This window comes from Neobacillus driksii, assembly GCF_013409995.1.
Classification (GTDB): domain Bacteria; phylum Bacillota; class Bacilli; order Bacillales; family Cytobacillaceae; genus Neobacillus; species Neobacillus driksii.
In genome coordinates this window covers 328,184-385,854 of sequence record NZ_JACCBX010000002.1, presented here as the reverse complement: position 1 = coordinate 385,854, position 57,671 = coordinate 328,184, and the positions used below count along the sequence as shown (strand labels likewise).

61 protein-coding genes, 6 pseudogenes and 1 other annotated feature (2 of these 68 running past the window's edge) are annotated in these 57,671 nt (G+C 37.3%); of the genes and pseudogenes, 51 read left to right on the top strand and 16 right to left on the bottom strand.

The window, feature by feature from the left end:
* Positions 1-66: the 3' end of a sporulation transcription factor Spo0A gene (spo0A, locus tag F4694_RS05130; protein ID WP_179595811.1), read on the top strand. The gene continues 720 nt to the left of window position 1, outside the view; only the last 66 of its 786 coding nucleotides appear in the window; its start codon lies beyond the left edge, outside the window; it ends in the stop codon at positions 64-66.
* Positions 67-353: 287 nt separating this feature from the next.
* Here spo0A and F4694_RS05125 read toward each other — a convergent pair whose 3' ends face one another.
* The gene (locus tag F4694_RS05125; RefSeq protein ID WP_179595810.1) at positions 354-1,682 is read right to left on the bottom strand and encodes a 6-phospho-beta-glucosidase; all 1,329 of its coding nucleotides are present in this window, start codon (positions 1,680-1,682) and stop codon (positions 354-356) included.
* A 194-nt stretch (positions 1,683-1,876) separates the two neighbouring features.
* Between F4694_RS05125 and F4694_RS05120 the strand changes: the two genes are divergently transcribed.
* Positions 1,877-2,608: a MurR/RpiR family transcriptional regulator gene (locus tag F4694_RS05120; protein WP_179595809.1), complete on the top strand. Its 732-nt coding sequence runs from the start codon at positions 1,877-1,879 to the stop codon at positions 2,606-2,608.
* A 43-nt stretch (positions 2,609-2,651) separates the two neighbouring features.
* Here the strand turns inward: F4694_RS05120 and F4694_RS05115 are convergent, their stop codons facing one another.
* Positions 2,652-3,083 (bottom strand): DUF192 domain-containing protein, encoded by a 432-nt coding sequence (locus F4694_RS05115; protein WP_179595808.1) that lies wholly within the window; start codon positions 3,081-3,083, stop codon positions 2,652-2,654.
* 193 nt (positions 3,084-3,276) lie between these two features.
* On the opposite strand from F4694_RS05115, the gene F4694_RS05110 reads away from it, so the two are divergent.
* From F4694_RS05110 to F4694_RS05100, 3 genes are all read left to right on the top strand, one after another.
* Positions 3,277-3,579, top strand: a complete 303-nt coding sequence (locus F4694_RS05110; RefSeq protein WP_179595807.1) for an MTH1187 family thiamine-binding protein — start codon at positions 3,277-3,279, stop codon at positions 3,577-3,579.
* A 149-nt stretch (positions 3,580-3,728) separates the two neighbouring features.
* On the top strand, positions 3,729-3,980 hold the full coding sequence (locus F4694_RS05105) for a hypothetical protein (protein WP_179595806.1): 252 nt from the start codon (positions 3,729-3,731) through the stop codon (positions 3,978-3,980).
* Positions 3,981-4,108: 128 nt separating this feature from the next.
* Positions 4,109-4,573 carry a WD40/YVTN/BNR-like repeat-containing protein gene (locus F4694_RS05100; RefSeq protein WP_179595805.1) on the top strand — a complete coding sequence of 155 codons (465 nt, stop codon included), beginning with the start codon at positions 4,109-4,111 and terminating at the stop codon, positions 4,571-4,573.
* Between the two features lie 242 nt (positions 4,574-4,815).
* On the opposite strand, the gene F4694_RS05095 is transcribed toward F4694_RS05100, so the two are convergent.
* The 3 genes from F4694_RS05095 to F4694_RS05085 all read right to left on the bottom strand — a co-directional run bounded on the left by F4694_RS05095 (position 4,816) and on the right by F4694_RS05085 (position 7,050).
* Complete coding sequence (locus F4694_RS05095) at positions 4,816-5,436, bottom strand: DUF2238 domain-containing protein (RefSeq protein ID WP_308806280.1); 621 nt, start codon at positions 5,434-5,436, stop codon at positions 4,816-4,818.
* 223 nt (positions 5,437-5,659) lie between these two features.
* Positions 5,660-6,049, bottom strand: coding sequence for a cupredoxin domain-containing protein (locus F4694_RS05090; protein ID WP_179595804.1), 390 nt, complete (start codon positions 6,047-6,049; stop codon positions 5,660-5,662).
* A 191-nt stretch (positions 6,050-6,240) separates the two neighbouring features.
* Positions 6,241-7,050, bottom strand: a complete 810-nt coding sequence (locus F4694_RS05085; protein ID WP_179595803.1) for an MBL fold metallo-hydrolase — start codon at positions 7,048-7,050, stop codon at positions 6,241-6,243.
* Between the two features lie 224 nt (positions 7,051-7,274).
* On the opposite strand from F4694_RS05085, the gene F4694_RS05080 reads away from it, so the two are divergent.
* The 4 genes from F4694_RS05080 (at position 7,275) to F4694_RS05065 (ending at position 10,055) form a co-directional block, all read left to right on the top strand.
* Complete coding sequence (locus F4694_RS05080; RefSeq protein ID WP_179595802.1) at positions 7,275-8,156, top strand: glycoside hydrolase domain-containing protein; 882 nt, start codon at positions 7,275-7,277, stop codon at positions 8,154-8,156.
* A gap of 184 nt (positions 8,157-8,340) precedes the next feature.
* Positions 8,341-8,619: an ArsR/SmtB family transcription factor gene (locus F4694_RS05075; protein ID WP_179596023.1), complete on the top strand. Its 279-nt coding sequence runs from the start codon at positions 8,341-8,343 to the stop codon at positions 8,617-8,619.
* 37 nt (positions 8,620-8,656) lie between these two features.
* Entirely contained in the window at positions 8,657-9,040 is a 384-nt protein-coding gene (locus F4694_RS05070; RefSeq protein WP_179595801.1) for a VOC family protein, read from the top strand.
* A 697-nt stretch (positions 9,041-9,737) separates the two neighbouring features.
* Positions 9,738-10,055: a hypothetical protein gene (locus F4694_RS05065; protein ID WP_179595800.1), complete on the top strand. Its 318-nt coding sequence runs from the start codon at positions 9,738-9,740 to the stop codon at positions 10,053-10,055.
* Positions 10,056-10,266: 211 nt separating this feature from the next.
* On the opposite strand, the gene F4694_RS32025 is transcribed toward F4694_RS05065, so the two are convergent.
* Complete coding sequence (locus F4694_RS32025; RefSeq protein WP_257029132.1) at positions 10,267-10,533, bottom strand: glycine zipper 2TM domain-containing protein; 267 nt, start codon at positions 10,531-10,533, stop codon at positions 10,267-10,269.
* 156 nt (positions 10,534-10,689) lie between these two features.
* Between F4694_RS32025 and F4694_RS05055 the strand changes: the two genes are divergently transcribed.
* The 4 genes and pseudogenes from F4694_RS05055 to F4694_RS05040 all read left to right on the top strand — a co-directional run bounded on the left by F4694_RS05055 (position 10,690) and on the right by F4694_RS05040 (position 13,011).
* On the top strand, positions 10,690-11,181 hold the full coding sequence (locus F4694_RS05055; RefSeq protein ID WP_179595799.1) for a DinB family protein: 492 nt from the start codon (positions 10,690-10,692) through the stop codon (positions 11,179-11,181).
* A 201-nt stretch (positions 11,182-11,382) separates the two neighbouring features.
* Entirely contained in the window at positions 11,383-11,952 is a 570-nt protein-coding gene (locus F4694_RS32020; RefSeq protein ID WP_179595798.1) for a hypothetical protein, read from the top strand.
* Positions 11,953-12,432, top strand: a pseudogene (locus tag F4694_RS32015) (GyrI-like domain-containing protein); the annotation flags it as partial.
* A gap of 150 nt (positions 12,433-12,582) precedes the next feature.
* Entirely contained in the window at positions 12,583-13,011 is a 429-nt protein-coding gene (locus F4694_RS05040; RefSeq protein WP_257029131.1) for a DUF5412 domain-containing protein, read from the top strand.
* 132 nt (positions 13,012-13,143) lie between these two features.
* Here F4694_RS05040 and F4694_RS05035 read toward each other — a convergent pair whose 3' ends face one another.
* Entirely contained in the window at positions 13,144-14,061 is a 918-nt protein-coding gene (locus F4694_RS05035; RefSeq protein ID WP_179595796.1) for an AraC family transcriptional regulator, read from the bottom strand.
* Positions 14,062-14,237: 176 nt separating this feature from the next.
* Here F4694_RS05035 and F4694_RS05030 point away from each other — a divergent pair, with 176 nt between their 5' ends.
* The 3 genes from F4694_RS05030 to F4694_RS05020 all read left to right on the top strand — a co-directional run bounded on the left by F4694_RS05030 (position 14,238) and on the right by F4694_RS05020 (position 16,728).
* A complete protein-coding gene (locus F4694_RS05030) occupies positions 14,238-14,519 on the top strand; it encodes an HPr family phosphocarrier protein (protein ID WP_179595795.1) in 282 nt (93 codons plus the stop codon).
* Between the two features lie 37 nt (positions 14,520-14,556).
* Positions 14,557-15,537, top strand: coding sequence for an aldo/keto reductase (locus F4694_RS05025; protein ID WP_179595794.1), 981 nt, complete (start codon positions 14,557-14,559; stop codon positions 15,535-15,537).
* 627 nt (positions 15,538-16,164) lie between these two features.
* Positions 16,165-16,728, top strand: coding sequence for a class I SAM-dependent methyltransferase (locus F4694_RS05020; RefSeq protein WP_179595793.1), 564 nt, complete (start codon positions 16,165-16,167; stop codon positions 16,726-16,728).
* On the opposite strand, the gene F4694_RS31705 is transcribed toward F4694_RS05020, so the two are convergent.
* Positions 16,725-16,901, bottom strand: a complete 177-nt coding sequence (locus tag F4694_RS31705; protein WP_218895519.1) for a hypothetical protein — start codon at positions 16,899-16,901, stop codon at positions 16,725-16,727. The genes F4694_RS05020 and F4694_RS31705 overlap by 4 nt on opposite strands.
* An 83-nt stretch (positions 16,902-16,984) precedes the next feature.
* Positions 16,985-17,377, bottom strand: coding sequence for a YybH family protein (locus F4694_RS05015; protein WP_179595792.1), 393 nt, complete (start codon positions 17,375-17,377; stop codon positions 16,985-16,987).
* 194 nt (positions 17,378-17,571) lie between these two features.
* Here F4694_RS05015 and F4694_RS05010 point away from each other — a divergent pair, with 194 nt between their 5' ends.
* On the top strand, positions 17,572-17,982 hold the full coding sequence (locus tag F4694_RS05010; protein ID WP_179595791.1) for an HIT family protein: 411 nt from the start codon (positions 17,572-17,574) through the stop codon (positions 17,980-17,982).
* Between the two features lie 265 nt (positions 17,983-18,247).
* On the top strand, positions 18,248-19,771 hold the full coding sequence (gene argH / locus F4694_RS05005) for an argininosuccinate lyase (protein WP_179595790.1): 1,524 nt from the start codon (positions 18,248-18,250) through the stop codon (positions 19,769-19,771).
* Positions 19,772-19,940: 169 nt separating this feature from the next.
* Here the strand turns inward: argH and F4694_RS05000 are convergent, their stop codons facing one another.
* Positions 19,941-20,669, bottom strand: a complete 729-nt coding sequence (locus F4694_RS05000; protein WP_179595789.1) for a hypothetical protein — start codon at positions 20,667-20,669, stop codon at positions 19,941-19,943.
* A gap of 110 nt (positions 20,670-20,779) precedes the next feature.
* Here F4694_RS05000 and F4694_RS04995 point away from each other — a divergent pair, with 110 nt between their 5' ends.
* From F4694_RS04995 to F4694_RS04955, 9 genes and pseudogenes are all read left to right on the top strand, one after another.
* Entirely contained in the window at positions 20,780-21,535 is a 756-nt protein-coding gene (locus tag F4694_RS04995; protein WP_179595788.1) for a gluconate 2-dehydrogenase subunit 3 family protein, read from the top strand.
* 47 nt (positions 21,536-21,582) lie between these two features.
* Positions 21,583-23,298, top strand: a complete 1,716-nt coding sequence (locus F4694_RS04990) for a GMC family oxidoreductase (RefSeq protein ID WP_179595787.1) — start codon at positions 21,583-21,585, stop codon at positions 23,296-23,298.
* 22 nt (positions 23,299-23,320) lie between these two features.
* Positions 23,321-23,512 carry a twin-arginine translocase TatA/TatE family subunit gene (tatA, locus tag F4694_RS04985; protein ID WP_179595786.1) on the top strand — a complete coding sequence of 64 codons (192 nt, stop codon included), beginning with the start codon at positions 23,321-23,323 and terminating at the stop codon, positions 23,510-23,512.
* Positions 23,513-23,744: 232 nt separating this feature from the next.
* A complete protein-coding gene (locus F4694_RS04980) occupies positions 23,745-25,268 on the top strand; it encodes a malate:quinone oxidoreductase (protein WP_308806297.1) in 1,524 nt (507 codons plus the stop codon).
* A gap of 205 nt (positions 25,269-25,473) precedes the next feature.
* Positions 25,474-26,229 (top strand): annotated as a pseudogene (locus F4694_RS04975) (class I SAM-dependent methyltransferase).
* A 229-nt stretch (positions 26,230-26,458) separates the two neighbouring features.
* Positions 26,459-27,730 (top strand): MFS transporter, encoded by a 1,272-nt coding sequence (locus F4694_RS04970; RefSeq protein ID WP_179595784.1) that lies wholly within the window; start codon positions 26,459-26,461, stop codon positions 27,728-27,730.
* 56 nt (positions 27,731-27,786) lie between these two features.
* Complete coding sequence (locus F4694_RS04965; RefSeq protein WP_179595783.1) at positions 27,787-28,245, top strand: GNAT family N-acetyltransferase; 459 nt, start codon at positions 27,787-27,789, stop codon at positions 28,243-28,245.
* A gap of 111 nt (positions 28,246-28,356) precedes the next feature.
* Positions 28,357-28,653: pseudogene (locus F4694_RS04960) on the top strand (GNAT family N-acetyltransferase); the annotation flags it as partial.
* Positions 28,654-28,667: 14 nt separating this feature from the next.
* A complete protein-coding gene (locus F4694_RS04955) occupies positions 28,668-29,129 on the top strand; it encodes a GNAT family N-acetyltransferase (protein WP_179595782.1) in 462 nt (153 codons plus the stop codon).
* A 16-nt stretch (positions 29,130-29,145) separates the two neighbouring features.
* Here the strand turns inward: F4694_RS04955 and F4694_RS04950 are convergent.
* Positions 29,146-29,538 (bottom strand): annotated as a pseudogene (locus tag F4694_RS04950) (ATP-binding protein); the annotation flags it as partial.
* A gap of 1 nt (position 29,539) precedes the next feature.
* Positions 29,540-29,799, bottom strand: a pseudogene (locus F4694_RS04945) (IS21 family transposase); the annotation flags it as partial.
* A gap of 94 nt (positions 29,800-29,893) precedes the next feature.
* Between F4694_RS04945 and F4694_RS04940 the strand changes: the two are divergent.
* From F4694_RS04940 to F4694_RS04905, 8 genes and pseudogenes are all read left to right on the top strand, one after another.
* Positions 29,894-30,187 carry a DNA-binding protein gene (locus F4694_RS04940; RefSeq protein ID WP_179595781.1) on the top strand — a complete coding sequence of 98 codons (294 nt, stop codon included), beginning with the start codon at positions 29,894-29,896 and terminating at the stop codon, positions 30,185-30,187.
* A 16-nt stretch (positions 30,188-30,203) separates the two neighbouring features.
* Positions 30,204-30,496, top strand: a pseudogene (locus tag F4694_RS04935) (VOC family protein).
* A 405-nt stretch (positions 30,497-30,901) separates the two neighbouring features.
* Positions 30,902-31,666 carry an SDR family NAD(P)-dependent oxidoreductase gene (locus tag F4694_RS04930; protein ID WP_179595780.1) on the top strand — a complete coding sequence of 255 codons (765 nt, stop codon included), beginning with the start codon at positions 30,902-30,904 and terminating at the stop codon, positions 31,664-31,666.
* A 198-nt stretch (positions 31,667-31,864) separates the two neighbouring features.
* Positions 31,865-33,310, top strand: coding sequence for an aldehyde dehydrogenase (locus tag F4694_RS04925; RefSeq protein WP_179595779.1), 1,446 nt, complete (start codon positions 31,865-31,867; stop codon positions 33,308-33,310).
* Positions 33,311-33,407: 97 nt separating this feature from the next.
* A complete protein-coding gene (locus F4694_RS04920; RefSeq protein ID WP_179595778.1) occupies positions 33,408-33,950 on the top strand; it encodes a TRAP transporter small permease in 543 nt (180 codons plus the stop codon).
* A 29-nt stretch (positions 33,951-33,979) separates the two neighbouring features.
* Entirely contained in the window at positions 33,980-35,248 is a 1,269-nt protein-coding gene (locus tag F4694_RS04915; protein ID WP_179595777.1) for a TRAP transporter large permease, read from the top strand.
* 83 nt (positions 35,249-35,331) lie between these two features.
* Entirely contained in the window at positions 35,332-36,405 is a 1,074-nt protein-coding gene (locus tag F4694_RS04910) for a TRAP transporter substrate-binding protein (protein ID WP_179595776.1), read from the top strand.
* 42 nt (positions 36,406-36,447) lie between these two features.
* Positions 36,448-37,518, top strand: coding sequence for a TRAP transporter substrate-binding protein (locus F4694_RS04905; protein ID WP_179595775.1), 1,071 nt, complete (start codon positions 36,448-36,450; stop codon positions 37,516-37,518).
* 63 nt (positions 37,519-37,581) lie between these two features.
* Here F4694_RS04905 and F4694_RS04900 read toward each other — a convergent pair whose 3' ends face one another.
* Entirely contained in the window at positions 37,582-38,487 is a 906-nt protein-coding gene (locus tag F4694_RS04900) for a LysR family transcriptional regulator (RefSeq protein WP_179595774.1), read from the bottom strand.
* 222 nt (positions 38,488-38,709) lie between these two features.
* Between F4694_RS04900 and F4694_RS04895 the strand changes: the two genes are divergently transcribed.
* The 13 genes from F4694_RS04895 (at position 38,710) to F4694_RS04835 (ending at position 50,942) form a co-directional block, all read left to right on the top strand.
* Positions 38,710-40,347, top strand: coding sequence for a flavin-containing monooxygenase (locus F4694_RS04895; RefSeq protein ID WP_179595773.1), 1,638 nt, complete (start codon positions 38,710-38,712; stop codon positions 40,345-40,347).
* Between the two features lie 70 nt (positions 40,348-40,417).
* A complete protein-coding gene (locus F4694_RS04890) occupies positions 40,418-41,347 on the top strand; it encodes an alpha/beta hydrolase (protein WP_179595772.1) in 930 nt (309 codons plus the stop codon).
* Positions 41,348-41,398: 51 nt separating this feature from the next.
* Positions 41,399-42,121: an SDR family NAD(P)-dependent oxidoreductase gene (locus tag F4694_RS04885; protein ID WP_179595771.1), complete on the top strand. Its 723-nt coding sequence runs from the start codon at positions 41,399-41,401 to the stop codon at positions 42,119-42,121.
* 68 nt (positions 42,122-42,189) lie between these two features.
* Positions 42,190-42,945 (top strand): SDR family NAD(P)-dependent oxidoreductase, encoded by a 756-nt coding sequence (locus tag F4694_RS04880; protein ID WP_179595770.1) that lies wholly within the window; start codon positions 42,190-42,192, stop codon positions 42,943-42,945.
* 49 nt (positions 42,946-42,994) lie between these two features.
* Entirely contained in the window at positions 42,995-44,170 is a 1,176-nt protein-coding gene (locus F4694_RS04875; RefSeq protein WP_179595769.1) for a CaiB/BaiF CoA transferase family protein, read from the top strand.
* A gap of 20 nt (positions 44,171-44,190) precedes the next feature.
* Positions 44,191-45,357: an acyl-CoA dehydrogenase family protein gene (locus F4694_RS04870; protein ID WP_179595768.1), complete on the top strand. Its 1,167-nt coding sequence runs from the start codon at positions 44,191-44,193 to the stop codon at positions 45,355-45,357.
* A 42-nt stretch (positions 45,358-45,399) separates the two neighbouring features.
* Entirely contained in the window at positions 45,400-46,281 is an 882-nt protein-coding gene (locus tag F4694_RS04865; RefSeq protein WP_179595767.1) for an HpcH/HpaI aldolase/citrate lyase family protein, read from the top strand.
* 53 nt (positions 46,282-46,334) lie between these two features.
* Positions 46,335-46,784: a MaoC family dehydratase gene (locus tag F4694_RS04860; RefSeq protein WP_218895518.1), complete on the top strand. Its 450-nt coding sequence runs from the start codon at positions 46,335-46,337 to the stop codon at positions 46,782-46,784.
* Positions 46,785-46,833: 49 nt separating this feature from the next.
* Positions 46,834-47,829 (top strand): zinc-binding dehydrogenase, encoded by a 996-nt coding sequence (locus F4694_RS04855; RefSeq protein WP_179595766.1) that lies wholly within the window; start codon positions 46,834-46,836, stop codon positions 47,827-47,829.
* 30 nt (positions 47,830-47,859) lie between these two features.
* Positions 47,860-48,159: a Dabb family protein gene (locus F4694_RS04850; protein WP_179595765.1), complete on the top strand. Its 300-nt coding sequence runs from the start codon at positions 47,860-47,862 to the stop codon at positions 48,157-48,159.
* A gap of 52 nt (positions 48,160-48,211) precedes the next feature.
* Positions 48,212-49,741 carry a class I adenylate-forming enzyme family protein gene (locus tag F4694_RS04845; protein ID WP_179595764.1) on the top strand — a complete coding sequence of 510 codons (1,530 nt, stop codon included), beginning with the start codon at positions 48,212-48,214 and terminating at the stop codon, positions 49,739-49,741.
* Positions 49,742-50,270: 529 nt separating this feature from the next.
* Complete coding sequence (locus F4694_RS04840; protein ID WP_179595763.1) at positions 50,271-50,597, top strand: YciI family protein; 327 nt, start codon at positions 50,271-50,273, stop codon at positions 50,595-50,597.
* Between the two features lie 207 nt (positions 50,598-50,804).
* Positions 50,805-50,942 carry a hypothetical protein gene (locus tag F4694_RS04835; protein ID WP_179595762.1) on the top strand — a complete coding sequence of 46 codons (138 nt, stop codon included), beginning with the start codon at positions 50,805-50,807 and terminating at the stop codon, positions 50,940-50,942.
* A gap of 174 nt (positions 50,943-51,116) precedes the next feature.
* Here the strand turns inward: F4694_RS04835 and F4694_RS04830 are convergent, their stop codons facing one another.
* Entirely contained in the window at positions 51,117-51,347 is a 231-nt protein-coding gene (locus tag F4694_RS04830; RefSeq protein WP_308806296.1) for a DUF1516 family protein, read from the bottom strand.
* Between the two features lie 241 nt (positions 51,348-51,588).
* Positions 51,589-51,808, top strand: a binding site (T-box leader).
* A gap of 55 nt (positions 51,809-51,863) precedes the next feature.
* On the opposite strand from F4694_RS04830, the gene F4694_RS04825 reads away from it, so the two are divergent.
* The 3 genes from F4694_RS04825 (at position 51,864) to F4694_RS04815 (ending at position 56,434) form a co-directional block, all read left to right on the top strand.
* On the top strand, positions 51,864-53,570 hold the full coding sequence (locus F4694_RS04825) for a 2-isopropylmalate synthase (RefSeq protein WP_179595761.1): 1,707 nt from the start codon (positions 51,864-51,866) through the stop codon (positions 53,568-53,570).
* Between the two features lie 192 nt (positions 53,571-53,762).
* Positions 53,763-55,577 (top strand): LysM peptidoglycan-binding domain-containing protein, encoded by a 1,815-nt coding sequence (locus F4694_RS04820; RefSeq protein WP_179595760.1) that lies wholly within the window; start codon positions 53,763-53,765, stop codon positions 55,575-55,577.
* 86 nt (positions 55,578-55,663) lie between these two features.
* On the top strand, positions 55,664-56,434 hold the full coding sequence (locus F4694_RS04815) for an NADPH-dependent oxidoreductase (protein ID WP_257029129.1): 771 nt from the start codon (positions 55,664-55,666) through the stop codon (positions 56,432-56,434).
* A gap of 295 nt (positions 56,435-56,729) precedes the next feature.
* Here the strand turns inward: F4694_RS04815 and F4694_RS04810 are convergent, their stop codons facing one another.
* Together F4694_RS04810 and F4694_RS04805 are read right to left on the bottom strand one after the other, a co-directional pair.
* A complete protein-coding gene (locus F4694_RS04810; protein WP_179595759.1) occupies positions 56,730-57,431 on the bottom strand; it encodes an AIM24 family protein in 702 nt (233 codons plus the stop codon).
* Between the two features lie 158 nt (positions 57,432-57,589).
* Positions 57,590-57,671 carry the final stretch of a hypothetical protein gene (locus F4694_RS04805; RefSeq protein WP_374757407.1) on the bottom strand. The gene runs 152 nt beyond the window's last position, so only the last 82 of its 234 coding nucleotides appear in the window; its start codon lies off the right edge, out of view; the stop codon is at positions 57,590-57,592.

Sequence of the window (57,671 nt, the reverse complement as noted above, 5' to 3'; positions counted from 1 at the left end):
GGATTCATTGCTGAGCATTTAATGCTACAAAAAGGGATGGAAATCGGAAGTTTCACCACTGTATAATCCTTTTTTTCGGTATCGATTTTGTGTAGGTATGAGTATTCATAGACGGAGAATTTCCTGCTAGTGTATATAGGGGAGTTTAAGAAGCGGATATAAGCGGAGAAATTCCGGTTAACTGCTTATAAAGACAAAATCCAAAGATTTAGATAAGATAAACGGAAAAACTCCGGTTATTTTTAAGCGGTATTTCCCAATTTAGCCGGAATTTTTCCGTTTATAATTTTTATCAACAATAGTTCAGTCCTATTTCGACTGAGCTAAAGCTTCTTCTAGTAAACTTGCTAATTTTAAACTTCTACTGTTTGGAAAAACTGTGGTAAATGCTCTTTATGTGCTTCTAACATTTCATCCAAAATCACTTTACCCACTTTATCAGAAGGAACGAGCGGATTGATGGTCATCGCTAGTAAAGCAGTATCGTAGTTTCCTGTAACTGCGGCTTCAGCTGCTACTCGTTCAAATGATTTAATTTGTTGTACGAGGCCTCTAACCGCAACTGGTAAATCTCCATTGATAATTGGTTTTGGGCCTTCTTTTGTGATGACACAACTTACTTCCACTGCTGACTCGTAAGGAATACTAGCAATTGCACCATTATTAATCGTGTTGACAGGCTGAATGTCCCGTTTATCGTTATAAATGGAAGAAATTAAACGAACGGCTGCATCGCTGTAATACGCCCCGCCACGTTCCTCTAATTGAGGTGGCTTGATGGCTAAATTAGGATCCTTGTATAGCTCAAATAATTCTTCTTCTAATTTTTTCACGACTTCTGCTCTTGTTGTGCCCGCTTTTAAGTTTTTCAGCTCTTTTTCTAGCATTTCATCACTCTTATAATAGTAAAGGTGATATGGACAAGTTAGGGCATTTAACGCGCGAATAAATTCTGGCTCCCAGCCTTGACCTTCTACGTTTTTAACAAAGCTGCTGTTCTCTGGACTTGTTAACAGTTCGATTACTCGATCTTTTACACTTACGCCGTCTAGATACACATCTAATCCATATACCATATGATTTAAACCAGCGAAATCAATTCGAATATGAGAATGGTCCACATCCAATAGCTTTGCTACTCCCATCTCAATTCCGATTGGAACATTACATAAACCAACGATTTTCTTATGGTCCGTATAGCGAAGAACCGCTTCGGTCACCATGCCGGCAGGGTTTGTAAAGTTGATCAACCAAGCATCTGGACATTGTTCTTTTATATCTTTTACAATGTCTAAAATGACTGGAATGGTACGCAATCCCTTAAATAGACCACCAGGTCCATTTGTTTCTTGGCCTAATACCCCATGGCTTAAAGGAATTCTTTCATCTTTAGCACGAGCGTCCAATAAACCTACGCGAAATTGTGTCGTAACAAAATCGGCACCTTTTAATGCTGCTTTTCGATCAAGTGTTAAATGAACATCAATTGGAAGACCTGCTTTTTCAATCATCCTTTTTGCGAGGTTCCCAACAATCTCCAACTTTTCTTTCCCAACTTCTATATCAACCAACCATAATTCACTTACAGGCAATTCCTCGTATCTTTTAATAAACCCTTCTACTAATTCTGGCGTATAACTTGAACCTCCGCCAATCGTTACAATCTTAATTCCTTTACTCATGGGTCATCCTCCTATTAAATACAAATTTACAAAACCTATTCTAGAGGAGAAAAAGGGTATTTGATATAGATTTGAAAGCGTTAGATTTGTTTTTCACCGAAAGGAATTTGTTTCACAAAAGTAACACTGTGTTTCTCTTTTGGAGTATACTAACTAACAAAAGATACAACGTTCACATAAAGGGAGAGACGATTATGTTTACAAATGAGGTCATTGCCACATTTAATGAACTTGAGTTACTGCTTTATAAATACATCATGCAAAATAAAGAAAAAGTCGTTTATATGCGTATACGGGATCTTGCGGATGAAGCGCATGTTTCCACTTCCACCATCATGCGTTTTTGCAGGAAATTAAATTGTGAAGGTTTTTCGGAGTTTAAAGTAAAACTGAAGCTATTATTTGATGAAAAAAGTGCCCCAACCATTAAAAGTGGACAGCATGTGTTGGCGGAGTTTTTTGAGCGTACGCAAAATGAAAATTTCATTTTGAAGTTAGATGAGGCAGCAGAAGCCATTTCTAAAGCAGATCATGTTCTTTTTATTGGAATTAGCAGTTCGGGAATCCTTGCAGAATACGGTTCCAGATACCTTTCGAGTTTAGGTAAGTTCTCTACTTATTTAAAAGACTGGTATATGCCTGTACACGCCAACTTACATAATAGCATTACTGTGGCTCTTTCCGTTTCTGGAGAAAATGATTTTACCATTTCTCACATACACCAATTAAAAGAAAAAGGAAGCAAGATTTTAAGCATTACAAACAATGCCCAGTCCATGATAGCCAGGATGTCTGATATAAATGTATCCTATTATGTGACGGAGGAATTTTTGGACACTTCAAATATTACCACGCAAATTCCCGTGATTTATATATTGGAGGAAATGGCACGGAGAGTGTATGAAAAGAGTAGAAAAAATGATTAACTGGGTTCAGCAATTCTAAATTGGTAGGTGAAACAGATAGTAATCAAAACTTTATAAAATCACCTTCTTTGATTTGATTTTTTTCAAACCATCCAAGATTCACTTCAAGAGCATAATGATAAGTAAGTTCCGGATCATAAGTAGGGCAGAAATCTTCTTTACAAGGCATCATATCTAGTATTTTTAGAATTTTACCATCTGAATCAAGAAAAGCAATCGATAAAGGAATGAACGTGTTTTTCATCCAGAATCCACCATATGTTTTACCTGAAAACACAAATAGCATCCCCTCGTTTTCGGGTAATTGTTCAACAAACATTAAGCCCTTGTCTCTTTTTTTGGGAGTATCAGCAACTTGAACCGTTAGGGGGATTGTCTTTATTCCATTGGTCGCTTTTAGAATTTTCGTTTGGAGACTTGATTCTTTTTTTTGACGAAAAAGAGAGCCGATAAATTTTAGTCTATTTTTCAACATGTTCACTTACCTTTCTTTTCCCTTTTATCATAATAAAAATGACTATCAAATTAATGTACTATTATATAGTCATTTTGGTTACACTTTTTATTTACGATGGGAAACCAAGACTGGTGAGATGGTTCTTTAGATTTTTGATCTGCTTATTTTCATGCTATCCTAAAGCAGAATGAAGAAATTAGGAGGTAGTAAAATGGCAATTGTTGATATTACAGTGATTCCGGTTGGGACTGGCACACCTAGTGTTAGTAAGTATGTAGCTGAAATACATAAAGTATTACAACAGTATGAAGGTCAGGTGAAGTATCAATTAACTCCAATGAGTACGTTAATCGAAGGTGATTTAAAACTTTTGCTGGAGATTGTTCACGAACTACATGAGGTTCCGTTTCAAAAAGGTCTTCAGAGGGTTTGCACGAACATTCGCATTGATGATCGACGCGATAAGGAAAATACAATGGAGCGGAAGTTACAGTCGGTACAAGCAAAATTATAGACCTAACTTCCTGTAATAATATTATGTAAACCTATATATTAGAGCCAGGATCCATCCTAATAAAAATGGGTCCTGGCTTTTTTATGGCATATTTTGCTAACTCTAGTAGAATGGTAAAAGGATAAGCATGATAAAAGGAGTATTTCAGTGTGAAAAGTTATATCATTGGTACAATGATTATGATAATCGTTGGAGTAATGGTGGCAACTTATTTTTTTGAAAAGCACCCAGAATTAACTTCGCCTAGACAGAATCAACCAATTGAAAAGCAGGAAGCAAAAGGATCAGAACCACCACAACTTAGTCCATTGCGCCCATTTTTGAAGATGATTCAATTGGTAACTCGTTACAAAACGACCAATTACAAATTACCTTCAATAAAGGAAGTGATTGGGTTCTAGTTCCTGTTGAAAAAGCTAAGCTATTTTCAGGAGAATACAATGGGGACGAACAAGAACTTATAGAGAATAGCTATATACTAACGCAAAAACGTGCTTCCTTTTTATATACTGAAGGTGACAGCGTTAAATTGAAATATTCTCTAAACCAAGGAGACACGTGGGAAGATAGTGTCGTTACAGCTCAATATCCGCCAATCCGTTTTCGGAAGGTTGAATTTTTAAATGATACGTTTGGCTATGTCATCATTTCAGGAGATCGAACGATGTCACAAGAATGGACAACCGTTTATATTACCAATGATGGCGGTAGGCAATGGAAAGAGACGACCCATCCTGGTGTTACTCGATTGATTTATGATGGAGGCTTTGTTGATGAAAACACAGGCTTCTTATCATTGGGAATCCTTAATCCTGTAGAACCCGATCTTTACATCACACAAGATAGAGGAAACTCCTGGAGTAAAGCAACTATTGTGATTCCAGAGAAGTACCATGAAATCTTTGTGATGGCTGAAGTCCGTTTAAAGAAGAAGATCACTTGGCCATTTATATCAATCAGGGTCCTAATGGGGACTACGAAGGTGGGAAAGTAAAGGGAAATTCATTTCAAACGACAAAGGAAAAACGTGGGAGTTTTCCATGGAGGTACTGCAAAATGACTGGTGATTAAGGGGAGAATCGGGCAGAATTGAAGAACGGTTCGGTTTTCTCTTTTTAGTGGTTATTAAGGAAATTCTAACAATATAAGCAAAAATAAAACCTCATTTACTTATGGTACGGTGAACCACATCATAAGTAAATGATGTTTTTTTACAAAAGGAATTATGGCAACCCATTATTTTAATTTTTCCAATCCTTTATAAAGGATCTGTATAAAAAAAAGTGAAAGAATGGAACCCACTAATAAACATGTCATATCCCACTGGGCGTCCCATATATCTCCTTGCATTCCTAAAAAATCTTTGGTAGCTTTGCCTTCTTTCCCTATTTTTGTACTTGCCCATTCAATGATTTCGTAGAAAGCCCCGATTGATAGTGTTATACATATAGCAATAAAATTTGTCGTTTTACTTTTATATAAAGCTGTTTTCCTTAATAATATCTCTATTATAATTATGACCATAAGCCCCTTAAGAAAATGACCAAACCGATCATAGTTGTTTCTTTGTAAATCAAAGTAATCTTTGATCCATGTAAAAAGGGGAACTTTAGAATAGGAATAGTGCCCTCCTATAAACGTTAAAATAGCAAGAAGAGTAATAATAGCATAGGAAACAGTGGTAAGGCGAAATTTGTTGTATCTTGATATCAAGAATAATAAAACGAATACTGAAGGAAAAACTTCCATCAATAAAACCATGTAACCTTCCTCAGGCTTAATCAGAGACCAAATAGCAACAAGTATAATAACAAATAGCAAGAAGAAATGCATTGAACTACCTTTTTTACGAGACACTCAAATCACTCCATCAGAAAACAATATGTATTTAGTATTTGCTAAACATTTTAAAAGAATAGAAAGAGGTTTAGGGTGCGGTTCCGATAAAAGACATACACATGATGGTAGAAACATCTAGACTAAAGCTAATATTATGATTCCAGAGAAGTATCATGAAATCTTTGTTCCCAATTTGCTACCGTTGCCTGTTAAAAAAGCAAGGCCAGATTGGCCCTGCTTGTTATTTGACTATTACTTTTCCCACCATTCCTTCATTGAAATGGTACCGACATATCAGTTCATATGTACCCGGGTTTGTCGGTTTCACGGTAATGGTTTTTTCTTTTCCCGGCTGGACTTCCGCGTCAATTCCGAGCTTTTCCACTGTGAATGTGTGTTCTTTCGCACCTTTGTTTTTCAATACCAACGTTGTCGTTCTTCCATTGGAAATAGTGATGACTTTTGGATTAAAGTAATCATCGTTCAACTCGATCTCAATCGGTTTCACCGTCTCCATAGGTCGTGTTACGACACCGGTTTCGGCAAATACGCCGAGTGAGCCTGGAGTGGTCACAACCACAATCATCGCAAGCAAAACGACGAATCCAATTAACCATTTTTTCACAAACATTTACAATCCCTCCGTTCCTAAGTTCTATTTTTTCCAATTCATAAAATATTATCACTATAAATTGGAGAATTGGCTTTAGAAAAAACACCAAACGATAAAAGATTTTTATGGAGGACAATAAAAGTATTTCTATTTATTATAAATTTCTACTACAATCAAGGTTCATAAAGCGATAATCAATCATACTTCTATCAAAGATCTTGAATAATCGAGTTAATAATATGTATAGATTCCCATTCTCCTCTAGAAAGAAAGATGATCGGATATTTTTTTGGAAAAAGGGTTTTGCTAATTTGACTAGGTGTCATGCCATCTTGGTAGTGCTTGATAATTTTATCTTGGAGCTCTAACAAATAATCTAGCTTTCTCTGTAATGCAGCACGCCCATCTTCTAAAAAGCCAGCATGGCAGCAAAATACATCTCCGAAATCATAGGTTAATACTCTTCTTAACGATTCGATAATGGTTGGAATGCTTTCTTCTCGTAAAATAACCTTTGTTTTTTCCTGGCAATACAAATCTCCAGTAAATAGTTGTCCTGTTTCACGATTTAAAAACGCTACATGATCGATGGCATGACCTGGTGTGTCAATTACGTCCCAAGTCGCATTTCGGGATGAAAAAGTTTTACCGATGGAGTTTGCATGGAATGGCTGGCGCTTCCCCCAGAAAACCTTTCGATACATAGGATAATCAGGCTTCTTTTTACAATATTCAAGCTTCGTATCATTCATATATATTGGTAGATTCATTTCTTTTTGTAAAAATGCCGCACAGCCTGTATGATCTTCATGAAAATGTGTGATGACCACTTGATTGATGTCTTGTTGTTTAAAAAATGGTTGAAACTCCTTTTCTAATGAAGCGGAACCTGTATCAATGAGAACACCGTCTAGGACGAAGCTATGAACATTTAATTTTACCCCTTGAAATGCTACGGTACCGTTTCCAGCTTGAACACCATTTATGATTTGTTGGCCGAAATTCTTCTTAAGCAACATATAATGAAACCTCCCAAAACCTTTCCTTTGTAAAATTTTAACACAAAATGAATAGTTATTCATTAATATATAAGAATTATAGTATTGTAGAAATATAATCATATTATGTTAACTATTTGATAAATAGGCATTTTTCAATCTAAAGGCGTGGGTACAAATCCTCACGCTTCCATACGACTGTCCGAATAAATTGAGATAGAACTCAGTCGCATGGAGGCGAAAAAATGAAAACAGGTAAATTGTTTTGGATCATATTGCTAAGTACTTTCCTCGTTCTTTTAATACTCCTTGTTTTTCTTCGTCACGATTCCACGCCAACAAGTACAGAACCTGTGAAAGAACCGCAAACTGTAACAGAGACCGGTAATGAGGGGGAGGCGCCAGATGAACCACCACAACCACAACCAGAACCACAACCAGAACCAGAGCCTCAACCGGCACCGCCACCGCAGGAGCCGCCACAAATTTTATGGGGAGTCGATACCGCTAGTCCGCTAGACCAAGCTTTTTTACAATGTGTCGTTGATAACTATGGGATGCCTACTGTCTTTGGAAGATATTTGGAGACCAAAGAAGGGGTATCAACTGGTTTGACACCGGAAGAAGTGGAGCTTCTTCATCAACAAGGGATTAAGATTATCCCCATTTACAACCATTTTACAAACGCGACAACCTATGAAGGCGGGGCTCAAGAGGCTCAGGCAGCGATTGCCTATGCGCAACAAATAGGAATCCCGGAGGGGAAAGCGATCTTCGCAGATATTGAACCGACTTACCCAGTAGATGAAGCGTTTATCCGTGGATGGGTCGAAACCTTACAGGGTTCGCCGTATAAGCCCGGTATCTACGGGATCTTTACCAACGAAAGTGCCCTTACTGCCGCATACCAGGCCGCTATTGCCGCTAATCAGAATATTCAATCCCAAACGATCATCTGGAGTAGTAACCCTGATCCTGGCGTAACTCCCCAGGCGAATGCCCCAGAATTTCAGCCAGGCGCACCTGAAAACGTTCCAGTCTCGATTTGGCAATATGGAATTGATGGAGAAACCTGTAACATTGATACGAATCTTATCCAATCCAATATCTTAGATTTTTTATGGTAATCAATCGTTGTTAAAGAGAGTCTTGGAGACTCTCTTTCATTTTTTTTATGAGTTGGAAGAAGTAGACAGGGCTAAATGCTTTGGGTAAACAGTGTCCAAATTCCATGATAGAACTCTTTATGTCATGCAACCCAACGGTTACTTGTATTTGACAAGCAACCGCCGGGTTGCGTATACTTGGGATATGAATTGGGACAAAGACGCCATATTTAAAGCACTAAGTGACTCGACTCGGCGGCTCATTTTAGACGAACTAACCGAACGCAACGAGTTAACGCTGTATGAATTAACGGTACGTCTTATCATGAAATACGACCTTGCCATTTCTAGACAAGCAATAGCTAAACATCTTTCAGTATTGGAAGACGCAGGTCTCGTAAAATCAAAAAGAAAGGGAAAGTATCGTGTAATTGTATTCAACAATGAACCACTAAAAGATTTGCTAAAAGGATGGATAGAGTAAACAGTAGTATGAAGATATCAAAGGAGGCAGATACAGTATGAAAATCGTTGTTACCAGTTTATTTGTTGACGATCAAGATAAAGCATTGAGGTTTTATACAGAAAAGCTTGGCTTTGTAAAAAAGCATGACGTTCCTACCGGAGAATATAGGTGGATAACACTTGTTTCACCCGATGAACAAAACGGTACTGAACTTTTGCTCGAACCGAATGTCCATCCTGCCGCAAAGGAGTATCAATCAAAGATAGCTTCTGAAGGCATTCCAGCAACCATGTTTGGCGTTGAAGATATTGAAAAAGAGTATCACCGATTACTGGAAAACGGCGTGAAGTTTACTATGGAGCCGACAAAAATGGGCGATGTCACAATAGCTGTTTTCGACGATACTTGCGGTAACCTTATTCAAATCATTCAGCAGTAACTTCAAGGACAGGTCACGCAGATCTTAACGGCTTTATTGGAAGGTTTAAGTTCGGTGAATTCTCGTTTGCAAAAACGCTTGGATTACCCCAAGCGTTTTGTGTGTTAAATATTTGTGGTATTCGCTTCGGTGGTTGAAGTGAATCTCCTAGCAGGTGCCTCAACGGTCAACATCTATGTATACTAATGGTTAATTATTAATTGAGTGAACAGAAATTGTTCACTGTTAATTTATTTAAAGTTTCATATATGTGCACCTAAGGATAAAAAAAATTAATAAAGTGAATTAATCAGAGCTGCCGATACGGTAGCTTTTTGTATTCTAGCGGGGCAGTGTAGTCGAAAAGCGTAAAGTTGTTTTAGAAAGAAGGTTTAGGAGGCGACTGAATCGAAGTATTTATTAACAGTACTTTTGGAAATAGGTTAACCAACTTTTTGTTTATCCGAGGTGTATTTTATGGAATTTCTTATTATGGTTTTGTCCGCACTTTTAATTTGTATTTTTTTTGGTTCGCTGCTGAATATACTACTTAAGACGACGAAAAAAAGGGATTGGCTGGTGACATTCTTAATAAGTCTAGTTTTATCAATCATAATAGTCCCTCTATTAAATTCATTTTAAATCATCATCTTGGTTGAGATTAGGAAATACCTTTGTATAATTTTCATTGAGGGATATTCGTTATGGGGTGAATCAGTTGAGTGTTTTGAAAATAGTTGTACTTAGATTGATTGAAATCTTTACAATTTTAGCAATCGGGTTACTTTTAACAGTTTATATTTTAAGTCCTATTTACGAGAACTTTGGAATACAATTTACTGGAAATGTATGGGTAAACTGGGTTGGAGTTTCTTATATTTTATTTGTCTTTTACACGATAATTGTTGGTTTGTGTATCTATAAGGAGAGTGAACTCTTTAAACATCGATTTACATCGATTCTATTTTGGCTTTTGTTTATTGGTTCAAATTATGTAATCTTTATCCCTTTTATAAAAGGGGAAAATCCATTCTGAGTTAAAACTCAATTAGAATACACAGGTATGAAAGTGCATTGCCATCCAAAGAGAAGAACCGTATATCAAAAGAAAAAGAACCCATTATTGAGTTCTTCCATTAAGACAATTTACCCGTTACACAACTCATGCACAGTCTTTAACATCAAAGGTTAGCGGAAACTTATATTTCCTCATTAAATTATCCTTAAGAAAATCGAAGCGCTACTTATTATTGAGAACCATGATTATTGGAATCGTCATCTGCATCAGTCCCCTCCACAATCTGGTTACCAATAGCACCGCCTGAAACACCGCCAATTACTGTACCAATTAGTCCAAATTGAGAGCCTATCATAGCACCTGCAATCGCTCCATTAAAAGTTCCTGCAGTTTCCCCAAGGTCATTGGTACTTTGATTAGCATTACTACCAGCTTGATTGTTGTCACTTTCTTCTGCATTGCCACCAACTTTATTTCGTTCGTAACTCTGATTCATTTATCCACTTCCTTGTTTATTAATAGGGAATATGATGCTAATTTTATGAGAATACACCTTCACAAACATAGACTACCCTGCAGAAGCAGATTTACTCGCTTTCCGTTTATTTTTGAAGGCATAGTAGAAATGGATGAAACCTAGGAGGGAATAGAAATGGATGTAAAGACAATTTTGTTACAACAATGGGCAAGCTGCTTAGATAAAGAAGACTGGTTTCCACCACTTGAAAAAGTGCTAGAGGATATTACTTTTGAACAGGCAGTTTGGAAACCAGTTGAGGGGGCACATTCCATTTGGGAATTAGTTTGTCATTTACTTTTCTATGAAAAGAGATTTATGATGCGATTTCTTGGTGAAACAGCGAATGAACCACAGGCAGAAAACAATGATTCTACATTCCGATTACCAATTGAGACGTTAGAAAATTGGAAGGAAACAAAACAAGAATATTTTTATGTTCATCGTGAACTTGGAAAAATACTAGCAAAATCAGAACAAGAAGATTTGTATAGACAAATCCCAGGAGAAGATCATTCATTAGTGCTTGAACTGAAGAGTTTAGCATTGCACGACGCATATCATATTGGGCAAATTGTATTCCTAAGTAAAATGCAAGGAGCTTGGGCAGGGAAACGCAGCTTTTAAAAAAGCTTCATTCGCTTTACAGTTATTCCATATGGGCTATATGAAATAAGAACGGGAACGTCCAAATCGGATGTTCCCATATTTTTTACCTGAAAGATTTCGATACTATGTTACAAAGCCTTTCAAAAAGAAGGAATTACCAATTTTTTAGAGAATAAGAAAGTTTGTAATTTATAGTTTTTGCAGGAGGTATCGCTACAGATGAATCATCAAACAATAAAATTTATTGATGAAATGGTATTTATGGACAGAATGAATAAGTTCGAATATCCCGATGTCATTCTTTATCATCCGGGTCATTTCCCAGAGTTAAATAAACAATTATTAGACTATTATAAGAGTTGTGGTGCTAATTTAATTTTGATTCCAAACGTTTATAATACATTCTTAGAATGCAATGAGTTTGATTATTATGCCCAATTATTAATAAATGGAGGTATAGAAAAGGAAAAGATGATGCCAATTCCATCTAGTATTAATGAAAAAAAAGGGGTCGAAGGTGTAATTGAATCCGCATTTAATTATCTAAATGGCACTCCTCATAAAAATATTTTATTGGCTGGAAAATCATTTTTTTGTAAACGATTCTATTTATTAGCTACCATTTATGCAAGCAATGAAAAGGTACTAGATGTATTACCACTCCAAGATCATCGAGATATTATTCCTACCAAATGGACACAAAGTGAAAAAGGCAGGGCAAGAATCTTAAACGAAATCGAACAATACGCAAAAATTTTAAAGAATCAATCTACAGGTATAACTGGGTAAAAAGGGGATGTTGGCGTGGATTTTCGAATTGAAGTAATAGATTTTGAGGTTGAGATTGTTGGAGTTAAACAAAAGGTCGTTACAGAAGAATCGTTTAATACAATCCCAAGATTATGGGAAGAAGCCACTAAGAATGGATTATTACAACGACTAATTGATATGTCATGGGAAAATCCACAATGCAAAATGGAAGGGATATTAGGTGTATGTGGAAACCAAGCTGTGATTACTGACGAAGAGTTTGATTATTTTATGGGGTGCCGTTATATAACTGAAATCCCCAGCGATATGGAGAAATTCGTGATTCCGAGAAGTACATGGGCAGTTTTTCCTAATATTACAGACGCATGGAGGCGTCTGTATACTGAATGGCTGCCTGCTTCAGGATATGAATTGGCAGACCTCCCATGCATTGAAAATCATTTAGCACCAGATCGAGTTCCTAATAATGAGCTTTGGGTTCCTGTCATACCTAAATAGTTTAACCAAGATAGGGGGATTATCATTTTAGTTATTTTCGGTTTTTTCCTTTCTTTTATTACCATAATATTATTTTCAACTTTATGTGCTAAAATAACAATTTCTTACATAAAAAAGAAACCATTTCCTATAAAATTGCTGATTGCAACGTTGTCTGTATTTGTTCTGATATCTTCCATCTATATATATGAAGTGTACTTTTTTACATTTAAAGAAATTGATAGAGAATCAACACAAAAAGGACCTGGACCTATCACTTCACCCACTGGAGAATATACAGCCAATGCTTATTATGAATTATATGGTGGTGCAGCTGGCGGTGTAAATGTATGGGTTGATATCACAAACAAGAATGAGAAAAATAAGGTTCAAACGATTTATTATAGTGACGCAAAGAGTAATTTTTCAATGGAATGGGTGGATGAAAATATACTCTACATTATAAATACTGATCCTAATTATCCAGATTCTGATAGAAGTATTAAATTAGAAATTGGTAAAGAGATTTATCATGAAAATGGTTTGGCTTGTAAAAGTTTGATAATGAAAGACGAATATGTAACCTGCTACCAAAACTAAATTCTCTCAGCGATTCTTCAAGTCTATAAACTAGATTTGTTTTTGTCGATCTATAGCAGATTATTAAGTATGTTTCTTCACAAATGAAAAGAAAAAGCCATTCTTCCAACTTTGAAGATTGGCTTTTCCAATTTATGCTTTTATCCTTTGGTTGAATTTCGCCTTCATCCGATTTACATCTTCTCTTGGAGAGTAGCCAAACATGCGGGAATATTCCCGACTGAATTGTGATTGACTTTCGTAGCCTACGCGAAATGCAACATCAGCGATATCAGTTGAATCCGCTAGTAACATGGTCCTAGCTTCCTGGAGTCTCAATTGTTTTTGGAATTGAATGGGGCTCATAGCTGTAACCTCTTTAAAGTGCCGATGAAGAGAAGCAACACTCATATTCGCTATTTCTGCAAGCTCCTCGATTTTAAAAGAGACGTCAAAGTTTTTAATGATATGTTCAATAACCTCTTTTATCCGTCCTCCGTTGCTGCCCTTTATGGCCATTTGTGCTAAAGACTCACCATGAGGACCTTGTAAAATCCAATATAGAATTTCCTTGGTGAATAAAGGAGCTAGAACCGGAATATGTTTTGGATTTTCTAGCAGCCGGGCTAACCTTATGACAGCATCTAACAGAGCTGGATCTACTTTGCTGACAAACATCGCACGTTTGGCATTTTTTTTCTGTCCTGATCGAGTAGTAGAATCGCTTAAAACTTCTAAAATTTGATTAGGTGAAAATTCAAGTTTAAGAGCCAAATAGGGACTGTCAGCTGATGCTTTTATGACTTGGCCGGTAACCGGCAAGTCAGCAGCTGCTACAATGTACTGCGCGGGACCGTACCTAAAGCATTCCTCTGCTAACCATACTTCCTTCTCCCCTTGGACGATTATGCAAAAGGATGTTTCGTTCACTCTTGCAATGGGTTCGGTAACAATCGATTCACGGATTAAAAATAAAGATGGGATAGCAGTGGGATGAACCCCGTCCAGCTCAGAATAACGTTCAATGAATTTGGCAAGCTCAAGCTGCTGTTTTTTGATTTCTACTGACATATTGGATTCTCCTAAATCAATGTAGTCACATTCTAGCTCATATTTGTCTGCTATGTAAATGCCTTTGATAGGATTAGGCAAAAACTTGATAGGAATGAACTAACGTTTTCTCTTTGAATTGTTGCATAATTTACAAAGTCCAATGTATTTTAAGGAAGCTATAGGAGTAGGTGTACATGATTGAAAAACAATATCATATTATGTCTAATACAGGATTTGCCCGTCCAGCACGTATGCTAGTAAGTACTTCTGCTAAATATTTATCGAAACTAGTTCTCGAGTATGAGGGGATTGCTGTTGAATTAGATTACTCAGCACAGTCTATATTGGATGTTATGTCATTGGGAATTAGGCCCGGGGTTCCATTTCATATAAGGGCTGAGGGAATTGACGCGTATCAAGCTTTCCGATCAATAGAAGACCATTTTAGTAAAATGAAAGTAATTAGCAGCGTTTAACTATATTATTTTTTTGAAAAGGTGAGGGTGATTAGAAATGGAATATGTAAAACTTGGTAACACAGGCTTAGATGTATCTCGATTATGTCTGGGGTGCATGGGTTTTGGTGACGCTAGCAAATGGATTCACCAGTGGGTACTTAACGAACAGGACTCTCGCCCCGTTATCAAAAAAGCACTCGAGTTGGGAATTAACTTTTTTGATACAGCAAATGTGTACTCTCTGGGAACAAGCGAGGAATACCTTGGAAGAGCACTTAAGGAATATGCAAATCGAGATGAAGTTGTAATCGCAACGAAAGTACATGGGCAAATGCATAAAGGTCCAAACGGTTCTGGGCTTTCCCGAAAAGCTATTATGAGTGAAATTGATAAAAGTCTTAAAAGGTTGAAAACGGAGTATGTAGACCTTTATATTATACACCGCTGGGATTACCATACTCCTATTGAAGAAACAATGCAAGCATTGCATGATGTGGTGAAAGCGGGTAAGGCAAGATACATCGGTGCTTCATCCATGTACGCATGGCAGTTCCAAAAGGCATTACATGTAGCCGAGAAAAATGGATGGACTAGGTTTGTTTCCATGCAGAATCATTTAAACCTCATCTACCGTGAAGAGGAGAGAGAAATGCTGCCACTTTGCAGGGAAGAAGGGATTGGGGTAACTCCATATAGTCCGCTTGCGTCGGGAAGATTGACGCGTGATTGGTCTGAAACCACACAGCGTTCAGAGACGGATCAAATTCAAAAATTTAAATATGATTCGACTGCTGATGCTGATCGAGTGGTTGTAGAACGAGCTGCAGCCCTAGCAGAAAAATATGGTGTTCTGCGTACCCATATCGCACTTGCCTGGCTGCTGCAGAAAGAACCAGTAACATCTCCTATTATCGGAGCTACGAAATTATCCCATCTTGAAGATGCCGTAGGTGCTCTATCCATAAAGTTAACGACTGAAGAAGTCGCCTATCTAGAAGAGCCATATGTACCACATTCAATAGTTGGACATAGTTAATTTTGTCCTAAAGGTACCCAACACAGAAAATAACTAAGCGTCTAAACAATAGCGGTTAGTTTTAAGATGAAAAGTAGTGACGAGAATATATAAATGAATGTATTATAATTTAGGGAAAATCAAATGTTTGGAAAAGGAGGAATTTTCTATTTTTAATAGTGTCTAGGATTAAAGATCGGTAATTCCTTATTTTTCCATTTTACAAAGAACTAAAGCTATTTATTGCTTTAGTTCTTTTTTTATGTTCAGAAAGGGTGATGCGGATTATGTATAAGCGTGTGTTAATTAAATTGAGCGGAGGAGTTCTATAGAGCAGGAGCAATGAAGAGTATAATACAAGGAACCCATGTAGGAACTTTAATCGGTTCAAATGGTACACAAATCCTATAGCTATTAAAAAGAAAGATAAAAAAATCTATGTTATTAAATTTTGGTGGGAGAGTACATTAACAACTGAAGCATTTAAATCCGAATAACCACAATATTATTGTGATCAGATAATGTAAGTTGTTTAAGCAATAAATTGTAATTTTAATAGTTTGAATTATACGTAGATTTAAGAAATATGTTAAAATCTACTAAAATGCAAGAGTTACCCCAGGAATTAAATATAGCGGAGGTTTTTGTATGAATACAAAGGACAAATGGAATCTGAAACACCTCGATCGAATCACTCAGCTAAAGGAACCTCAACCCAATCCAAGATTAAAGAGGCTGGCATCATATTTTAAGGAAGGCGGCACGGCATTAGATATCGCTTGTGGTCTTGGAGGAAATAGTTTGTTCCTTGCAGGAATGAACAATCAAGTCGAGGCAATTGATATTTCAGACGTGGCAATCAACTATGTCCAAGAACAGGCAGCCAAGGATAATTTAAGTGTGCAGCCTCGAGTAACGGACCTTACAGATTTGGATACGTTAAATTGGCCGAGTAATCCCTTTGACTTTATTGTTATGTCTTATTACTTAGACCGTTCACTGTTTCCAATTGTAAAAGACGTGTTAAAAGATGGGGGTTATTTCTTTATGGAAACCTACTATCAGTCACCGTACACAGAGGAACAAGGAGTATCCGACCATTATAAATTGAAGTCAAATGAGTTGTTGACAGAATTTGGAGATTGGAAGGTTCTATATTTTGAAGAGAATGAACAAGAAGGCTGGCAATCAATTTTTTGTCAGAAACGTTAATAGCTTGTTCGTTGATAAATAGGGGGAGAAATTCCGCTTAATTCGTAATTAGGATTAAAAAAAGCTTCAATAAACGGAGATATTCCGCCTATTGACTTAAAAATTCGAAAATGGGAGATTTTTCTTGGATTAAGCGGAAAACTTCCGCTTAATTTCCCCGTAACGCGCTCCATTCTGCATTTAACCGGAAAATCTCCGCTTATCTTACCTTTGCTTGTTACTCTATTACGAACCAGACTGCTCATTAGAAAATATATTAGTCTGTGTCAATTAATTCTGTACCATATGAGTTATCTATGGCACACAGCCATTTGCCTTGAGAATTTTTCTTAAATACATAAGTGGCCTTTCTATCCATGGAATAATCCGAATCCTCTTTATCAGCTTCAAGGAATGTATGAGATAAAACCAAAGCAGTATCACCTGCTTCTAGTATAATCATCTCTCCCTGTGTTGGTACGATACTGTTATTAAAGTATTTTGCAATGGCGATGAACGCTTTTTTTATTTCATCTTTACCCTTTGCAATCATTCCAGGTTTAACAACTAATACTGCATCATCTGTATAGTAATCCATTAATGTATCAAAATCTTCGTTTTTAATTGCAAGGTCACATTTCTTAATTAACTCTTTTAATTCGTGTTCCATTATCGATCATCCCCCACCTAAACTATATGGATAAATTTTACATTGTTAATATCCTTTTAACAACCTTTTTGAAATGATTCTTCTCTAAGACTTTGGATGCTGTAGCGTACAGATCTAATTGGCTTACAAAGCAGGATTTTTAAATAATATAGTGGAATTAAGAAGTATCAACCTAAGTTTCAAGGAGTTTTATGATGGTAAAAGATTGTATTTTCTGTAATTTAGAGCTAGAGCCTAGCCAAAGGGTAATTCTTAGTAATGAGTATTGTATGTTTTTACAGTTGGAACAATCCGAAATAAAAGGTAGTCAACTAGAAGGTGCAGGTCTTATTGTTCCAATTAAACATAGAGAAACCGCATTTGATTTGACTCGAGAAGAATGGGACGCAACATACACTCTCCTTAAAGAAGTAAAAAAATATTTAGATGAAGAATACCAACCGCAAGGATATAACCTTGGTTGGAATTGCGGTGAAGTTGGCGGGCAACATATCTTTCATGCACATTTTCATATTTTACCCAGGTATTCAGATGAGGCCCTGGCAGGTAAAGGAATTCGTTATATGTTTAAAGGTAAAGCGAATGTAAGAAACAAAGAACTTTGAAAGAGATAGAAAGTGAGCTTTATAAAGTGGTAAAAAAAATCACTCCATAAAAATGCACATTTCCTAAATCGGGAATATACGATAGAAATATTTGAGAACACCGGAATCTTAAGAAAATGACGTGAAACTGATCACGTCATTTTTTTATTTACTATTCCTTTGTAGATTTCTTACTAATTCCCTCTTTGCCTGGGTAAAAACACAAATGCAAATTTTTTTCATATTTTAAATTATAAATATTGAGAGACAGAGGGGATGGACCAATGTGAAAATCTCACTTCGAGAGCTATTCTTAAAAAAAGAAGGTATTACTTTTCCTTCTAAAACCTATACATCCTTGGTACTTGAACCTGCCTATATTGAGGCAAAGCAACAATTTATTGACTCTATGGTGGAAATCCATTATGCCCATTTAATCATGCTTGTAGAACAAGGGCTTGTTGGAAAAGAAGAAGCAGAAAAAATTGCGAAAGCAGTTTCAAACGTAGATATCGAAGATGTTAAAAGAAGGAGCTACACGGGTGAGTTTGAAGATTTATTTTTTGAAGTGGAACATTCATTAATCGAGGAAGCAGGTGATATTGCAGGAAATCTTCATATCGCTAGAAGCCGAAATGATATGGGGATTGCCATTTATCGCATGACATTACGAAAGAAACTATTAATATTAATAGAAAAGGCGTTAACACTTCGCGAAGGTCTTATTGAATTGACCGACGAGCATAAAGAAACCGTGATGATTGGATATACACATACCCAACAGGCGCAGCCAACCACATTGAGTCATTACTTAAATGCGATGACTGACATGCTTACACGTGATATTTATCGCCTTCAAGCAGCCTATAAAACAGTAAATCGCAGCAGTATGGGAGCTGCGGCATTAACAACATCGGGATTTCGGATTAATCGAGAACGGATGAAGGATCTTCTTGGCTTCGAGGACCTGATTGATAATGCATGGGATGCTGTTGCAGGTGCAGATTATATAGCTGAGACTGCCACTGCCGTTCAGTTGTCCGCATTAAATTTAGGTAGATCGATGCAAGATTTCTTACTATGGGGCACCCAGGAGTATGGTGCATTTCTTCTTTCCGCACCATATGTACAAATTAGTTCCATCATGCCGCAAAAAAGAAACCCTGTTTCAATCGAGCATATGAGGGCCCTTTTATCTAGTGTAGCAGGCGATTGCCAGACGGTTTTACTCATGGTTCACAATACGCCTTTTGGAGATATTGTTGATACAGAGGATGATATGCAGCCATATATATGGAAAGCGATTGAAAGACTCGGAGGCATCTATGATTTATTAACATCTGTTTTACTCACGATGGAAGTGAATAAAGAAACCCTGCTGAAAAGAGCAAAGGAAAGCTTTGCGAACGTCACTGAATTGGCAGATACCATTGTGCGAAAAGATGGACTATCCTTCCGTCAGGCTCACCATGTGGTAAGTTCAACAGTTAAGGAATTAATGAAAAATGGAAAAATTTCATTAGAATCCTTAACATTGGATCTTTTAAACGAGCAATCGAAAAAGGTTGTAGGTAAGGAATCTGTTTTAACTGAAGAAGAATTAAAACGATGCTTGAGTCCTGAATATTTTGTTCGAATCCGTGACCTACAAGGCGGACCTAGCCCAAGCCGGATGGAAAAAACAATCAAGGTTCGAATACAGGAACAGGAAGAATTAGAAAGCTGGTTGAAGGAAAAACAGGACCATTTGACCACATCGGCTTCTAAGGTTAAGGAGATCATTACGAAATGGACTGGAGTTAATGAATAAAAACACAATCAAACTATCTACAGTCATAGTCAGGTTGTAATTCGGTGGATTAGATGTATAAAGAGTATTAAAAACGAGTGTTTGGTGTTAAGAACCGTGAAACACTCGTTTTTATTTATATCCTAGAAAAAGCAGCAATTTTATTATCCCTACACTTTTCCCATACTGTTTATTTTTCCCTTGTCATTTTTACCAGCGTAATAATATCTCGTGAAACGGTATCATATGGAACGGATTCCGCTTTTAAATTGTTTTTAATCTTTTCAATTAGCACAACTGCTTCGGGATTTGTTACTGTAAGGGTTTGAACATTTCCATTAAAGACTTTGTTCATATAACTTTTTGCCTTGTCGAGGTTATCATCCACGTCTTGGGCAGCTGTGTTGTTCATATTAGCAGCATCTTTTTTGTTTTGGTCTTTTCTAGACATTCCATCGACACCATTGAGGACATGTTCCTGCATAGAATCGTATTGATTGGAAGTCACTTCAGGGGTTGCACGTGCAAGGATGACTGTGTCATCTAAAACAAATACCTTAATCCCATTGATTCCTTCACCGCCCAATCTTGATTCAAGGTGAGAAGAAATCCCGCCCTCATTCAAACCTGAGCTCCCAATTAAACTATATACATTTGTTCCTGCTCCATGAGAGGTTCCCCCATGTTCATCCGTAGTTTGTGTTTTTTCCCCGTTTTCACTAGGTATAATTAAGCCATCATTCATATTTCTTGTATTAATACTTTTATCATAGACGCTTGTTTGATGCGCTCCGTGTGTGTCATCATGTTGACTTTCTTCGGCTTTAACAGATTCATCAAGTAGATTTTGTTGACCTGAGCATGCTGATAGGAATAAGGCAGCACTAATTATAGCCGCATTTTTCCAAGTTTTTTTCATTATTTACCACCTCATAAAAATAGATTTAAGGTTATCATGCCCAACTATTTTTTACGTATGAATGAATTTTTTTGGGGTAATCTATCCTTAAAATGTAGGAGGTGGATTTTATGGCAGATAACTCCAAACAACAAGAAAAGAAGGAATCACTTTCTCGCCGCAAATTCCTCAAAAGTTCTGGAATTGCGGTTGGGGGATTGGCTGTAGGCGGTGCTTTAGGCAGTTTACTTCCCTTTAAAGAAAAAACAACGAATAATCCAGTCGTTAAAAACCAACAAGTGGCAGAAAACTATAATCTAGCATTAATGTATTTTACTCGAGAACAATTTAAAATGGTTGAAGCCGCAACGGAGCGTATTTTTCCGGCTGATGATAATGGACCAGGTGCGAAGGATTTAGGTGTGGCATATTTTATCGATCACCAATTAAGTGGGGATTGGGGCTTTAATTCAAGGGAATACATGCAGCCGCCCTTCTTTAAAGGAGAAAAAGTCCAAGGATATCAAGGTCGGCTAAGACGACGCGAAATTTTCGATATTGGTTTACGTGAATTACAAAACCACAGTTTAACGAAGTATAAAAAGAATTTTGTTGAGCTTAGCGAAGAAGAACAAGACGATATTTTAACTGATTTTGCAGAAGACAAGGTTAACCTTACGACGCTTTCACCAAGTGGTTTTTTTAACATGCTACGGAGCAGTACTTTAGAAGGGGTCTATAGTGATCCATTGTACAGCGGAAATCGAAATATGGACGGATGGAAAATGAGAAATTACCCAGGCAGTCAAATGGCTTATACAGAAGTCATTGATAAAGAATTTACTGTTATTCCTCCAAAAAGCCTAAAGGACCACCTTGGTCATTAAAGTATTTGAAAGTTTGCACTAAATCGACTATGAATGAGGTGTAAGAAGTGGCAAAGACATTACCAAAAGTTGATGTTGTCATTGTTGGTGTTGGCTGGGCAGGCGGGATTATCGCGGCAGAGCTAACGAAGCAAGGTTTAAATTGTGTTGGATTGGAAAGAGGTAAAGAGCGAAAAACAGAGGATTATTTTATGATGCACGATGAACTCCGTTATGCTCTTAGGTACGACATGATGCAGAGTCTTTCGAAGGAGACCATTACGTTCAGAGGAAATGAAAGAATCAGAGCTCTGCCAATGCGGCAATATGGTTCCTTTTTAATAGGGGAGGGACTAGGGGGTTCGGGTGTTCACTGGAACGGGCAAAACTATCGCTTCCTCCCTTACGATTTTGAAATTCGCAGCAAAACGATTGAAAGATACGGTGAAAAAAAGATTCCTCAGGATATGACCATTCAGGATTGGGGCATTACCTATGATGAATTAGAACCCTATTTCGATAAATTTGAAAAAATGGCTGGGATCTCAGGCGAAGAAAACCCGCTTGCTGGGAAAAGATCGAGTCCATATCCAACACCGCCGATGAAAACAACACCTGCACTTGAAAAATTTAGGAAGGCGGCTAACAAATTAAAGCTCCATCCCTATAATCGTCCTTCTGCAAATCTTTCAGAACCCTACACCAATCCTGACGGAGTTTCACGTGCAGCATGTCAATACTGTGCCTATTGTGAAAGGTTTGGCTGTGAATATGGGGCAAAAGCTGATCCTGTTGTGACTGTTATTCCAGTAGCAAAAAAGACTGGGAAATTTGAAATTCGCACGCATTCCAATGTCAGACGTGTCTTGAAATCCGGCAATAAGGCAACCGGAGTTATGTATGTGGATACTACAACAGGAGAAGAGATTGAACAGCCTGCGGATATTGTGGTGTTAACAAGTTATGTATTTAATAATGTTCGGTTATTATTACAATCGGGTATTGGCCGTCCCTATGACCCTGTAACGGGATCAGGTGTGATTGGGAAAAATTATGCTTACCAAGTCCAAAAAGGGAATGCAACCGGCTTTTTTGAAAAAGAAGAATTTAATACCTATGCCGGAGCAGGTGCTCTCGGTATGGTGGTAGATGATTTTAATGGCGACAACTTCGATCACTCCAATCTTAATTTTATTCATGGCGGCTCGATTGCCATTTCTCAAACCGGCTTGCGGCCGATATCCAATAACAAAGTTCCAAAAGGTACTCCGACATGGGGGAAAGAATTTAAAGCCAATTCGATTAAATATGCAAATCGGGTTCTATCCGTTGGCGGACAAGGTGCAAGTATGCCATTTAAGCATCATTATCTTGATCTTGATCCGACATACAAGGATGAATTTGGCGATCCATTAATTCGGATTACCTATGATTTCGAAGAGCAGGACCGTCAATTAGCCAAGTTTTTATCTGATCGGTGTGTAGATATTATGAAAGAAATGGGCGCAGATAAAATTGAATCTATGGAGGAACTGGGTCCTTATGATATAACCACCTATCAATCCACCCATAATACTGGGGGTATCATAATGGGGGCAGATCCAAGTACTTCTGCCGTCAATAATTATATGCAAATGTGGGATGCTGATAATATTTTTGTCGTTGGTGCCACAGCATTCGCCCATAATAGCGGCTATAATCCAACCGGCACTGTCGGGGCATTCGCTTATCGAGCAGCTGAAGGGATTTTAACCTATAGACAAAAAGGCGGAATATTAGCTTAAAACGCGCGAAGAGGAGGAAAATATGCTTTCGAATATTGGCATCCCAGGGTTAATTCTCATTTTAATCATCGCATTAATCATTTTTGGTCCTAAAAAACTTCCAGAAATTGGTTCGGCATTTGGAAAGACATTATCCGAATTCAGACGAACTGCCACTTCTATCATTGATGAAGAAGAGGAAGTTCTTGAAAGTAGTAAAAAACAGCAGCCATAATTAATATAAGACCACAGCCTTAACTGTTGCAAAATCCGGGTTAAGGCTTTTTTTCGTTTACTTAGAACCTGTTGAGGATTTCTCCCTTTTTAAAATCTTTTAAATAATTTATAATTATCATATAATAGTATATAATTAATCTATAAACAATGTATATGTTAATAATAGAGACAGAAAAGGTGTGTGACTCGGTCGCGCCTGCCTTGGTGTGACGCTTATATTTTTTCTGCAAATTTTAGTGAAAAGGTTGATAAAAATGAGCAACGGGGAAACTAAAACAGACGTCATATTGATTGGCGCCGGAATCATGAGTGCCACTTTGGGGACAATCTTAAAAGAATTAGTACCACAATGGGAAATAAAAGTATTTGAGAAACTTGAAAACGCTGGAGAAGAAAGCTCTAACGAATGGAATAATGCGGGAACGGGGCATGCGGCACTGTGCGAGCTTAACTACACAACCGAAAAACCCGATGGATCTGTAGATATTAGTAAAGCGATAAGCATCAATGAGCAGTTCCAGGTTTCTATGCAGTTTTGGTCTTACCTTGTAAACAGCGGGTTGATTCAGAATCCACAGGAATTTATCAGACAATTGCCTCATATGAGTTTGGTACAAGGGGAAGAAAATGTAAGCTTTTTAAAGAGACGTTTTGAAGCGCTCACAAAAAATCCTCTTTTCCAAGGGATGGAGTTTTCGGAAGATCCGGAAAAACTGATGGAATGGATTCCGCTTATTATGGAAGGCCGAAAATGGAATGAACCTATTGCGGCAACAAAAATTGACACGGGAACGGACGTCAATTTTGGTGCATTAACACGTATGTTGTTTACCCATTTAGAAAATAAAAATGTTGATGTTAAGTACAATCATAGTGTGACTGACCTTAAACGAAACAGCGAGGGCTTATGGGAACTGAAGGTTCAAAATCAGTTTAGTGGAAATGTTAAACGCCACACTGCAAAATTCGTCTTCATCGGAGGCGGAGGAGGAAGCTTGCACTTACTGCAAAAATCCGGTATACCTGAAGGGAAAAATATTGGAGGATTCCCAGTAAGCGGAATCTTTATGGTATGTAATAATCCTGCTGTTGTAGAGCAGCATCATGCGAAAGTATACGGAAAAGCAAAGGTCGGCGCTCCGCCAATGTCTGTGCCACATCTTGACACAAGATTCATTGATAATAAGAAAACATTGTTATTTGGACCATTTGCCGGGTTCTCACCTAAATTCCTGAAAACGGGTTCTATGCTCGATTTAGTAACTTCTGTAAAGCCGAATAATGTTTTAACGATGTTAGCGGCAGGCGCAAAAGAAATGCCTTTGACCAAATACTTGATCCAACAAGTGTTGTTATCAAAAGAACAGCGTATGGAAGAATTACGTGAATTTATCCCGAGCGCTAAAAGTGAAGATTGGGACTTAGTCGTAGCAGGGCAGCGTGTACAGGTTATTAAAGATACTGAGGCAGGAAAAGGAACGCTGCAATTTGGAACTGAGGTAATTACTGCTTCCGATGGCTCAATCGCAGCATTACTTGGGGCTTCTCCAGGTGCTTCTACTGCCGTTCATGTTATGCTTAAGGTCATCAAAAAATGCTTCCCGCAACAAACAATAGAGTGGGAACCAAAAATTAAGGAAATGATTCCTTCTTACGGTGTGTCACTAATGAAAAACCCACATTTGCTTAGCGAAATTCATTCATCGACTGAGCAGTCGCTCGGCCTGACAGATAAAGAGCTGGCTTATAATTAGGTCATTTGCTACAGAAAACAGTAATATAATAATCAAAAGGCAGAAGGTTTGCAAGTATTCATTCACAACTTGTAAATTTTCTGCTTTTTTTAATTCCTTACAAAAAGTCTCGTCAAACGGTTGTTCTAATAAAAAGTAGCTTCCGATATTAATTATTTGTACCGTGTATGAGTGTTTAACGATTGTGAAAAAGGAGGGATTTCTTATGGAACCAACCGATAAATTCAGCGGGAAGACCGATGTGTATTCAAAATCTCGCCCCAGTTACCCAAATGAGTATATCGATTATTTACTTTCAATAAATTCTTTGAATGAGACTAGTAGGGTTGCAGATATCGGTTCAGGGACAGGCATTTTAACCCGGCAGCTTTTGGAGAGAGGTGTCAGCGTTGTAGCGGTGGAACCGAATGGTGACATGAGAACAAAAGCTGAACAAGACTTACAACAGTTTGAACATTTTACTTAAATTAAAGGCTCAGCTGAAGAAACTACATTACCTGACAATAGTTTGGACCTGGTTATAGCCGCTCAAGCTTTTCATTGGTTTGACCAAGAAAAGTTCAAATTAGAATGTAAACGGATTTTGAAGCAGGACGGAAAGGTTGCACTGGTTTGGAATAATAGAGATTTCAGCAGCCCGCTGATTAAGGAAAATGCCGAGATCTTTAAAAAATATTGTCCGAATTTTTATGGGTTTAGCGGTGGTATTGGTGATGGGGAGGAAATATTTAATCAATTTTTCCTGTTTGGACAATATGAACTTAAATGGTTTCCTAATGACTTAGTCATGGATTTAGAAGGCTTCCTTGGCAGGAACCTCTCAGCGTCCTATTCACTAAAAGAGTCAGAAAAGGAATATAAATTCTTTGTTGAGGCTATCGGAAACCTATTTGTAAAATACAGTCATAATGGAAAAATCGTCATGCCGAATTTTACCCGGAGTTATCTAGGCCAGGTGTAGGTATAACTATTCTCAATCAACCCATAAAAAATATTGTAGCAGAGTAATTCAGTGACTTTACTCTGCTTTCTTATTGAATGGAGGATATGGAAAGAGAAATAAGATGATGCTTCCTAATAAAGTCTTGAAGTTTAGACAGATATTCACTAGTATAATATTGTTTAGTTTATAATGTTATTATCAACTGGATAGGGTTTAACAAAAATTCAAAGTGAAGAGGATATTCAACATGAACAAACAGGAAAGCAGCTACAGATGGGTTGTTTTTAGTACCGTCTTATTGGCTTACTTTATCATAATAAGCCAAAGAACTGCTCCAGGACTTATAACGGATCAGTTAATGAAGGATTTTCATGTCTCAGCTGCTGTTATAGGTCTAATGAGCAGTTTTCAATTTTTTGCTTATGCAGGATTTCAAATTCCGGTAGGCTTATTATCAGACAGGTATGGTCCCAATCGATTTCTTATTTTAGGAACGATTCTTACTGGAATAGGCTGCATTATTTATTATTTTTCACCAAATGAATATGTACTGATTCTTTCTCGCTTTTTGGTTGGTATAGGAGATTCGATGATCTTTGTCAACCTGGTTATCATTTTGAGCCAGTGGTTTAAAGCAAATGAATTTGTAAAATTATTGGGTATGATTTCACTAGTTTCGAGCCTAGGCTCCTTAATGGCTACTGTTCCCTTTTCTGTGTGGATTTCATTCGCAGGTTGGCGAACACCATTCTTAACTATAGGTATCATTTTAGTATTATTATCTTATCTTCTATATACTGTGCTTGTTTTGAAACCTAAAAAAATCTTTAAAAATGATTCCGATATGAAAAAGAAAAGGAATAAAAATCGAGAAAGTGTTTGGAAAATTCTCCGCCGAACTATTTCTGAACGTCAGGCTTGGGCAACGTTTCTGTGTCACTTTGGGCTGGTTGGGGCGTATGTCGGATTTATCGGTTCATGGGGTGTACCATATGGAATTCATGTACTGGATTTATCCCGTTCAGAAGCTAGCCAGCTCATGATGTATGGTCTTTTTGGAGCCATTCTTGGCGGTCCTTTAATGAGCTGGATTACAAGCAGACTTGGAACTATAAAGAAAGTTTATACGTTTGTGCACATCATTACCTTTTTAAGCTGGGGAGGATTGTTTTTAACAGGTGTGAATCCTTCATTTATTTTAGTAGTAGTTTTGTTTTTCCTTGTAGGTTTTGGTAATGGTGCAAGTGCATTGACGTTCGCTGTTGTGCGGAAATCCTTCCCTATAGAAGAAGTAGGGGTTGTGACAGGATTCTCTAATATGGGTGGATTTATTAGCGCCGTTTTGTTACCAATTGTTTTTGGAAAGGTACTAGATTTATTTCCTAAAGATTCTATCAATATTGGATATCATTATGGATTTATCATTCCTGTTCTGTTTTCCTTTATTGGAGCGATAGGAGCCATAATGATCAAAGAGGAAAAAACTGAAGAAAAGAATGTTTTAAATGATTTACAATGACTTATAAAATTAGTGTACTTCACCAAAGCAAGATAGGTTGAGGGAGGGATATTTTTATGAAAATTATTGAGCTTCAAACGGGGAATGAATTTTTGGAGGAAGGCATTGAAGTATTTTGGAACGTATGGGGAACCGAAGATAATTATAAGTTTTACGAGGATTGTATTCTTCATTCTGCTGAAACTTCAGAAGACCTTCCAAGATTCTATGTCGCAGTGGAAAATGGAAAAATTATTGGCACGTATGCTATCTTGAGAAATGATATTAATAGCCGTCAAGATTTATGTCCTTGGTTTGCATGCCTGTTCGTTGATAAAGCATATCGGGGGCGAAAATTAGGCGCGAAGCTTTTGGAACACGGTTTGAGTGAGGCTGCTAAAAAAGGGTATAAGAAGCTTTATTTGACTACTGATTTGGAAAATTATTATGAAAAATATGGATGGGAACATAATGGAGTTGCCTATGGTCCAAGCGGGGGTCATTTGAAAATTTATGAAAAAAGTACTGGTATTTAAACAATGAACAGTATGATAATAGTGGACTCGGGCACCATTCATCCCTCCATTTGAAAACTACTTTCATTAGCCACCTCATAGGAGAAAGTCGAAAGAGAATATGAGAACTATGTAAAATGCCCGAACAGGACCTTATTTGCTTTTGAATTAGAAGGTAAAAATGTTGGCTGTATAGGTGTTGAGATTAGTAGTTTAAAATTATGCGAAATTAAACATATTGCTGTTTCTTCAGAGCAAAGAGGAAAAGGGATCGGCAGTATAATGATCAGTTCTATTTTAGAGATGTATCCATCGGTACATGCTGAAACTGATTCCGACGCTGTTGAATTTTATCGTAAATATGGTTTCAAGATAACGAGCTTAGGAGAAAAGTATCCTGGTGTCGAAAGATTGTTATGTGAATACTAGGGGGAGTTTTTGATATGAAAAAAATGAAAACAGTTGAACTAGTGCATTTTTCTATTAAGTATGAAACTGAATTACATTCTTTCGAACTACAGGAAGAGCAGGAGCAATTTACTGCATTACCAAAAAAGATAACAGAAATAGCCGATGGACACGATGGACAATACCGGATTGTTATTCTCAGCGAAAATGAGCCTGTTGGTTTCTTTCAATTACACTCAACCGACCGGGTAAAGGATTACTCCGATAATCCAAGAGCGATGCTGCTTACCGCATTTTCGATTAATCATGTTCACCAAGGGAAGGGCTATGCCGAGCAAGGGATGTCTTTATTAAGTGAGTTTGTCCAAAAAGAATTTCCTGATTGCAATGAAATTGTGTTAGCTGTTAACCACAAAAATATCCCGGCACAAAAGCTCTATATGAAGGTTGGTTTTCAAGATATAAATGTCAACACAAATATGTACACTTTCGCTTGAATAAGAATGTACAAAATCACTCATTTTCCTTCGCTAAATGATTCCTTAAACGATATGATTCTCCTATGATTGTAACGACAGTGGCGTGATGCAATATTCGATCTAATATTGCGTTTGCCAACTTCGGCTCTTGGAAGATCTCATCCCAAGATTTAAAATTCACATTTGTGGTTAATATGGTACTTCGCTTTTCATAACGCATATCAATTAGCTGGAAAAAAAGCTTCGCATCTTCGGCATCAATCGGTAAATAGCCAATTTCATCGATAATGAGTAGTTTGTACTTGGTATAATGTTTCAAACGAGCTTCTAAACGATTTTCAAGGCGTGCTCTCTTCAGATTTTGAATGAGTTCATGGCACTTGATAAAATACGTGCTTGTTCGTTTCTTTGCTGCCGCAATTCCTATCCGAACAATCTTGGCCATGGTTATCTTTTAAATATTGCCATAGTACCCTCCGGTAGTAGAACACTTGCTTAGAGTCCTCGGAGAGAAGTGCTGCGATTGTCTCATAATACTCATCAATTTTGGAGGGTTTCTCTCTCTTACTTTTGGGTATAAAACCATTTAAATATTTGTCAATCGATGCTCCATTAGTGGTTTGAATTTTGGTAAGTCTGAAAGACTAATAATCTCAAAATTAGTTTCAACATTTAGTGTTATGTACATACTAATCACCCCACGATTAGTATGAATTGAGCAATCAATTTTGTACATCTTTATTCAAGCATGATTGTACATATTTAAATTAGCATTTCTAAATATGGATATTAGTTTTTTTTGGATTGGTGCAGGTTTAACGGCTCTGGGGTATTTTATTGGTGATGGCCTTAAGAATTTTAAAAATCCTAGAGGTAGCTTCTCCGGATATCCAGCACTTATAAAAGAAAATGAGTTACATCTTTATCTAGGATTAAGTAAAGAGGAAGTGAGTGAATTGCTCCTCAAATATCCGGAAGTACCCAAAATCGAATTGAAAGGTACTACATATTATCAATATCAACAATTTAGAGAATGGTTTTCTTCTATTAATCTGAATAAGAAAATAGACATTTAAGGATTGGAGAGTATGAATGAATCCAATAATAAACCAGGTCGTAACCATTTTTATACCGGTTAGTAATGTAGAAAAAGCGCGTAATTGCTATTGTGACATCTTGGGGTTAGAAAGCAGTGGAGAGATATTATACGGACATTTGTTTATTGTCTGATGAACGGGACTGGAATTGTGCTCGATAGTAAGATTTATTCAGAGGAAACAAGATTAAAAACTCCTCTTTTTCATTTTAATACGATTAATATCGAACAAGCCTATGAGTATATGAAGAACAAGAATGTCAAACTAACAACGGCTATCGGGCATTAATGGTTTGTCAGTGTTGATTACTTTAAAGTTATTAGTACTTGTTTAATAAAACGTTAGACACCTTCTATTATAGGTGTCTAACGTTTTTTACTAATATATAGGTTATATATAGATCTGATGACCCTAAGGTAAAAATTAATTTCTAAATAATTGACTAGATATTATGATAGGCACTAGTTTTAATTTAACATTTTGTTTACTAATTACTAAACTTTTATCTAATTTACAGTCATTAATTAATTACCTATAATGAATTTAAATTTAGAAAATTCTATTTTTTCTGAAATAGGTACAAAAGGAGGATAGGATAAGTTTAATTGGATGGTAGGAAACAAATCTTTTCCAAAACTTAAAATGTAAGCGTTTAAAAAATAAAAATTAAATTGGAAGAAGGAGATTTATTATATGAGATTGGATGGTAAAGTAGCAGTGATCTCTGCAGCTGCATCAGGAATGGGTCGTGCAGGTGCTAACCTTTTTGCTAGAGAGGGTGCGAAGGTTGTTATTTTAGATATCAACCAAGAACAGGGTGATGAAGTGGTTGAGGAGATCAAACTCAATGGTGGAGACGCGCAATTTTTTAAAACGGATTTATTAGATTTAGAAGCTATAAAGCAAGTTATTCAAAGAATTGAGGGACAGTATGGCAAGATAGATATTTTATGGAATCATGTAGGTACTCCCGGTCCGGGTGGTGTAGAGAATGTAGAGGAAAAAGACTATGACTTTGCCATGGGACTAAACTTGAAAAGTGGATTTTTTACTACTAAATATGTACTCCCGGCAATGAGAAAAGCTGGCGGAGGATCCATTATCTTCACGTCTTCCGTTTCCGGACTGATTGCGTCTCCATATAGTGTTGTTTATTCAGCGGCAAAAGGTGCCGTAGTAAACATTGTTCGATCACTTGCAGTAAATTTGTCAAAGGACAAAATTCGAGTAAACGGTATTTGCCCTGGTCTTACAGAGACGCCAATGTTAGTCCAGTTTATGACAAGGTCAGAAAATGATGATCTCGAAAAAAACAAGCAATTTATTTTGGACAAAATTCCTCTAGGAAGATTTGCGCGACCAAATGATATTGCAAATGCTGCTCTTTTTCTTGCATCAAATGAATCAGAGTATATCAGTGGTGTGAATCTGCCTGTAGATGGAGCATACACTGCTTAAATTTTCAGCATTAAATTGATAGCGTTTACAATTGTAACATCTACAGGTCGGAAAAACGACCAATCTGCAATAAATAACGATAAACAGGGGTTGGAGAAAACCACTCTTCTAACTATATTTCTTATTTTAAACCCTAGGCGGGGAAGGTATCTAACTTAAATGACTAAAAAAGAGATTTTATTAAACGAGGAGGAAAAGATGGAGATTTATAATAAGTTATTTATTGGCGGTGAATGGGTAAATAGTAGTTCCGAAAAGCAGATGGATGTCATAAATCCAGCAACCGAAGAGGTTTGGGCACAAGTTCCTGAGGGAAATGCAGATGATGTTGATCGTGCTGTAGAAGCTGCACGAAAGGCTTTTAACGGTCCTTGGAAAAGGATGAGTACGTATGAACGGTCTGCGATTTTAAGGAAAATGGGCGATTTAATGGAGGAAAATGCTAATTTCCTTGCGGCTCTTGAGACAAAAGAAAATGGGAAGCCCCTCCACATAACAACAAGAGAAGCAAAAATGTATAACCAATGGTGGTACTATTACGCGGGTATCACTGACAAAATTCATGGGGAAACAATCCCATTTGAGGACCATAAGCATATTTTCACCATAAGAGAACCGATCGGGGTAGTGGCCGCAATCATTCCATGGAATGGTCCAATCCAATTACTAACGTGGAAATTGACGGTAGCTTTAGCAACAGGAAATACCATCGTCGTCAAACCTGCTGAAACATCACCTGTAACAGCGTTAGAAATAGCCAAACTTTCAGAGCTAGCCGGTTTTCCTCCAGGGGTTATTAATGTTGTGACAGGATATGGGTCAGTCGTTGGCGATCGGATAAGTTCCCATCCTGATATAGATAAAATTGCCTTTACCGGGTATGGAGATACAGCTAGGAAAATTATGAAGTCTGCAGCTGAATCTAGTAATATTAAAAGATTTTCTTTCGAGTTAGGTGGAAAATCTCCAAATATTATTTTTCCAGATGCAGATTTAGATAAAGCACTTAATGCTGCAGTTGAACATGGCTTCGCTATCACTGGACAGTCTTGTGCACTATCCTCAAGAGTTCTCGTGCATCGAGATATTTATGATGAATTTATTGTGAAATTTAAAGAAAAGGCTGCACAGATTAAAGTTGGTAATCCTCAGGAACAGGTAGACATTGGTCCACATGCTCATAAGCAACAATTGGAAAAAACGTTGAGCTATATCCAAATAGGAAAAGAAGAAGGAGCCGAACTAATTTTAGGTGGAGATCGACCTCGTCACTTGAAAAAGGGATACTATGTCAACCCAACTCTGTTTGTAAATGTTAAACCCTCGATGAGGATTGCGCAAGAGGAGATATTTGGACCAGTAGTTAGTGTGATTCCATTTTCTTCTGAAGAGGAAGCGATTGAAATTGCCAATGGTGTTTCTTATGGGTTAACAGCTGCTGTATGGACGAAGGATATCGCAAGAGGTCATAGAATGGCAAAAGCATTACAATCAGGGATGGTTTGGTTGAATACCTATCGTTATACTCGATGGGTCACTCCATATGGCGGCTATAAATCTAGCGGAGTTGGCAGAGAGAATGGTTTGGAATCAATTAAAGACTTTACACAGGTAAAGACCGTTGTAGTTGATTTGGAAGGTTAATGATAAAACACGTCGATTTATTGCTTAGAAATAGGAAATGGAGACAAATCATTTTGTCCTCCATTTCTTAAAAAATCGGGAAAAGGGGGGCCAAATTGTGAATAGCATTAAAAGGCTGGAATCGTCTACTAGGGTACTAGATAAAATATTAGAAGTTTCTTCGTTATCATTATTAATTATTAGTACGATCTTGGCGCTATTTAATATCGCAATGAGATTCTTTTTTGATACAACTTATTCATTGGTTGAAGAACTGTGCCGCTACACGATAATTTATGGAACTTTCATGTATCTGGGTCCATTAATAAAAAAGGATGAACATATTAAGATGGATTTTCTTAATAGCGTCTTAAAAGGTAGATTGTTACAAATAAATAGTCTATTAATCAATATCATTTTATTGGCTTCCTGTGCTGTTCTTTTTTGGACGGGAACCCAATGGGTCATTTCATTATTTCAATTAGGAATTAAAACAACCTCGGGGACCATGCTGCTTGCACTTCCTTCTTTAGCCGTTCCAATTGGAATGTTTTTTGCTTGTGTTTATTCTATTCTCCTAATAATTATAGATTATAGAAAAATTCGTGATAATTATGATGAGAGTCTTGCACCGAAGGAAATAAAGGAGCTCGATATATAAATTATTAAAAAGCAAAGGAGGGGATATTTGTGATTTTACTAGGATTCATCGTATTTATGATATTACTTTTTATTGGTGTTCCTATCTGGTTAGCATTGGGTATCGGTGGGGTGTTTTGGGGTGTATTCCTAATTGGTTTACCATTAGAGAGTATCCCAACTCAATTTTTCATTTCAACAGATAGTTGGCTTTTACTAGCGATTCCATATTTCTTGCTGGCAGGTAATCTCATGACCTATATGGGACCCGCCTATAAAATGTTAAAAGTTGTCAATGATTTAGTTGGTCATTTTCGTGGTGGAATCCCTGCAGCCGCCGTTATCACATGTGCAGTATTTGGAGCACTATCAGGGTCTTCAATTGCAACCGTTGTCGCAGTAGGAACTTTGATGATCCCACAAATGAAAGCTTTAGGCTACTCGATGCAGAATAGTATGGGAATTGTGGCTTCTGCCGGAACTTTAGGATCTATGATCCCTCCTAGTATATTCTTCGTATTATATGCTTCTATGGTTGGAGCAGATGTAGGAGATCTTTTTATTTCAGGAATTATCCCAGGTATTTTCATTTCGATTGTGTTAGTGATTACGGCTGTGCTCGTCAGCTCAAAAGAAAAAGCCTCAGTGAAAGAGAAAAGCTCCTTTTCAACCATTAAAAAGTCATTCATAGAGGCCATTCCATCTTTGTTTATGCCAGTTATCGTATTAGGAGGAATCTATACAGGTACATTTACCCCAACAGAATCAGCGGCAGTTGCTGTTTTATATGTGCTGCTCATAAGCTTTATTTTTAATAGAAAAGACTTTACACGTGAGAATCTCGTTAAAAGTATAAAGAGCTCAATGATGACGACTGCAGTTATCTACATTATTTTAGGTGGAGCTCAATTGTTTTCAACAGCACTAATGTACACACAGCTTCCACAAGGAATTACAAGAGCTTTGACTGAGCTATCATTGTCTCCATGGATCATCATGCTCTTAATTTTACTGCTTTTCTTTGTTCTAGGGACATTCTTGGAACCTATCCCTATCCTCTTTATTACAATGCCTATCCTCTATCCTGTGGTAACTGGTTTAGGTTTTGATGCCATCCATTTTGGTATCGTGACCTGCGCATTAATGATGATCTCACAAATAACCCCGCCAGTAGGAGGAAGTCTATTCGCATTATCAAGTTATTTTAAAGAAAATGTTAGTGTTGTCGTGAAAGGTTCTATGCCTTACATGTATGCTCTAATCATTGCTGCTATCATACTTTTATATGTTCCTTGGCTAAGTACAGCTTTAGTTAGATAAGCTGTGGATTGACTCTATCTAAGGGGAATAGACAAAACTCGTAATAAAATCTATCCATAAATTGGATAAAGGGGGATATTCATTTGAAGAAGGTATTGAGTGGAATTTTGATTCTAATGGTATTCATCATGACTGCTTGTGGTGGAACATCTGAAACAAGTAATGGACCACAGAAGGGAAATAACGGTTCTAGTAATTCAAAGGACGAAAAATATGTATTTAAAGTATCACATGGGCATCCACCAACCTCGCACCAACATAAGCTTCTTGAATGGTACAATGACGAAATTAGCAAACGAAGTAATGGGAGATTATCGCTGGAAATTTACCCGAGCGGACAATTAATGCCATCTGGGCAAGAACTTCAAGCAATGCTCAATGGTCAAATTGATATGGCCATACCTATTTCCTCCGTCATTGGCAGCATCGATCCGATTTGGTATATTTTTGAATTACCTTATTTATTTGAATTCAATAATGATGATCCTTCCGTATTTATTAAGCATAAGAGAGCCTTTTTTGATAGTGAAAAAGGTGGTGGGGTGATAAAAGCGAAAACAGAGGAGCATGGGTTAAAAGTACTATCCATGTCACAAGATTATTACAGCTCATTTTTTACAGCTGATAAAGATAAAATGATTACTGATTTAAAGAGTGCAAAAGGTCTGAAAATAAGATCTACAGGAGGCACCATTCTAAATGACACCATCGAAGCATTAGGAGCAAGTGCAACGGTGGTCGACCCGTCAGAAGTAGTAACGGCTATCCAACAAGGAGTGATTGATGGTGTAACCACAACAGCCTTTTATGCTCTGGCAAATTATCCTATCAAAACCTGGACATCAGCACCTATGAATAATTACACATTGACTGTCATGATGTCACAAAAGAAGTTTCAATCGCTGCCTGCCGATTTACAAGAAATTCTTATTGAGACTGGTGAAGATTTGGATAAATATCTTGATGAAATTTCATTAGAAGCTATTAAAGAGATTTATGATAAGGGTGCAAAAGAAAAAGGGGTGGAAGTCTATCTCCCAACGAAAGAAGAACATGATGAGTTTAAGAAAGTTCTAGTACCTTTACAAGCTGAATGGGCTAAAACAGTAGAAGATGGTAAAAAATTACTCGATGAGGTAGAAAACACTAGACCATAAAAGAAATGCTAAGACCCATTAAAATATAGGGGGAAATCTATAATGAAGAAACAGTTCTTTATTGGAGTGTTAATCTTGTTGATGCTAATTGTGACAGCGTGTGGAGGAGCAAAAGAAACGAGTCAAGAGCTATCTAAGGGAATTAATGATAACTCTAGTGGTGAAAAGTATGTTTTCAAAGTATCTCATCCTTATCCCCCAACATCTCTGCAGCAAAAGACACTTGAAAGGTACAATGATGAAATTGAAAAACGGAGTGATGGAAAATTATCGCTTGAAATTTATCCAAGTGGTCAATTAATGCCGCCTGGACAAGAAATTCAAGCATTGATAAATGGACAAATTGATATGGCCCTTCCGATTTCATCGGTAATTGGAAGTATTGATCCGATTTGGTATCTATTTGAATTACCTTATTTGTTTGAATTCAGTAAGGAGGATCCTTCTCTCTATTTCAGACATAAGAGAGCATTTATGGATAGTGAAAAAGGTGGAGGGGTAATCAAAGCAAAGACAGAGGAACATGGATTAAAAGTAATGTCAATGTCTCAAGATTATTACAGTGAAATCTTTACGACTGGTAAAGATAATATGATTACAGATTTAGAGAGTGCTAAAGGTCTGAAAATTCGTTCAACGGGAGGGACCATGCTGAATGACACAATTTCAGCCTTAGGAGCCAGTGCAACTGTGGTGGACGCAACAGAAGTAGTAACTGCTGTTCAACAAGGAGTTATTGATGGTTTAGCCTCATCCGCCTACTATGCTCTTGGCAACTATCCTATTAAAACGTGGACTTCTGTTCCGATAAATTCCTACACCTTGACAGTCATGATGTCTTTAAAGAAATTTGATTCCCTTCCAAAAGATTTGCAGGACATTATGGTTGAGGCTGGTAAAGATTTAGATAAATATCTTGATGGAGTTTCATTAAAGAATCTGCAAGACCTTTATGATAAAGGTGCGAAAGAGAAAGGCATTGAAATCTATTTTCCTACCGAGGAAGAACACAATGAGTTTAAGGAAGTACTCTTACCTTTACATGACAAATGGTCAAAAACGGTTAAAGGCGGTCAGGAATTACTCGATGAGGTAGAAAACACTAGACCATAATTATTAAATGAATAGGGCTGACTAAAACCATTTTTTAGTCAGCTGTTATTTTTTTCCGATTTTTTAACAGAAAACGACAAGTTCCTCTTTAAGGAATTCTACTAATTGCTTAAATGCAGTAGATTGGTTCTTTTTTCTCGAATAGACAATCCCGTAGGAAATATAATCCTGATCATAATTTGTTAATGTAATCGGAATGAGATTTCCTTTAAGTATGTCTGGATCCGTTTTTAAAAATACTTCTGTAAAAAGGGATACAGCATCCTCTTCAATAATTAGATTTTTTACGGTGTCTAAATTATTGGAAATAAATAAATCCTTTACATCACCAAACTTTGATTTGAATGGCTTTAAGAAATTCAAGAAAGTTTGACTGTTATAAAGGACGACAGGTTGATTTACAAATTCTTGTGGAGTCATTTTACCAACAGAGGCGAAGGGTGAATTTTTGCTGACAAGGATTTTAATCTTTGTCTTGAATATTTCCTCGAAGAATATGTCACTAGTATTTAAATTTGAATATTTGTAAGTGCCGATAACACCTATATCGGATTTAAAAGTTTTGATATCTTCATGAAGTGCCATCGATTCACCTTCATTAATTTTAATCAAAACATCTGGATATTTTGATTTATACCATGATAGGTTCTTCAGTAGAACGGGATAAACACCTGGAGTCAAAGCTAGTTTTATTTCTTCTTGGTTCTTTGTATTCGGTAATGTAGAAAATTCTTTCAACTCTTGAACTTTTGCTAATACTTCTTCTGCTTTTGTGACTATTTGTTTACCATGTTCTGTAAGTATTGCACCAGCCCGCGAACGCTTAAATATTTTTGTGCCTAATTCTTCTTCAAGACTCGTAATGGCTTGACTAATTCCAGCTTGAGAGACAAATAGATTTTGAGATGCAACAGAAATATTTCCGACTCTAGCAACCTCTAATAGGTATTCTAATTGTGAAATATTCAATTATCATTTACCTCCTTGTAGAAATAGAATCTTTGAATTTAATTGTAAGTGCTTACATTATTGAGCGATCGTTATGTATGGTTACGTAAAAAGAGTTGGTTCCTATAACATTTTCTTAAAGTTTAGATAAACATATACTTATTTTACAATAAATAGGCCAAATAATAAAATGAAAATATAGAATATTTTTAAAATTATAATAATTATTAGGAGGATTTTATTTTGGAAAATACAGAAACAAGGGTTAGAAAATTGGATGCAGTGGTCGTCGGTGCTGGGTTTTCAGGGATGTATATGCTTCATCGATTAAGAGAAGCGGGACTTTCAACAACTGTTATTGAAGGAGCAGATGGTGTTGGGGGCGTTTGGTATTGGAATCGGTATCCAGGGGCTCGGTGTGATTCCCTGAGTATTTACTATAACTATACCTTTTCTGAAGAATTATATCGAGGTTGGACTTGGACAAAAAAGTATCCTGAACAACCGGAAATTTTACGGTACTTGAACTATGTTGCTGATTCTTTAGATCTCCGGAAGGATATCCAATTTGAAACAAAGGTCGTTTCTGCACATTATTTCGAAGAGCGTAATAAATGGGTAATAGAAACAGACAAAGGCGACAGAATTGAAGCAAAGTACTTCATTACAGGTGTAGGTTGTATTTCAGCGTCTAATATTCCAAATTTTAAAGGCTTAGAATCTTTTAAAGGGCAATGGTATCACACGGCACACTGGCCACATAAAAAGGTTGACCTCCAAGGGAAAAAAGTGGGAATCATCGGGACGGGATCGTCAGGTATTCAAGCGATTCCAGTCATTGCAAAAGAAGCTGATCATTTGACAGTATTTCAACGAACTCCACAATATTCGATTCCTGCTAGAAATAGATCACTTGAACAAGATGAAATTCAGAAAGTAAAGGACAATTTTCCAGAAATAAGAAAAAGTATGAGAGAATCTAGGGCTGGATCACCTCGTGAATATAAGTTTGAAAGCCTTCAACATGCAACACCTGAAGAAAGAGAAAAAGTAATGGAGGAACTATGGGAAAAAGGCGGTCCAGACTTAGTTGTAGCTTCGTTTATGGATGTTCTTACGAATGAGGAAACGAACGAGGCTGTAGGCAGATTTGTTAGAAAAAAGATACGTGAAATAGTGAAGGACGGCGAAATTGCCCAAAAACTAACTCCATCCTATCCTATTGGAACTAAACGAATTGTAATTGATACGGATTATTTTGAGACATATAACCGTGATAATGTCACTTTAGTTGATGTCAAAAAGACACCTATACAAGAAATAACATCAAAGGGAGTTAAAACTAGTGAAGCAGAATATGATCTTGACATTCTTATTTTTGCAACTGGATTTGATGGAATGACTGGACCTTTATTGAAAATGGATATTCGAGGAAAAGGAGGTATCTCATTAAGAGAAAAGTGGGATAACGGCGCACAGACTAGAACCTATCTTGGAGTGGCTAATGCAGGATTCCCCAATTTCTTTATGATAACCGGTCCAGAGAGCCCATCTGTATTAGGTAATGTGCCAGTTGCGATTGAACAGCACGTAGAATGGGTTGCGGATTGTATCGAGTACCTCAGAAAACACGGCATTGAAAAGATTGAAGCAGAAGTGAAAGCTGAAGATGAATGGAGCAAACATTGTAGAGAGATGGCAGAAAAAACGCTCTATATGAAATCTGAATCCTGGTATAACGGTGCTAACATTGAAGGGAAAGCTAAGAGGTTCCCCATTTATGTGGGGGGATACGGTCATTATAGAAAAATATGTGATGAAATAGCTTCAAAGAATTATGAAGGCTTTATTTTAACAGCTACATCAAGTACAGTTTCTTAGAAATAAATAATGATGTGAATGTTAGTTACTTATTGCTGCAAGAAAACTAATTTTGGAGGGAAGAGGTTGAATGGCTAAGTTAGTACCGGAAGCACAGGCATATGTCACAGCATTTAATCAATTACCGGATTTCTCAACTATGGACCCGGAAGATGTTAGAGCTATTATGGCCCAAGCTAAAAAAATTGATATGGAAATAGATCAAGTGGCAAAAGTGGAAGATAGAGAAATCTTTGTAGGTTCTGAAGGTAAAATCACTGTTAGGATTTATATCCCTGAGGGTGAAGGACCTTTCCCTATTTTTATTTATTATCACGGTGGCGGCTGGGTTCTAGGTAATCTGGACGGAGTAGATCCGAGTTGTAGAGTTCTCGCAAATAAAACAAAATGTGTTGTGATTTCAGTTGATTATCGACTTGCTCCTGAATTTAAATTTCCAATACCTGCTGAAGATTCCTATGCTGCCTTAACATGGGTTAATGAAAATGCTGTTCTTTTTAATGGAATCGCTTCCAAAATTATTGTTGGTGGCGATAGTGCAGGCGGGAATCTTGCGACTGTTGTTTCGATGATGTCTCGGGACAGAAAAGGACCTGACATCTCTGCACAGGTATTACTTTATCCGGTTACAGACTTATCCTATGACACAGAATCTTATTATGAATTTGCAGAAGGTTATGCCCTTAATCGAAATTTAATGAAATGGTTTGGTACTCATTATATTAGGAATGAAGAGGATAGGATAAATCCTTATGTAGCACCGCTCATTAGTGGGAATTTACATGACCTTCCACAAGCATTTATTATAACTGCTGAAAACGATGTACTCCGAGATGAAGGTATTGCCTATGCAGAACGGCTCATGGAAGCTGAGGTAAAAGTGATATATAAAGTTGAAAGCGGTTTAGTTCACGGTTATTTTTCAAACTATTCATTTTTTAAAAAAAGTATAGAAAAGACTGTCGGGAGTATTAAACAGTTTTTAAGTTCACTAGATTAGTAACACAAAGTTGTTCTTCTATATTGAAATTCAAAGAAAAACGGAGGCTTTATGAATTTAATAGAAAAAGTAGCTATAGTAACCGGGGGAGCCAGCGGGATAGGATTAGCCACAGTTAAGAACTTTATTGAAAACGGTGCAAAGGTTATGATTGCAGACATCAATGAGGAAGGAGAAAAAATCTCCAGGGATCTTGGTGCCTCATTTATAAAGGTTGATGTAACAAAAGAAGAAAACATAAAAATGATGGTTACTAAGACCGTTGAACAATATGGGAAGCTTGATATTGCAGTAGCAAGTGCAGGCGTTAGTTTGGGACCGGGAAATATTGTGGAGGTAAACTACGATAAATGGCTTAAAGTAAATGACATTAACTACAATGGTACTTTCTTAACAAATAAATATGTAATTGCCCAAATGTTAAAGCAAGGGAGTGGGGGGGCCATCATTAATGTAGCCTCTATGTTCGGACTTGTCGGCGTTCCAAGTCATGCTCCATATTCTGGTTCAAAAGGTGGGGTGGTGAATTTAACCCGAGCTGCAGGGACTTCTCATGCAAGAAATAATATTAGAGTGAATGCAGTTTGTCCAGGCGTTATTGCTACGCCATTAACCTCAGAGGAAACACGGATGGCTTTTGCTGAGAAACATCCAATGGGACGGATAGGACAGCCCGAAGAGGTAGCAAATGTAATAAATTTCTTAGCGAGTGATGCGGCTTCCTTCGTAACAGGATCATGTATTGCAGTCGATGGAGGATATACTGCTATATAACAAACGAGTACTTTATAGAAGAAGTATTGAGAGTTCCAAAGATTTTATAAAGGGAGATAGGGAAGAGAATGGGCAAGCTTTCTGGCAAAGTTGCAATCATAACAGGTGCAACTGGAGAGATAGGAAAAGGAACTGCTATTAAATTTCTAAATGAAGGTGCAAAATTGCTTCTAGTTGATATAAACGAAGATGCTTTGAAGAAAACGAAAGAAGAATTAGAACTTTATGGTGTAATCCAAACGGTTTTATCGGATGTTTCAAAAGAATCCGATGTAAAGAATTACGTAGATAGCTGTGTTGAACATTTTGGAAGAATTGATGTTTTTTTTAACAACGCCGGAATTGAAGGGAAAGTTGCCCCTCTTGTACAACAAAACCTAGAGGACTTTGATGCGGTTATGAACGTTAATGTACGAGGGGTCTTCTTAGGGTTGAAATATGTTCTTCCCAAAATGATAGCCCAAGGTTGTGGTAGTATCATTGTCTCTTCATCAGTAGCGGGTTTAGATGCCAGTCCAAATCTTTCACCATATATCGCGTCTAAACATGCAATAGTGGGGCTTACAAAATCTGCAGCTATTGAATCAGCGAATGCAAATGTAAGAGTAAATTCTATTCATCCTACTGCTGTCGATTCAAGAATGATGCGCTCTTTAGAAGAAGGTATGGGGGTTAAACAAGATACCATTGCTAAAGGTATACCATTAGGGCGTTATGGAACGACGACTGATATTGCTAATTTAGTCTTATTTCTGGCTAGTGATGAAAGTGCTTTCATTACGGGGGCTCAATATCGGATTGATGGGGGAAAGGGAGCTATGTGAATGTTAGTAAAACGAAATTAATAGATAGGCAATAGAAAGGGTGGGTAAGGTGTTTGAAAACATTAAAATATTAGATTTTACACGCGTATTCTCTGGTCCCTTTTGTACTCAAATGCTTGCCGAACTTGGTGCTGAGGTTATAAAAATTGAGGAGCCAAAAAGTGGGGACGAAACAAGAGGGTGGTACCCGCTTGAACAGAATTGGAGTGGCTATTTTATGGCCTTAAACCGTAGTAAAAAGTCACTTACATTGAATTTAAAAAATGAGGAAGCATTAGAAATTATTAAGAAGCTTGTCAGTACATGTGATGTAGTAGTTGAAAACTTTGCACCTGGTGTAGTTCAAAGACTTGGGATATCCTATGAAGATTTAATAAAAATAAATCCAAATATCATCTACCTTAGTTTATCCGCTTATGGACAGACTGGTCCAAATAAAAACATTAAAGGCTATGATCCGATTATTCAGGCAGATACAGGTGTGATGAGTTTAACAGGAGAAAAAGATGGTCCGCCTGTTAAGACCATGTTCCCAATCGCAGATATTTCTTCTAGCTTATATGGAGCATTTGCCATTGCTGCTGCACTATATAAGCGATCAGTCAGACAGGAAGGTGAATACATCGATATAGCTCTATACGATTCAGTCGTATCATTGATGGGGATTCTTACAGCAATTCCATTTTTTAAGAATGAAATCCCAAAACGTTTAGGTTCAGAACATCCTCATCGTGTTCCAAGTAGAAACTATGAAACTGGTGATGGTACTTATATACATGTTATTTGCAATCATAGTCAATGGCTAAAACTATGTGACGCACTTGATTTAGAAGAAAAATATAAGCAAGAACCATACACTTCTGATTTAGGCAGGCTTGAACAACGTGAGGAAATTGATGGGATCGTCCAACAAGTATTATCGACCAAAGCGGGAAAAGAATGGATCAAAATATTTAATGAAATAGGGGTCCCATGTTCTTTAGTTAATAGTCTAGATCAGGTTTTAAATAGTGAACAAACTAAGGCACGGGAACTTATTGTTAAGTGGGAACAGGATAATTTAGGTGAAGTGCCCGGTTTAAATTTTCCATACAAATTCCTTAACACGACCTCAAAAATCAAAAGTCCTGTTCCAAAACTGGGTGAACATACAAGTGAAATGCTTAAAGAATTTGGATACACACAAAATGAAATTGATAATCTGAGAGAAAAAGGAATCATCTAAAGAAGCGAGGAGGAAAGTGTATGAATTTTGAATTTACGCAAGAACAAGAAATGTTAAGAAAGGTAACTCGTGATATTTGTAAGAATTTTGATGATGAATATTGGAGAACAATCGAAAAAGAACATATTTTTCCAACTGAGTTTTGGAATGCATGTGCGGAAGCGGGATTAATTGGTGTATTAATATCTGAAGAATATGGTGGTGCAGGGCTCAATATTACGGATGCAGTCATTATTCTCATGGAAATTGCGAAGTCTGCTGCAGGAATGGATGGTGCCTCCAGTATTCATTTGTCCATGTTTGGGGCAAACCCATTATTTTATCATGGGAATAAAGAACAGCTACAAAAATATTTGCCAGATGTAGCAAGTGGAAAGCTTCACGTTTGCTTCGGTGTAACAGAACCAAACGCAGGAACAGATACAGCAAGAATCACTACCTTTGCTAAAAAACAAGGCAATAAATACATCGTAAATGGACATAAAGTGTTTATTACAAAAGCACAAAAAGCAGATAGGATGTTGCTCCTTGCAAGAACGACTCCTTATGATGAGGTAGAGAAAAAGACAGATGGCATGTCAATATTCTTTGCTCCTGTCGACAAATCCGCCATTTCAATTAAAGAAATAGAAAAAATGGGCCGTAATGGAATCGACACCAATGAGCTTTTCATTGAGAACCTTGAAATAGACGAGTTTGATTTAATTGGTGAAGAGGGAAAAGGTTTTTATTATCTACTAGATGGCTTAAACCCGGAAAGAATGTTAATTGCTGCTGAAGCAGTGGGTATGGGGTATGGAGCCATAGAAAGAGCAGTAAAATATGCAAATGAACGTGTTGTATTCGGACGACCAATTGGGAAGAATCAAGGAGTTCAATTTCCGTTAGCAGATGCATACTCGCATTTAAGAGCAGCTGAAGCATTAATTTATCAAGCATGCTGGTTATATGAAAATGGCAAGTCTTGCGGTGCAGAAGCCAATATGGCGAAATTACGTGGATCAGAGGCAGGGTTTATGGCAGTGGATTCTGCATTCCAGACTTTTGGCGGTTATGGTTATGCCAAAGAATATAATATTGAAAGAATTTATCGTATGGCAAGACTACCAAGATTAGCACCCATTACAAATGAATTGGTCAAGAGCTTTGTGGCCGAGAAGGTTTTAGGGTTGCCTAGATCTTATTAATTCAGAATATTACGTAAATAATTTTTAAAGGGAGGGAAATGAATGAAACCAATCCGTAGTATGTTATTCGTCCCTGGGTCTAAAGAGAATTGGTTTAATAAAATTCCTCAATATGATTCAGACACGATTATTCTTGATTTAGAGGATAGCGTGCCAAACAATCTAAAAGAAAAAGCAAGAAAAAGTGTTGCACAAGTCATTTCTCCATTAGTAAGTGAGAATCAACGGATTTACGTAAGGATAAATAGGGGACCTTATGGATTTGACATTGAAGATTTAGAAGCAATCATACAACCGGAACTTGAAGGAATCGTATTACCGAAGTTAAATGGTCCTGAGGATGTAGATACCTTATCTAGTATTGTTTCTGAGATAGAACATAAGAAAAATATTAAAATCGGTACAACAAAATTTATTGCTACCTTAGAAACAGCTCGTTCTATCTATTTAGCTTATGAGATCGGGATAAAGGATCGAGTTGTTGCATTGGCTGGAGTTAGTCCAGCCAATGGGGATGTTGCACGTTCGGTAGGTTATCAATGGACAAAGGAAGGCCTTGAAAGAATTTACATAAGGTCACATGTAGTCCTGGCAGCTCGTGCAGCGGAAATTATTCCTATTGGCGGGCTTTGGCAGGATGTTCATGACTTGAGGGGATTAAAGGAAGCTGCGACTATTAATCGACAATTGGGCTTCGCTGGTGAAATGATTGTCCATCCTTCAAATGTCCCAGTCATTAATAAAGTCTATTCACCATCTGAACAGGAAATTGCCCGCTACAAGAAGATGATTGAAACATTTGAAACTGCTTTAAGTGAAGGTGCAGGTGCTGTTTTATTTGAAGGAGAGCATATCGATTATGCTCATGTGAATACGGCTAGGCAGATGCTTAAATTTGCAGATAGCTTCAAAGAAACATCCTAATGAGTTAGTAAGTCTTAGGAATTACCATGAAAAATAAGGCAGGAGTGAGATACATGATTAGTGGGAAATATTTTGAAGAACTTAATATTGGGGACGTTTATGAGCACCTTATAACGCGCACTGTTACTGAAACGGATAATTTGTTGTTTACAACCTTAACCCATAATACGCAGCCTCTGCATTTGGATGCAGAATTTGGAAGGTCCTCCATACATGGAAGCATTATCGTAAATAGTATGTTTACTTTGTCTTTTGTGGTTGGAGTTTCGGTTTCGGATTTAACCCTAGGTACTACTTTGGGAAATTTAGGATATGAACAAATAACATTCCCTGCACCTGTGAGAATTGGAGATACATTAAGGGGAGTAACTGAAGTGGTTGAAAAGCGAGAATCTAATTCTAATCCCAGTAGGGGAATTGTATGGTTCGAACATAGAGGATATAACCAAAAAGGTGAATGTGTATGCAAGGCTAAGCGAGTCGCTTTAATGTTGAGATCATAGTTTTATAGATTTGTTGAATAATATCAATTAGAAGCAGGTGAAATTATAATTGAAGGCATTCGTGCATAGTGGGAAACCAGGTTTTGAGAATACGTATCTTACCAACATAGAAAAGGGTGAACCACAGGAAGGAGAAGTAATAGTTCGCCTTAAAACTGCAGGTTTAAACCACCGTGATAAATGGAATTTGTACCGTAGAAGTGAGAATGCTCCCCCTGTGGTATTGGGGTCTGATGGTGCCGGTGTAATTGAAGAAATTGGGGAAGGTGTAATGAATATCCAAATTGGAGATGAGGTAATCATCAATCCAAGCCTAAATTGGCGGGTAAAAAGTGACTCTCCTCCTGGTAACTTTGAAATTATAGGGGTGCCTGGACACGGAACATTTGCTGAATATATAACCATTCCAGCTACTAACGTAGAACCTAAACCAAGATTTTTATCTTGGGAGGAATCAGGTGTTCTCTCCTTAGCAGCTTTAACAGCTTTTAGGGCATTGTTTACAAGAGGTGGACTTAAGGCTGACCAAACCGTTTTAATTCCCGGAATTGGAAGTGGGGTAGCTACATTTCTTTTATTAATGGCTAAAGCTGCCGGAGCACGAGCTATTGTGACCTCCAGAAGTGAAAAGAAATGTGAGAGGGCTATCGAGCTTGGAGCGGATATGGCAATTAAAAGTGATAAGGATTGGAAGAAAGAATTAGTGAATGAAAAGATTGATTTAATTATTGATAGTGTTGGACCGGCAATTTGGGAGAAAGCCTTATCTGTTCTACGAGTTGGTGGAACACTAGTGAATTTTGGTGCAACAACAGGGGATGATGTAAAAATTAATCTTAGAAATTTATACTTTGGTCAATACAACCTATTGGGTACAACGATGGGAAGTACTGAGGAATATAAGGAAATGCTGAAATTTATCGAAAGATATGAAATAAGGCCTGTGATAGACAAAGTCTTTCACCATGCTGATAGTAAAGAAGCTTTTCTCCATATGAACGAGGGTAGTCATTTTGGGAAAATCTGTATAAAAATAGATTGGTAATGGGTCAATGAAGTGAGGGATGGCAAAATAATGATTAAGCACATTGTTTTATTTAAATTTAGTCAAAAAACAACTAACGAACAAAAGGAAGAAGTCATTTTAAGACTTAAATCATTAAAAGAAGAAATAAACGGAATTATTGATATTTTTGCCGGTATAAATTTTTCACAGAATAATAGTGGTTTTGAAATCGGTCTGGCTGTATTGTTTTCAGACAGAAACGCGTTTGAAAATTATGGACCTCATCCTAAGCACCAAGAAGTTGTATCTTATTTAAAAAAAGTTGGTATGACAGATATTACCATTTTGGATTTCCTAGTCTTGGAATAAACTTTTAACGGGGAATGGTCCTCCATTCAAATTTAAAAGGAGGTTATTAATCATGCTGACTCATGGTGATCACACCATATACACCTATCTTCAGAAGCAAGCAAGAAAACATCAAAACAAGCCTTTTATTTGTTATTTAGAAGAAGAAATTAGTTATATAGAAATGTTAAAAAGAAGTAATCAAACTGCACACTGGCTGCAAAAGCAGGGAATTAGAAAAGGGGATAAAGTTGCTGTCATGCATGTTAATTCCCCCTTGTTTTATGATTTGTGGTTTGGTTGTGCAGCAATAGGTGCCATTTTATTGCCTATTAACACTGCATCAACGGCAAGAGAGTTGGAATATTTTCTAGACCATTCAGATAGTAAGGTTTTTCTATATGATGATTCTCTCATTACAGTAAGCCATTTAGAAATGCTCGATCAGCTGCCTCTAATTATCTATCAAAATCTTTCAAAAGAATGGGTTTCTGAACGTTCCACCTTGGAGGATATAGATCTTCTTATTGATGTTTTGCCCTCTGATGTTTGTGCGATGATGTATACATCGGGAACAACTTCAAAACCCAAAGGTGTGCTCATTACACATGAGAATTACTTATTTGCAGGGCATTCTTCAGTAGTATACCAAGGGCTTACACCAGAGGATCGTTACTTGATTTTTTTACCTTTGTTTCATGTGAATTCACAGTATTATACATCGATGGCAACATTAGTTGTCGGTGGAACAATATTGCTTCTAGAAAAGTTCAGTGCTTCTACGTTTTGGGAGGATATTCAAAAATTAAATCCAACGGTTTCAAGTTTTGTAGCAACCATTATTAAGATTTTACTCGAACTATCCGTACATCCTTATGAAAAAGAGCATAATATTAGACAGGTGGGCTATGGTTTATTTGTGAATAAAAATGATATAGACTCATTTAAGCAACGCTTTGGAATCAAGCTTTTTCAATGGTATGGGATGACTGAATCAATAACAACTAATATTGTAACTCCTTTATATGAGGAAATGCCTGCCGACACGGAAACTGGTATTCTTGCTTTAGGCAAACCAGGGTTAGGGAATGAGATAAAAATTGTAGACGACAACTCAAACGAGCTTCCTCCTTTAACGGTAGGACAAATCATAATTAAAAGCCCATCCTTAATGAAAGGCTATTATAAAAATGAATTAGAGACGAATAAAACACTGAGAAATGGCTGGCTTTACACAGGGGACAAAGGATATCGAAATGAGGAAGGCTTTTTTTGGTTTGTAGATAGGGATAAGGATTTAATTAAAAGAGCTGGTGAAAACATATCATCGTTAGAAATAGAAAATATCCTTTTAAGTTATCCTGGTGTCTCTGATTGTGCCGTTATTAGCGTTCCCGATAAATTAAGAGAAGAAGCCATTATCGCTTACATTTCAACCAATGGAGCTAACATTTCTCAAGAAGAGATCAGATTATATTGTATGAAGGAATTATCTAATTTTAAGATTCCTCAGGAGTTTAGATTTGTTAAAGAATTCCCAAGGACTTCTATTGGGAAGATTCAAAAAAACATTCTCCGCCAAAACTATCATGATGAAAAATGACATGTTTATAAAAGAGAAAGAAAAATTAACTAGATATGCTGCATTTATAAATTAGCCATATAAAAAGAAAGAGTGTTTCATCGTTGGAAGACATCAGTGAAACAATCTTTCTTTATTATTTTAATAAATCAAATCCTATAGGGAGGTTAAACCTAGAATAAAGAGGATAAATAGAACAAGATAGAATGCAATCCATATTATGTGGATTGGACTTTTAAATCCAGTATCTAAAATAATTTCTGACCGCAAATAAGGCAGCACAACAGCTAATTGATTACGCTAATGAATATAGGTATTAGTTGGACACGGTTTTTTTAACATGTTAATTGCTAAAGAGTTACAGAAAAAGGGCTGGAAAGGTACAAGAAAAAGGGATGCAAAGCATTGGAATTGTACGATGTTTTCCTTATTGAATTAACGTGTGCAAGATTGGATATAAATATTTAAAGTCGTTCATAAACCAAATGGTATAAATACAAAAGTTGATAATCATGGAAATATATAAATTCACACTGAAGGAGGATTCGCAATGTCGAACAACATTTCAAGCAATAATTCGGGTAAAATACACTTCATGTTAAAGTCTACTCCGCCAAGAATAACTTTTCATCAGGACATGACTGAAGAAGAAAGGGATATTATGCTACAACACATCGCCTATTGGACTGACAAGCAGAATCAGGGGATTGCTTTGGTTTTCGGACCAGTTCTAAATCCTTCGGCTCCACACGGACTGGCAATTATAGAAGTCGAGGATGAGGAACATGTCCCAAAACTTATCGCAGAAGATCCCGCCGTTATTGGTGGAATAATGACAACGGAATTTTATCCTATGAAAGCAGTTGTTAAGAAATAAAATAATTCCTTAGAAGGAGTTAGCCTCCGTTTGGCTGTACGGACGGGGGCAAGAGAGTTTACGGATCGCTTGCCGGCGGTCCTATTTTTTGTTGAACTAAAGCACGTTTTGGATAGAAAATGGCAACCATAAAAATTTGTGCACCTTTTTTTCCCTCCAGCATATAGTAACTTCTGTGGGTATTTTGTTAGGAAGGAAGTAAGAAAGATGAATATCAATCCAATGATCAAAACAAGCAAAAATGATACTACTACTAACGGAACTGGATTTAAAATTATTGAAATCAATGTAACAGATCCAGCACATAGTTTGTTTTCCGTGGTAACTCCTATTAAAATGAAATAACTTTCAAGAGTGTGTGCCCCACTATAAATTGCCTTAAATAAAGAAAGAGTGTTTCATCGGTGCCAGGCACCAGTGAAACACTCTTTCTTTATTATTTCAATAAATCAAATCCCATTGGGAGTGTAAATCCTAGAGCAAAGAGGATAACAAGAACGAGAGAGAATGCAATCCAGATTACGTTGTTTTCTTTCCTTTTTGTTTCCGGACGATCACCATTTCAAATAGACCAATCATGACGATACCGAGAATTGCTTTTAAATAATAAGATAACGGAATGGAATAGGCTGCAAAGAAGAGCATACCTCCGGTTACGATAATAAGAATGTATGTAGCTCGCAAAACCATATGCCATATTTTAATATTTTTTCCTTTGTTTCGAAGAACAGCAATGATGATGAGTAAAATTAGTGATAATACGAGAATGTTAGGTGTGCGTGTGTCATATACTTACTCCTTTAATAAAATGAATGTTCTTATCTACAAACCTAGTCTAATAGGAAAATATAAAAGGAATCTAAACTAAGTATTAAATTTTTCTTAAATAGATAAATTCAACAAAGATTTTGATAAATTCAAAAAGTTGAACAATAAGTCTTGGAAAGTATCAGAATTTAGTATAAAATAAGGAAAATAAAAATTAAATGATAAAAACACAATGATAGGGAGTATTAAGGATCGTTTATTGTTTAGAGAGCTGTCGGCTGGTGAAAGACAGTCAATAAACTCCCCAACTCGCCCAGGAGTGGTAAGGCTGATATGTAGGTCTTAACGGTTGACAACCGTCACAAAGTCCTAAAGTGGGTTCGTTTGTATCTAAATGAACCAAAAAGAGTGGTACCACGAAGGCAAAGCCTATCGTCTCTTATGAGATGATAGGCTTTTTTATTTTATCTGAACATAAATGAAAAGGTGGTCATTAGAATGAGAAATGTTGAAAAGTATTCAAGAGGTTATTTTATGCCCCCTGTTAAAAGCTTGAAATGGACAGAGAAGGAGTACATAACGGAGGCTCCTACTTGGTGTAGTGTGGATTTACGAGATGGAAATCAAGCTTTAGTTGTTCCTATGAGTCTGGAAGAAAAATTAGAATATTTTCAGTTGCTGTTGGAAGTAGGTTTCAAGGAAATCGAAGTTGGCTTTCCTGCTGCGTCCGAAACAGAATTTCAGTTTTTACGTACATTGATTGAACAGGATTTGATTCCAGAGGATGTTACCGTCCAAGTGTTAACACAATCTAGAGAGGCGATCATTAAAAAGACATTTGAAGCGCTGGAAGGTGTAAACAAAGCAGTGGTGCACCTCTATAATTCTACTTCAGTAGCACAGCGTGAGCAGGTATTTAAAAAATCAAATGAAGAAATCATCGATATTGCCGTAACCGGTGCAAAATTGCTTAAGAAGTATGCAGCTGAAACTCAAGGGAACTTCCAGTTCCAGTATTCACCTGAAAGCTTCACGGGTACAGAGATGGAGTTTGCGCTTGAAGTTTGTAACACTGTACTGGATATTTGGCAGCCTACTGCTGACAACAAAGTGATTATTAATCTTCCAGCAACAGTGTCCATGTCAATGCCTCACGTATACGCGAGCCAAATAGAATTTATGGGAGATCACCTAAATTACCGGGACAATGTCATCCTTTCCCTGCATCCACACAATGACAGAGGAACAGGGGTTGCTGATGCAGAACTGGGTTTGCTTGCAGGGGCTCAGAGGGTGGAAGGTACACTGTTCGGAAATGGTGAAAGAACAGGTAACGTAGACATCGTGACGCTTGCATTAAACATGTATTCACATGGAGTGAACCCACATCTTAATTTTGAGAATATCCGTGAAATTAGAGAAAAGTATGAAGAACTGACAAAAATGAATGTTCATGAAAGACATCCATATGGGGGTGACCTTGTCTTTACTGCATTCTCAGGCTCTCATCAGGATGCCATTGCCAAGGGAATGAAATGGCGTGAGGATGAAGAACGTCAATATTGGACAGTACCTTATCTTTTAATTGATCCAAAGGATATTGGCAGAGAGTATGAAGGTGATATTATCCGTATTAACAGCCAATCTGGTAAAGGTGGTATTGGTTATCTGCTTCAACAGCATTATGGACTTGATATGCCTGCAAAAATGCGTGAAAACTTCGGATATAAGGTGAAAGATGAATCAGACAAAATGCACAAGGAAATTATGCCTAATGAGATTTATGACATATTCAATAAAGAATATGTGAATATTAGTGCTCCGCTTGCGTTTAACAATTACCGTCCTACCCAAGGCGATCATTACGAAACGATTGTATCAATTCGTATAGATAACGAAGTGCATGAATTTACGGGTGTCGGGAATGGAAGACTAGACGCCATCAGCAACGTTCTTCAAACCCAATTGGAAATCCAGTATAAAGATTTGGTCTATAAGGAGCACGCCCTAGAAATAGGCTCCAAATCCAACGCTGTTTCCTATGTGGGTATTACTGCTATGGATGGTACTGTCTATTGGGGCTGTGGTATTGACCCTGATATTATGACATCCTCTGTAAAAGCTTTGTTTAGTGCCGTTAACAACATGGTAACTACTCTCAATGCACCAATTGGAAAAGGTTTCTCTCTAAATAAAAGAAGATAAAAAATGGACTATACAAAGAACCAACAGCAAGAATTTACATGCTGTTGGTTTTTTTATTTCAGTAAGATATGAAACTTTCATCCTGCGGGTGAATAGCATGTAGGCAAAGAGGATTGCCCATGTTGTTCAGTCAGCAGAACTGAAGTTGGGGTAATTCCAGCTAAACGTAATGGATAGATTGGAGGTAAGTTAATGCAGTTATTTTACACAGTCCGTCCTGGGGATACACTTTACCAGATTGCGAGACGCTGGGAGCTCCCGTTAGAGACGCTGATTGCGGCGAATAATCTGACCTCGCCCAACTCTATTTTTGTGGGTCAGCAGCTTTCCGTTCCTCCTGGTGTAGATGTCATTCGTGTGAAACCAGGAGATACTGTTAATCAAATTTCTCAAAATTTTGGAGTTCCAGCTTCGGTTATCATCCAAGCTAATGAGCTTCAGCCCCCTTACGTAATCCAAGCTGGTCAGTTGTTGAAAGTACCACCTGGCTTCCCTTACTATGTGGTCCAGCCTGGAGATACCTTATTCCAAATCGCAAACCGTTTTAACGTAATAACTGGAAGTCAAAGCAACTTCGAGTTAATTATGAAAGTTAATAACCTGTCGTCTACCGTGATTTCACCAGGTATGAAACTCATCATTCCATACGCTCCTCCTGGTGATAGGGGTGTAATTGCTTATACCTCCAATCGAAGTGGTAGCTATGATATTTGGATTTATAATCCTAGTAACGGTGTGAACCAACAAATCACGAATGGATTAGCAGAATCTTATTCGATTCCTTATTGGTCACCTGACAGTACAAAAATCGCCTTTGTTGGAAAAAATGGAATTCTCCACATTCTTAATTTAGTGGATAACAGTATAGCGCAAATTGATCAGTTTGCAGACGGATTAGTTGTTTTTCTCGATTGGTCTCCGAATAGCCAAGAGATTGTTTATACAAAACCAAATGGGTTGGTCATTTACAATGTGATTACTCATAGTGCCCGAATCCTTAATGCTCCTGGTGCAACAGACGCACAATGGTTTCCAAGCGGTACTGATTTGCTTTTTCAACAAGCAAATACCAAAGGAGTAAGCCAGCTTTTTCGCATTAAAACCAATGGAACGGGTAAAGTGCAAATCACTAGAAATACAGGTGGAAGACTTAATAATGTTCGACTTTCTCCTGACGGAACCTATGCTTTATATACAACCCCAGGTGCTAGTATCTCAATCATTTACAGTGTAAACCTGTCAACTGGAAACGTAATAGAAGTTAAAGGAGGACCATTAGCAAAAAATTACTACCCCACCTGGTCACCTGATTCACATAGCTTCGCATTTAGTGCAACTGCGTTTGAAAATCTTGGATATTTCTCACAGATAAGAACAGCTGGAAGACAAGGGATGAACGAAGTTACCAGAGCAATTTCCAATTGCTTTGCTACCCCTGTATCCTGGTCACCAGATAGCAGGAAAATTGCTTATCTTTCTGGATGTAAGCAACAAGGCAGTTCCAGTGAAATCTGGCTGGTGGATTTAACGCATCCCGTTCCAATCCAGCTTGTAGAAGGCGGCTCCATTACCGCATTGGAATGGTCACCATTACCGGTTACTTCTCTTAAAAAAACATACTCCAACTCTGTCTATAAAGTTCGATTCCACTATCCGTCCCATTGGCAACGAGTAAACGATGAAAGATACGAGGGTGAAGACGGTTTCTTTCAAATTTCAGCGATAGCCTCTGATCAATCGATTGAAGTGGTTTGTCAAAATGAAGCCTTTCACCAGCTGAACCCATATGGCACCAAACCGCGCATCCAGCACACTCGTATTGGAAGTCAACCTGCTTGCTTGATTTTCCCGTCCCAAGACCAGCCAGTAGAAATGAACAATCAAGCTGCATTGATTGTACGTTATCCGAATCCAGTTGTAATAGAAGGAACAGAATATCAGTACTTTATTCTGTGGGCCGACCAGAACCACATCATTGAAATGAGCACTTCACTTACATTTCAATGATTACCAAAACGAGTTGCTCTTCCTATAGAGCAACTTTTTTGATAGGGTGAGAATGTGTATTAAATTTAGTTTAAGGATGATTACATATGAGAAAAGAAGAACAACAACTGAATCAAGTAGTTGAAACCATGATGACACATCGCTCAATTAGGAAATACGCTAATCAAGCAGTTTCAAATGAAGATTTGGATAAGATTATTCGTTCTACCCAAGCAGCCCCCTCCTGGGTAAACGGTCAACACGTTACCATCATTTCCATTCAAGATCCTGAGCGAAGAAAGAAAATGGCGGAGCTTGCAGGCAACCAAAAGCATATTATTGAAGCACCCGTTTTTCTGGTGTTTTGTGCAGATTTCCACCGTATCAAGGTAGCTTGTGAAATGGAAGGAATCGAGTTCAAGTCTGCTATCAATCCTGATTTATTACTAGTTGGAACAGTAGACGTTGGTATTGCGCTAGGAAATGCCATAACTGCTGCTGAATCATTAGGATTAGGGACAGTGCCAATTGGGGGAATACGGAGAAGTCCACTAGAATACATTGAACTGCTGAATTTGCCAGAGTATGTCATTCCAGTTTCAGGCTTATGTATTGGCTATCCAAGTGAAACTCCGGATTTGGTACCGCGATTACCAAAGGAAGCTATCTATCATGAAGAAAAATACAAAGAGAATGTACATGAAGAAATCGAGAAGTTTAATCAAATTCATCTTGAAGCAACGAAAGGAAGACAAAGCGGAGGTTCTACCTGGACACAAAGAATGGCTAATTTTTATAAGGACCCATTCTATATAAATGATGGATATAAACACGTAGGAAAAATGCTGAAACAACAAGGTTTTCGAAAAGGTGATTAGATTCTACCCCAGTTTGATGGTGAGTAAAGAACTGCTTTGGTTCCCTTGCTCTTTAAAAATGGGACTTAGGGGAACCAATAAAGAGTTTTGGTACCCTTTCCTAGTAAAAAATGAAGTATAAGGGAATCAAAAGGATGTTTTGGTCCCTTTCCCAGTAAAAAATGAAGTATAAGGGAATCAAAAGGATGTTTTGGTTCCCTTTCCTAGTAAAAATGAAGTATAAGGGAATCAAACAGGCAAGTTCATACTTCTATTGCTACCGGTTATTTTGATTTACGATAATCATTCCCTTCATCTATGACATATTTTGCTTCGCTCTCATGTAGACCTCTTCAAAAGGCTGAATCACCACAAAGCCGTCACCTTCAAATTTCATTTGAATCGACTCACCGCTGCCTCTTCCTAGCAATGTTTTTAACGTAATATCCGTTTGAAAGGTTGGCATCAGATTACCAGACCAGGCGACGGTTGCATTTGGATCCGTAATGACAGGGTTTCCTGGTGTTACTCTTAATGTGATTGGTTCATAATGCGCCGTGAAGGCAATCATCCCAGTTCCTTGACAGCGAACGTTGAATAACCCGCCAGCAAGCATTCCGGCAATTTTTTTCATTAATTTAATTTCCCATTTAATACTAGGTTCAAAGTCTAATAGATCGTTCCCGTTAATATAAATAGAATCATTACTTAAATTGAGGATAATAATTTTCTTTCCACTATCCGCAAGATATAATTTTCCTCTCCCATTGGCCTTCATTAAAGAAGCGCCTTCTCCCGTAAATGCCTTTTTTAATGCAGTCCCGAGACCATGCTCTAATATTCCTTCACGGACAAACTTGATTTCACCGTGATATGCAACCATGGATCCCGCCTTTGCCCAAACCTGTCCGTCTAAGTTTACCTCCAACATCCGTGGCGTCTCCAATTCAAACAAACCTTCGCCTTTATCCTTCTGCTCTGTTTGTTTAATGAATTCTTCAATCGAATATCTGCTCATTATTCCCACATCCTTCCATTCTTTTATTATGTAGCTCATCTTGCTGTGTTTCAATATTTTTATAAAAGAAAACCCACTATATTGATCCTAATCGGACCTGATAGTGGGCTGGTTATTATTCAGCTAAATTGATTTCTAGAATGTTTGCTCCTCCTAATTCATTGTATCTTTTTAACTAGAATGGAGTGGGCATTACCGACTTTTTCTTCTAGATAACTCAAAGAAAAATTACCTGAAGGG

Bases quoted from the DNA above. Each gene is read 5' to 3' on its own strand.
- F4694_RS05125 (WP_179595810.1), bottom strand. From the start codon at position 1,682: ATGAGTAAAGGAATTAAGATTGTAACGATTGGCGGAGGTTCAAGTTAT.
- F4694_RS05120 (WP_179595809.1), top strand. From the start codon at position 1,877: ATGTTTACAAATGAGGTCATTGCCACATTTAATGAACTTGAGTTACTG.
- F4694_RS05115 (WP_179595808.1), bottom strand. From the start codon at position 3,083: ATGTTGAAAAATAGACTAAAATTTATCGGCTCTCTTTTTCGTCAAAAA.
- F4694_RS05110 (WP_179595807.1), top strand. From the start codon at position 3,277: ATGGCAATTGTTGATATTACAGTGATTCCGGTTGGGACTGGCACACCT.
- F4694_RS05090 (WP_179595804.1), bottom strand. From the start codon at position 6,049: ATGTTTGTGAAAAAATGGTTAATTGGATTCGTCGTTTTGCTTGCGATG.
- F4694_RS05085 (WP_179595803.1), bottom strand. From the start codon at position 7,050: ATGTTGCTTAAGAAGAATTTCGGCCAACAAATCATAAATGGTGTTCAA.
- F4694_RS05080 (WP_179595802.1), top strand. From the start codon at position 7,275: ATGAAAACAGGTAAATTGTTTTGGATCATATTGCTAAGTACTTTCCTC.
- F4694_RS05075 (WP_179596023.1), top strand. From the start codon at position 8,341: ATGAATTGGGACAAAGACGCCATATTTAAAGCACTAAGTGACTCGACT.
- F4694_RS05070 (WP_179595801.1), top strand. From the start codon at position 8,657: ATGAAAATCGTTGTTACCAGTTTATTTGTTGACGATCAAGATAAAGCA.
- F4694_RS32025 (WP_257029132.1), bottom strand. From the start codon at position 10,533: ATGAATCAGAGTTACGAACGAAATAAAGTTGGTGGCAATGCAGAAGAA.
- F4694_RS05055 (WP_179595799.1), top strand. From the start codon at position 10,690: ATGGATGTAAAGACAATTTTGTTACAACAATGGGCAAGCTGCTTAGAT.
- F4694_RS32020 (WP_179595798.1), top strand. From the start codon at position 11,383: ATGAATCATCAAACAATAAAATTTATTGATGAAATGGTATTTATGGAC.
- F4694_RS05035 (WP_179595796.1), bottom strand. From the start codon at position 14,061: ATGTCAGTAGAAATCAAAAAACAGCAGCTTGAGCTTGCCAAATTCATT.
- F4694_RS05030 (WP_179595795.1), top strand. From the start codon at position 14,238: ATGATTGAAAAACAATATCATATTATGTCTAATACAGGATTTGCCCGT.
- F4694_RS05025 (WP_179595794.1), top strand. From the start codon at position 14,557: ATGGAATATGTAAAACTTGGTAACACAGGCTTAGATGTATCTCGATTA.
- F4694_RS05020 (WP_179595793.1), top strand. From the start codon at position 16,165: ATGAATACAAAGGACAAATGGAATCTGAAACACCTCGATCGAATCACT.
- F4694_RS31705 (WP_218895519.1), bottom strand. From the start codon at position 16,901: ATGGAGCGCGTTACGGGGAAATTAAGCGGAAGTTTTCCGCTTAATCCA.
- F4694_RS05015 (WP_179595792.1), bottom strand. From the start codon at position 17,377: ATGGAACACGAATTAAAAGAGTTAATTAAGAAATGTGACCTTGCAATT.
- F4694_RS05010 (WP_179595791.1), top strand. From the start codon at position 17,572: ATGGTAAAAGATTGTATTTTCTGTAATTTAGAGCTAGAGCCTAGCCAA.
- F4694_RS05000 (WP_179595789.1), bottom strand. From the start codon at position 20,669: ATGAAAAAAACTTGGAAAAATGCGGCTATAATTAGTGCTGCCTTATTC.
- F4694_RS04995 (WP_179595788.1), top strand. From the start codon at position 20,780: ATGGCAGATAACTCCAAACAACAAGAAAAGAAGGAATCACTTTCTCGC.
- tatA (WP_179595786.1), top strand. From the start codon at position 23,321: ATGCTTTCGAATATTGGCATCCCAGGGTTAATTCTCATTTTAATCATC.
- F4694_RS04970 (WP_179595784.1), top strand. From the start codon at position 26,459: ATGAACAAACAGGAAAGCAGCTACAGATGGGTTGTTTTTAGTACCGTC.
- F4694_RS04965 (WP_179595783.1), top strand. From the start codon at position 27,787: ATGAAAATTATTGAGCTTCAAACGGGGAATGAATTTTTGGAGGAAGGC.
- F4694_RS04955 (WP_179595782.1), top strand. From the start codon at position 28,668: ATGAAAAAAATGAAAACAGTTGAACTAGTGCATTTTTCTATTAAGTAT.
- F4694_RS04940 (WP_179595781.1), top strand. From the start codon at position 29,894: ATGGATATTAGTTTTTTTTGGATTGGTGCAGGTTTAACGGCTCTGGGG.
- F4694_RS04930 (WP_179595780.1), top strand. From the start codon at position 30,902: ATGAGATTGGATGGTAAAGTAGCAGTGATCTCTGCAGCTGCATCAGGA.
- F4694_RS04925 (WP_179595779.1), top strand. From the start codon at position 31,865: ATGGAGATTTATAATAAGTTATTTATTGGCGGTGAATGGGTAAATAGT.
- F4694_RS04905 (WP_179595775.1), top strand. From the start codon at position 36,448: ATGAAGAAACAGTTCTTTATTGGAGTGTTAATCTTGTTGATGCTAATT.
- F4694_RS04890 (WP_179595772.1), top strand. From the start codon at position 40,418: ATGGCTAAGTTAGTACCGGAAGCACAGGCATATGTCACAGCATTTAAT.
- F4694_RS04885 (WP_179595771.1), top strand. From the start codon at position 41,399: ATGAATTTAATAGAAAAAGTAGCTATAGTAACCGGGGGAGCCAGCGGG.
- F4694_RS04880 (WP_179595770.1), top strand. From the start codon at position 42,190: ATGGGCAAGCTTTCTGGCAAAGTTGCAATCATAACAGGTGCAACTGGA.
- F4694_RS04870 (WP_179595768.1), top strand. From the start codon at position 44,191: ATGAATTTTGAATTTACGCAAGAACAAGAAATGTTAAGAAAGGTAACT.
- F4694_RS04865 (WP_179595767.1), top strand. From the start codon at position 45,400: ATGAAACCAATCCGTAGTATGTTATTCGTCCCTGGGTCTAAAGAGAAT.
- F4694_RS04860 (WP_218895518.1), top strand. From the start codon at position 46,335: ATGATTAGTGGGAAATATTTTGAAGAACTTAATATTGGGGACGTTTAT.
- F4694_RS04850 (WP_179595765.1), top strand. From the start codon at position 47,860: ATGATTAAGCACATTGTTTTATTTAAATTTAGTCAAAAAACAACTAAC.
- F4694_RS04845 (WP_179595764.1), top strand. From the start codon at position 48,212: ATGCTGACTCATGGTGATCACACCATATACACCTATCTTCAGAAGCAA.
- F4694_RS04840 (WP_179595763.1), top strand. From the start codon at position 50,271: ATGTCGAACAACATTTCAAGCAATAATTCGGGTAAAATACACTTCATG.
- F4694_RS04835 (WP_179595762.1), top strand. From the start codon at position 50,805: ATGAATATCAATCCAATGATCAAAACAAGCAAAAATGATACTACTACT.
- F4694_RS04825 (WP_179595761.1), top strand. From the start codon at position 51,864: ATGAGAAATGTTGAAAAGTATTCAAGAGGTTATTTTATGCCCCCTGTT.
- F4694_RS04820 (WP_179595760.1), top strand. From the start codon at position 53,763: ATGCAGTTATTTTACACAGTCCGTCCTGGGGATACACTTTACCAGATT.
- F4694_RS04815 (WP_257029129.1), top strand. From the start codon at position 55,664: ATGAGAAAAGAAGAACAACAACTGAATCAAGTAGTTGAAACCATGATG.
- F4694_RS04810 (WP_179595759.1), bottom strand. From the start codon at position 57,431: ATGAGCAGATATTCGATTGAAGAATTCATTAAACAAACAGAGCAGAAG.